Origin of the sequence: Veillonella sp. VA139 (assembly GCF_003992005.1) — a bacterium.
Taxonomy (GTDB): domain Bacteria; phylum Bacillota; class Negativicutes; order Veillonellales; family Veillonellaceae; genus F0422.
Genome location: NZ_RQVL01000016.1, coordinates 1 through 49099, shown reverse-complemented (window position 1 = coordinate 49099; position 49099 = coordinate 1). Strand labels below are relative to the sequence as shown.

The following is a 49099-nucleotide window of genomic DNA, read 5'->3' as shown; positions in this document are numbered from 1 at the left end:
TTATTTGAACACATTCATTGTAACAAAGGATGACCTTCTTTTGCTATTTTATTTTCCCACAAACATTTTACACTAACTCGTCTTCTAACACATAATGTGTCTCTTTTGATGTTACATTTAATGTATTATATATTTCTACTAATACTTAGCCGAACCCTTCCATTATTTTCGTATAGCCCATAACTCCACTACTATTGATGTGATACCATATATACTTTGCTATAAAATACTATTTCTTCAACCATTGGAACTGCCATGTATTTTCAGTTAAGATAATTTTATATTACACCATCTTACTAGATTAATCTAGTATTTTATACAATAATTTTCCCTATTTGCACAACTTCATCTTATATTCATTTAACGCAATTAGAAATTACCAAAAAACTGCCCCATCCGTAGATGAGGCAGCTCTTAGTCATATATTCAGTATTTGATTATAAGGTATATCTATCTTTCAACAGACGAAGTAATCCTTGTACGGATGTCGTCACTTCATCGATTTTAACAGTGCTTGTAGAACCATCTTTGCGAACACGCAATTCTACTTCACCAGATTCGATAGTATTTTTACTTACCGTAATACGTACAGGATAACCAATTAGATCAGCATCTTTAAATTTAACACCTGCACGATCTTTACGGTCATCCAATAGAACATCAACACCGGCCTGTTTCATTTCTTTATACAAACGCTCACTTACTTCCATCAAGGCCTCATCTTTCGCATTAATCGGAACGATAACAACCTCAAATGGAGCAATGGCTACTGGCCAGATGATACCATGTTCATCATAGCTTTGTTCAATAGCAGCCGCCAATGTACGGCCTACACCGATACCATAACAACCCATTTGGAATGGCGTTGGGCGACCACCTTGGTTCAATACAGTGGCATTCATAGATTCGGAGTACTTCGTACCCAGTTTGAATACTTGACCTACTTCGATACCTTTGTCGATGCGAAGTGCGCCACCACATTTCGGGCATGGATCGTCTAGGGTAATCAAACGAATTGGTGCCACGATGATGTCATCCACATTGAAATCACGGTTAGGATTGATATTGATATAATGGGCATCTGCTGTGTTAGCGCCGCCACATACATTGTGTAAATTCATCACTGTTTCATCTACTACGATGGCGAACTCTTCTGATTGTGAAAGTCCTACTGGGCTAATGAATCCTGCTGTTAATCCAACACGTGCTAAATCTTCTGGAGTAGCCATTTCTGGTTCAATACCACCATCTACAGCTCGTTGTACAGCGATTTCATTCACTTCATGGTCACCGCGAACAATAGCAAGAATCACTTTGCCTTCAATGTTGTAGACCACTGCTTTGATTGTCTTTTCCAATGGCAATTGCAACATATCGGCTACGGCTTGAATGGATTTCGCATCTGGTGTAGATACAGTTTCCAATGCCTTAGCTTCTTCTGTATCCACTTCCAATGCTTTTGGCTGTCCAATTTCAATATTCGCAGCATAATCACATTTCGTACAGTGAATCACATCTGCCTCACCAGATTCCGCCAATGCCATGAACTCAAAGCTGCCAGAACCACCTATAGCACCATTATCTGCTTCTACTGGTTTACATGTTAAGCCACAACGTTTGAAAATATTCGTATATGCCTCATACATATCCCAGAAAGATTTACTCATACCTTCTTCATCGATGTCGAAGGAATAGGCATCTTTCATAATAAACTCACGGCTACGCATTAAGCCATAACGTGGGCGACGTTCATCGCGATATTTGTTTTGGATTTGGTATAAACTCAATGGTAATTGACGATAGGAATTGACTTCCCCTCGCACTAAATTAGTAACCATTTCTTCATGAGTTGGTCCTAAGCAATATTCACGGCCATGACGGTCAGACATGCGCATCATTTCTGCGCCGTATGCAGCCCAACGACCAGACTCTTCCCATAGTTCACTAGGTTGTAAGATCGGCATCATGATTTCTTGGCTATTGATAGCTTCCATTTCTTCACGAATGATCTCATTAATTTTATGAATACTGCGCCATGCTAATGGTAAATAGGTATATAAACCACCAGCTACTTTACGAACAAAGCCAGCGCGCAACATTAATTGTTGACTGATTACATCAGCATCAGATGGCATTTCACGTAATGTTGGTGCATATAAGCGACTTGCTAACATAACTAACTCCTTTATATTTCTACTTTTATTCTAACGTTAAAAGATATTGATCGATTTCAGCAAACAATGTATCTACTAACTCTTGTTCAGGTACTGTTTTTAACACTTTCCCTTTACGGAAAATAATGCCTTGTCCATTGCCACCTGCAATGCCAAAATCCGCTTCTCGCGCTTCTCCTGGACCATTTACGACACAACCCATCACAGCCACACGAATGGGAGCTTTGATAGATTTCAACCGCTCTTCTACAATATCTGCCATATTGAATAGGTTCACTTGGCAACGTCCACATGTAGGACAAGAAATCATAGTGGCTCCAAAAGTACGAAGTTCTAAAGAGCTTAAAATAGTTTTGGCTACTTCTACCTCATGAATTGGGTCACCAGTTAGAGATACACGGATTGTATCACCGATTCCGTCTGCTAATAGAGTTCCAATACCGATAGCCGATTTAATCGTTCCTTGTTTAATAGTACCTGCTTCCGTTACTCCTAAATGCAATGGATATGGTATTTTACTAGATAATTTGCGGTATGCTTCAATCATTAAAGGTACATCAGTAGCTTTAATGGAAACTTTCATTTGATCGTACTCTAAAGATTCCAAAATGCGAATATGTTCCAAAGCTGTCTCTACCATACCGTCAGCTGTAGGATGTCCTCCGTGAGCATCTAATACATGTTGTGGTAAAGACCCCGCATTGACACCAATTCGAATAGGAATCAATTTAGGTTTGGCTTTTTCTACGACTTTCACCACATTATCGATACTGCCTATATTGCCAGGGTTAATACGAAGACCATCAATACCACTATCGATAGCCTGTAAAGCCAAGCGATAGTCAAAATGGATATCAGCAATCAGAGGAATCATAGCACGTTCCTTGATATCTTTAATAGCTTTGGCTGCTGCCATATCAGGAACAGCTAGACGAACTAATTCACATCCTGCTGTAGCAAGACGATTAATTTCTTCAATAGATTGCTCCACTTTTATAGGGTTCGTAGTAATCATAGATTGAATACTAACTGGTGCATGATTTCCAATATGTACGGTACCCACTTGAATACCTTTTGTCGGTTTACGTTCTATCATAGTATACCTCTAAAATAATCGTAGAATATCTTGGAATGTAGAATATACAAACACTAATAACAATAACCCTACGCCAGTCATTTGGATGTATTGTAACGCTTTTTCTGGCAACTTACGACCTGTAATACCTTCTAGGATTAACAATACTAAATGTCCACCATCTAATACTGGAATTGGCAATAGATTGATGACACCTAGATTTAAACTTAATAAAGCCGTAAATAACAGCAAGCTAATAAAACCATGTTGAGCCACTTGACCAGCCATTTGTGCAACACCGATTGGACCCGCAACATCGCCCTTACTTTGTCCAGTGATAATACTCCATAAGCCTTGTACCATTTCCTTAATAGTAGAGCCTGTATGTGTCACAGCATTCACGGCAGATTCACCAATACCATATTCCTTTACATCTAACACTGGGTTGATACCAATCACAGCACGATCCCCAGATTCGCTAGGAATCACCGTAGTAGATAGGATTTCACCCTGTCTATCTAATGTGATAGATACGACATGATTGCTATGACCTTGTAAGGCTGTTGTAATATCTTTCCATTCTTGGATAGTTTGTCCGTTAATAGATACAATCTTGTCTCCTTTTTGGATACCCGCCGTAGCCGCAGGATTGCCCGCCATCACATCTCCAATAATCGGTTCATGAGATGGTACTGTGGTTCCATGAAAGGCAAAGACAAAAAAGTATATCACGATAGCCAATAAAAAGTTAAATGTTGCACCTGCTGCGATAACGATGAATCGCTGCCACACAGGTTTACTGTTGAATCCACGATCCCCTGCATCTTCCGATGGATCCATGCCTGCAATTTTATTGAATCCACCTAGTGGTAACAACCGTAAGGAGTATAATGTTTCTCCTTTTTTCTTTTGCAGAACATTAGGACCAATGCCGATCGCAAATTCATCAACACGCATGCCACAGGCCTTCGCCGTTAGAAAGTGCCCCAATTCGTGAATCATAACAATAACGCCGAATACGAAGACAGCACCTAAAATTGTAATTAACATGCACTTCTCCTTTGTATTTCTTTTCTAGCTTCTTGTCTAGCCCAGGCATCCATAGCAAGTACATCTTCTATAGATGTAGGTAAGCCATTTTTCATGTGCTCAAGAACGGTAGAAACTACTTCATATATATGTCCATAGGTAATTTTTCCATCCAGTAAGGCATACACAGCCATTTCATTGGCTGCATTGAATACAGCAGGTGCATAACCGCCTTCTTTTCCCACTGTGAAAGCGAGTCGTAAGGCAGGAAAATCATCCCACCGAGGTGCCATAAACTGAAGGTCTAATCCCTTGGTAAAATCTAAATGTTCCATTTGTAATGGATACCGTTTCGGATAGGTCATCGCATATTGGATAGGCTCCCGCATATCTGGATTCCCTAATTGTGCCAACATAGCGCCATCTTTCATTTGAATCATAGAGTGCACAATACTCTGTGGATGCACCACCACATCAATATGGTCATAATCGAAATCAAATAACCAATGGGCCTCAATGACTTCTAGTCCTTTATTAAATAGAGTGGCAGAATCGATGGTAATCTTACTACCCATGTTCCATGTAGGGTGCGCTAAACAATCCTTCGCTGTGGCTCCATAGAGATCTTCTGACTTCCAATGTCGCAAAGCACCACCTGAAGCTGTGATGATTAATTTTTCAACATTACTTCTATCTTGCCCTTCCAAACATTGAAAGATAGCACTATGTTCACTATCAATAGGTAAAATTGACACACCATTGTCTTGGGCAGCTTTTGTAATTAAAAATCCACAAGCTACTAACGTTTCTTTATTAGCAAGTCCAATCGTTTTTTGTGCCCGAATCGCCGCCATCGTTGGCTCAATACCGGCTGCCCCTACTACAGCAGTAACTACCATAGTCGCTTCTGGCAAAGTTGCCGCTACAGATAAGGCTTCTTTACCACCAATAATTTCTGTGGGTCCATCATAGCGTTCTCTTAATTGTATATATGCCTTTTCATCTACAACACCCACCATAATTGGCTTAAATTCAGCTATTTGTTGTTCTAGTAAATCAATATTTCTGTGTGTTACTAAAGCCACTGCTTGAAATTGATCTGGATGTTGACGAACTACATCTAAGGTTTGTGTCCCAATAGACCCTGTGGAGCCTAAGATACTTATAGCTTTCATAAAGGTCTCCCTATAATTAAATCATTACAGCATAAGAATGTATGCCAACACCAATGGTGCAGCAAACAATAGACTGTCAAAGCGGTCTAAAACACCACCATGGCCTGGCAATAATGTACCTGAATCTTTTTTATGTGCTTGGCGTTTTAACTTCGATTCAAACAAATCCCCTAATGGTGCCAATACACCTACAATAATACCAATACCTAAGCCAAAATTAATTGGTAAGCCTAGGCAAATAGCTCCAATCCACCCTGTCAAAATACAACCGATGAAACCACCAATAAATCCTTCTAATGTTTTATTAGGACTAATCGTTGGTACGATGTTTCGTTTACCAATGGCACGCCCTACAAAATAAGCGAAGGTATCACTGGCCCAAATCGATATGAGTACAAGCCAAATGACAGCCGTACCAAAGTCTTCTTGACCTGCATAATAGCTAGTATTTTCATAGATTCTATTATCACGCAACACCATCAATGCCATAAAGCCACTGGTAACATACAACAAACTACTGATCGTAGATTGTACTGTTGGAAGCGTTATTTTCCCGTTGCAGAAGGTGTATTCAATGACCATAGCTAACATCACCAAAATGCCTAGGAATACAGCTAATGGATAATTACCAAACACCAAGGAACCACATACAAGAACTATATAAATCAATCCCCATAGTGGAAGTAATCGACGTTTCATATGACGGAATAAGCTGACACACTCAACCCAACCGATGAATGCCAATACAGACATCACAAGATTAAAAAATAGTCCCCCATAGGTGATGGCAACCGCCAACAAGACAACGCCAATCAAAGCTGTGATGAGACGGGTTTTTAACATATTATTTCTCCTCTTTTAAACCACCAAATCTACGCTCTCGTTGTTGGTATGCCAAGATGGCTTCTTCCAACACCTGGGGCGTAAAATCTGGCCAATGCAAAGGGGTAAACCAGAACTCGGCATAGGCAATTTGCCATAACAAGAAATTGCTAATTCGTGCATCATTACTTGGTCTAATCAGTAAATCCACACGGTCAAATTCTTTTGTATCTAAGTAGGAAGAAATCAATGTTTCTGTAATATCTTCCTCATTGATAACGCCCTTTGCCACATCTTGGACAATCTGTTTTGTAGCTCTTGTGAGTTCGTCACGTCCCCCATAGTTGATTGCTAATTGCAGTGTGATTCCCTTATTATCTTGTGTTAACTCTTCAGATTCTTTGATAATTCCTTGTAACTCTTCAGATAACTTGGTTATATCTCCCACAAAACGAATGCGCACACCTTCCGCATGCATACGTTTTACATTTGAAAGTAAATACTCTTTAATAAGACCCATTAAGAGGCTGACTTCTTCTTCTGGTCGTTTCCAGTTTTCAGTGGAAAAACCATAGACAGTCAATGCTTTCACACCAAATCCTTGGGCTGCTTTCACAATATCTTTTAATACTTCCGCACCTGCGCGATGACCCATACTCCGTGGCATACCTTTACGCTTTGCCCATCTACCGTTACCGTCCATGATAATAGCAATATGTTCTGGAATATTCGCTGGATCTATAGTCGGTCTCTCTTGATGTTTACTTTTCTTCCATAAGTTTTTTAGCATATTGTACCTCACTCGACTGCGCCACATAACTGGCTACCATAGGATGAAAGAGAACTATCTCCCATGTGCCTTCTTTTACTATGACACGGCCTACATAACATTCTTCGGAAGAAATGGAAAAGAACCGATTATAGTTCTTTTCTATTTTTGTAGTAAAAGGGATAGAGGCAGCCTGCAAAAGAGACTGTGCAAGCTGCCATGGAAATCCCAAAATAGATGTATGTTCCATTAGACAGACATAACATCCTTTTCTTTTGTATCGCGAAGTTCATCAATTACTTTGATTTTTTTGTCAGTCAATTTTTGAACTTGATCTTGTCCATCTTTTGACACGTCTTCTGTAATTGTTTTCGCTTTTTCTTCTTTTTTGATCGCATCATTAGCATCACGACGAATGTTGCGGATAGCAACTTTTGCATCTTCTGCCTTTTTGCTGACTACTTTTACCAAATCTTTACGACGTTCTTCCGTTAACTGAGGAATCGCCAAACGAATGGACTCACCATCGTTGTTAGGATTTAATCCTAAGTCAGATGTTAAGATAGCTTTTTCAATAGCACCAATTAGAGTTTTATCCCATGGAGCGATTAAAATCATACGTGGATCTGGAGCAGATACATTCGCTACTTGGTTTACAGGAGTCGGCGCTCCGTAGTAATCAACCATCACAGAATCCAATAAAGATGTATGCGCACGACCTGTGCGTACATTAGCAAATTCATGTTTTAAGGATTCAATTGTTTTGTCCATGCGCGCTTCTTCGCGGCTAATAATTTCTTTAATTTCCATAGTGTTCACCTTTTATTTTACGATAGTACCAATGGCTTCTCCCTTAGCAGCACGAGTGATGTTACCAGGAATATCCATGCTAAATACAACTATAGGAATATGATTATCTTTACATAATGTTGTGGATGTAGCATCCATTACCTTCAATTCTTTGCTGATTACATCCATATATGTCAATTCATCGAATTTTACAGCATTTGGATTTGTTTTAGGATCGGAATCGTATACGCCATCAGCAAATTTTTTCGCCATCAAGATAGCATCTGCTTCAATTTCTGCAGCGCGCAAGGCAGCTGTTGTATCTGTGGAAAAGTATGGATTACCAGTGCCTGCTGCGAAGATAACAATACGACCTTTTTCTAAATGACGAATGGCACGACGACGAATGTATGGTTCTGCTACTTCTTGCATTTCTATGGCTGTTTGAACACGAGTTGCTACGCCCGCATTTTCAAGGGCATCTTGTAATGCGATAGCATTCATCACTGTGGCAATCATACCCATATAATCAGCAGATGCACGATCCATACCTTTAGCACTACCAGATAGACCACGCCAGATATTACCGCCACCAACAACGATAGCAATTTCAATACCACTTTCTTTGGAAAGTGTGGCAATCTCTTGCGCCAATGGTTCTACCACTTGTGGGTTAATACCAAATCCTTGATCTCCTGCTAGGGCCTCACCGCTAAGTTTTAATACAATACGTTTAAATTTACGTTCACTCATGTCCTTCTCCTTATGACGCGTTTCTAACAAATAATTCAAAAATAAGAGAACACTTGCGGTGTTCTCTTATCTCCGTACTTATTTACCTACAGTAGCCATAACTTCTGCAACGAAATCGTCTTGTTTCTTTTCGATACCTTCGCCTAATGCGTAGCGAACATAACGACGTACGTTAATGTTTTCACCGATTTTAGCGATTGCTTCATTAATCATAGCTTGTACAGTTTTTTCACCGTCTTTAATGAAAACTTGTTCTAATAGGCAGTTTTCTTTATAGAATTTTTCAACGCGGCCTGCTACCATTTTTTCAAGAACTGCTTCTGGTTTTGGTTTACGACCTGCTTTTACGTCTTCTTCAGCTTCTACTTTAGCTTGTTCCATCAATACAGCTTTTTCGTGTTCGATTACATCAGCTGGAACGTCTTCACGTTTTAAGTATGTTGGGCTAGCTGCTGCGATTTGCATTGCTACGTCTTTGCAAAGAGCTTGGAAGTCATCAGTTTTAGCAACGAAGTCTGTTTCACAGTTGATTTCTACTAATACACCGATACGTCCACCACCGTGAATGTAAGATGCAACTACACCTTCGGCTGCGATACGACCAGCTTTTTTTGCTGCCGCTGCTAAGCCTTTTTCACGAAGGAAGTCAACTGCTTTTTGGATATCGCCATCAACTTCTACCAATGCTTTTTTAGCATCCATCATACCTGCGCCAGTCATGTCGCGTAATTCTTTTACTAAAGCTGCTGTAATTTGAGCCATGATTTTTCCTCCTATAAATAATTAAGGTAAGACCTTAGCCTTACCTTAATTTTACATCGTTATTACTTATTTATCAATTAAGACTATGTCTGTATATATTGTTAAATAAACTTACAGATTCTTATGCTTCTTCGGAAGCAGTTTCTGTACCGAAAGCGTCTTGTTCACCTTGACGGCCTTCTAAAATAGCATCAGCCATTTTACCAGCTAATAATTTAACTGCACGAATAGCGTCATCATTTGCTGGGATAGGGAAATCAACTTCGTCTGGATCACAGTTAGTGTCCACAGTAGCTACTACAGGAATACCTAATTTTTTAGCTTCTGCGATAGCGATTTTTTCTTTTTTAGGATCGATTACGAAAAGAGCGCCTGGCATTTCTGGCATATCTTTGATACCGCCAAGATATTTTTCCAATTTTTCCCATTCATGACGAAGACGAATTACTTCTTTTTTAGGAAGAACTTCAAATGTTCCATCTTCAGCCATTTTTTCTAATTGTTTTAAGCGTTTAATACGAGCTTCGATAGTTTTGAAGTTAGTCAACATACCGCCCAACCAACGTTCGTTAACGAAGTACATATTCGCACGAAGAGCTTCTTCTTTTACAGCTTCTTGAGCTTGTTTTTTAGTACCTACGAAAAGGATTGTTTTACCTTCTTGAGCTACTTCACGTAAGAAATCATACGCTTCTTCTACTTTTTTTACAGTTTTTTGAAGGTCAATGATATAAATACCATTACGTTCAGTGAAGATGAATTTAGCCATTTTAGGATTCCATCTTCTTGTTTGATGTCCAAAGTGAACACCAGCTTCTAATAATTGTTTAAGTGATACTACTGCCATGTTGGCACCTCCTGTTAAAAAACCTCCGCAACCCTCATCCCTCAGCAAACGCGAAATTGCGCACAGAACTGATAGTCTAGTTGCGTGTGTATTCATACTTGGTTAGTATAGCACAAAATGTGGGGTAAAAGCAAGTACAAAACAACCAACTCCTTAATAGAGTTGGCTGTTTCGTTTCTCACTTATAATATATCGATTTTCTCTCCCTCTAAGGCTTTGTTGATGCTCCGTACAGCGCAGAATTTTCCGCACATACTACAAGCTTCTTTGTGTCCTTCTTCTGGGGCACGGCTTTCACGGATGCGACGTGCTTTTTCAGGATCTAATGCTACTGCATATTGTGCCTCCCAATCTAGTTTTTGGCGCGCCTCTGCCATGCGGTCATCTCGATCTCGTGCATTTGGAATACCTTTTGCAATGTCTGCGGCATGTGCGGCGATTTTGAAAGCCATAATGCCTTCTTTCACATCGTTTTCGTCAGGTAAAGCCAAATGTTCTGCTGGTGTTACATAGCAAAGAAATGCTGCGCCATGCATGGCTGCCACGGCACCACCGATAGCCGCTGTAATATGGTCATAGCCTGGTGCAATGTCTGTTACCAATGGTCCTAGTACATAGAATGGGGCTCCATCGCAGATTGTTTGTTGTACTTCCATGTTGGCTTGTACTTGATTCAACGGTACATGACCAGGGCCTTCTACCAACACTTGCACACCACGTTCACGAGCTCGTTTTGTTAACTCACCCAGACGAACGAGTTCTTCGATTTGACAGATATCTGTGGCATCAGCTAGACAACCTGGGCGGCAGGCGTCGCCAAGGGAAATTGTCATATCATATTCTGCACAAATGTCCAAGATTTCATCATAGTATTCATAGAAGGGATTCTCTTGACCAGTCATAGACATCCAAGCAAAGACTAAACTACCGCCACGGCTGACGATGTTTAATTTTCGTTTGTGACGTTTAATTTGCTCCACTGTATGTTGCGTAATCCCACAATGTAATGTAACAAAGTCTACCCCATCTTCTGCATGGAGACGGATGGTAGAGATAAAATCTTCTGCCGTCAATTCGCCTAAATCTTTCTGATGATGGATAACGCTATCATAGATAGGCACGGTGCCAATCATTACGGGACATTCTTTAGTCAATAGACGGCGAAATACTTTTGTATCACCATGTGTAGACAAGTCCATAATAGATTCAGCTCCTAATGCTACTGCATGATGGACTTTTTTCATTTCTTCTTCGTAGTCTGTACAGTCTTTGGATGTACCTAAGTTTACATTGATTTTTGTACGTAACTTCTGACCAATTCCTTCTGGTTGTAAAGACGTATGATGTTTGTTACACGGAATCGTTACATGACCTTTTGCCACTAATTCTCGTAATACTTCAACATCCATGTTTTCTTTTTCTGCTACCACTTTCATCGCGTCGGTAACAATGCCTTTTTGGGCTGCTTGCATTTGTGTGTAAAACATAAAAAGCTCCTTTCATTACAAAGGAGCCTATTTGGGGTACTCTATACACAAACAGGTATCGACATTACATCGATACCCACATATGTCAGCGTGCTTCCTACGCGGGCATGATCCCGATCAGGTCAAAAGGTCAGGTGCTTCATAGTCCTTTCTCAGCCTATTACATAGGCTCCCTTGCAAATCTAAAATATTTACTTGCTTATAGTATAGCATGGAATGGTGGATTTTTGTAGTAAATCATTGTACTTTATTTTCAAAGTGGTATACTGTAATTAGTTGGCAAGTTTTAGAAACCAAAAGGATTCATTGTTTTAAAATAATTGATTTTTTTCCCTATCCGTAGTATACTGAAGTCACAACGAGTAAACAGTGGACCTGAGGGAACACTGTGGGGACTAAGTTATCTGCGGATGACTTAGTCCCTTTTTTATTTGAGGTATAACATGTCTAAACCATTTCAAACACATAATAAACAATTAAAAATCTTGCGTTCTAGAAATCTAATCATTAAAGATGGATCTAAAGCAAAGTCCATATTAATTCGTGAAAACTATTACCAACTTATTAATGGATATAAAAATATATTCTTAGACCAAGTAAAAACAAAACAACTGAAAAATGACTACTTCAAAACCGGTACTACTTTTGAACAAATTTATGCTCTTTATGAGTTTGATAGAAATATTCGTCATATTTTACTTAAATATATGTTAATATGTGAAAATTCTTTAAAATCAAAAATTGCGTATCACTTTTCTTCTGAACACGGTAAAGAGCCATTTCCATATTTAAATATTAATAATTTCCAGACAAAAAGTTTTGAAAAATCATCTAGTCTAATTGCCTTATTATCTGATGTAACCAAAAATAATACAGATGCCCAAAATAAAACTGGTCCTTTTTTCCATTACTTTCACAATCACAAGGAACTACCATTATGGGTACTAGTAACTAAATTATCGCTAGGACAAATATGTAATCTTTTTTATAATCTCTCTTCAAAGATACAATCTTCTATTATTGATTCTGTACAAAATGAATTTAAACACAATTCAAACCAATATCATAGTTTTATAAGTTCCAATTACATTGAGGATTTTAACAAAGCTATCAATACTATAAAAGCATTTAGAAACATGTGCGCTCATGAGGGCAAAATCTATGACTATATTGCTAAAAATAGAAATGGCAAAGCTATATCTACTTCATTCTTTTATTTGTCATCACCGCCTGCCTATTCTGGAAATGTATATAGTTTAATTTTGCTATTGCGTTTTTTTCTATCTAAAAAGCATTACAAAGCTTTGATTCGACTCATTATATTGGAGATCACTGATTTAGGAAGTGAGCTACCTCCTTCTATTTTTTCTGAACTAGTAAAACGTATGGGCTTTCCTAAAGATTGGAAAACTTCACTAGATCAATATATCTAAAAATAACTATTCTGATTTATTCAGACATTGTATTATGTAAATGAAAAGTACAGATGGGACTAGTTCCTTTTATATATTTTTTCACCAATACACAAAGCACTCCCCGTCAAGGGAGTGCTTTTTCATACTATATTATTATTCTTCCACATCCATGATGGCATTGTGATACACATAACGCACATATTACCATCAACCATTGATATTAAGCTATTCTTGCAAAAAAGGTTGTGCAACGGTTGTGCAACCGTTCCCAAAAACAGTTTTTATTGATAATGTTATAAATTATTTTTTATACGTTACCGAAACATTTTATAGGCTAGTCCTCCTAATAAAAGCACCTCAATAAATCGGTGCTTTTGACTATTTTTCTTGTACTTCTTTATTTCTTCTTTCTGCTCTTCTAAGTATAGATTGGCTTTCTCCAATGAGATTTGCTGCTCTGTCAATTTCTGCTCTTGTAGATTTAATTTCTCCTTGGATGCTCTCAACTGTTCCTTCTGTTCTTCTAATAGCTGCTTCGCTTCTAGTAACGCTACTTTCGATTCGTTCGTTGATAGTTTCGCTACGTTCAACTGCATCTCTAATCTCTCGATTGAGTCTACTTGCTTCTTGTTGATTGTGTTGAGCTCTTCTAAGTTCTTGCTGAGCGTTTTGTATTCGCTTTGTGTTAAGGTCACTTCCTGTTCCGCAAATGTATAACATGGCACAGATAATAGTACCAACGCCAACAGCAAACATAATCGTGTGTTTCTTAATCCATAAAAGAATTGTTTCATACATTTCAACCTCCTAATATTGTTCCCATTCCGCATCATAACCTCGGACATCAATGTGTACAAATTGTAACCCATAATATCTACCAACACCATCTGCACCACACTCTTTGGCAATATCAGCTAATTCATCAATACTAATATCGTCTACCGTAATATCAGCAGCTGTACCTAATACATGTTGAGAGTTAGGAACTCCACCTACCTCACGATTGTGGTCTTCACAACGATATCCACTTTCGATATATACTGGTCGTCCTACACGTTCTCGGATTTTATCCAATACATCTACTAAACGTTTGTCAATAACATGATCTAATACATTTTTCCCATCTACTACATTATGTCGATGACATTTACAGGCAAATTCATAATCCTCAAAATAATTTCCAATTTTCATATATGTCTCCTTATAACTTAAATTTGAACTTACTTTCAATCATGTCTCTGATGGTATCTAAAAACTTTCCCATCATTACATTTCCACCATCACGCATATTTTCAAGGACACTTAAAAATTCTGCTGAGGCTAAATATAACCAAACTAAATTAACTACAAAGGCTTCTTTCCCTGCCATAAAATCAAAGCACCAACCTATGGCTGTGGCAAATACATAGGTCATTACCTTTGTCACAAAGGGTTTTCTCATATGTTTTGATGAAATTAACCCCTTTTCAAAAGCAGGAATGATTGCTACATACTTATCCCAAGCAGATATACTTTCTTTATCTGCTCCCGCTTCTACTAACATCTGATAGGCGATTGCTCCCCATCTAGTCAGCAAATCAAATAAGACTAATAAAATAAACACGCCCAGCACTTGAACGTGTTTTAAATTCATTAGCCATATAGCTGCACTACCCACAAAGGATAGCCCCACCTTTATAATCCATGACTCTACTAGAATATCTCGTAGAGATTCTAAAAATCCCATATCGTATACCATTTTACCTTTTAATACGCCTAAACAATAAAACTCATCAGATCTGGTTTATCTCTAGCTCTGTTCATAATCACTCCTACCATCTCTTTTGAAACAACATTATTCCTCTTTTTTGTCTTCCATATTCATTAAATCATTGTGGATACATCCCTCAGTAGGACAAGTACCATCTTGATTGAGTGTAGCATAACACCACTCGCAAAAGTGCATAACGGGAATATTGGAGTGTACTTCGTAGTTATCCATTTACTTTACCTCCTTAATCTTTGTAACCATTTCCTGTGTTAATTTTTTGTACTGTGCTTGTAAGTCTTCTACACTAACACCGCTTAATGTACGTCTTGCTAGCGTCTGTTCTAATGTTTCAAAACGTTTATCATAGTAGGCTTTAATCTCTGCAATCTGCTCCGCTTTAGTAGGTACTACGGGTTCGGGTACATAGTCGATAAAATTACCGTTGAGATAGCATTTATTATTATAAAATTCATTTTGCATTTCTTGATTACCTACTAGGTAAGTGTAATTCGGATATTGCATTTTAGCAAAACTTAATACTGATTCTTCTGTGTCTCCATGTAAACCTATTAAGTAGGTAGTTACTCGGAGACCTTTTTCATTTAAGACAAAAATATATTTATTCTCCATATAAACCTCCTTTACACACCTATTGCCATATATAGAACAGCACGCCTTGCATTTTTCGCCCCAATGGTTTCAGAAATTGTGACTGATGTTATGTCTAGCTTTTTTGTATTAACATGCGCTATCATCCCATCTGTACGTTGGGAAAAGTGGCTATAAAATATACCAAAACATCTTTTTCTAAATGCAATTGGAAAGGTTGCTGTATATTGCGCTGCTCCTGTTGGATGTAGTATATGTATAGCTCCAAATTGTATAATGACTGTATTTTCTCCTTGCCCAATTAAGATATACATTCCATTGTCTTGCTCTTCTTTTACTTGTACGTTTAACGATTGCCCTATGCTTTCTCCTACATCACTTAATAATTCTTTTACCACCGCCAATGTCGGAGCAAGGCTTGTATTTGTATCTGCCTTATTTGTTGTTAAAAGCTTTAAAACGGTTGTCACATCACTTTTTGTAATGTTTAACCCTTCATTATGTTTTGTTATATCCGTAACGGTTGCATCATAATCCCCATGATAATGCCACGAATCCCATGCAGTATAGAAGGTTCGATAGCAAATATTACAAGGTTTATTACTAGCACCATAGGAATAGAATACTTGTGTAATCTTATTGGTATCACTTTTAATTACCTGTACTACACCGTAGTAGTAAACACGGCTAGAGTTTGGTGCATTTTCCCATCCCCACATACTGGCTGTTGCTTCATACATTCCTGTATCAGTGAGATTATTCCAATCGTTGATACCTGTAGGCATAGGCTTCATACTCATGTATTTGTTAAGGTTATGTGCAGTGGCGTCTACATTATGTTCACTAATTTTAGTGTCAATAGAATTATTTATATCACTTACCTTTCTTTTCCCTTCTTCAATCGATGCTTGTAATGGAGAAATTAAGTCATGCCCAATATCGTTTTTAATAGTTCCTTTTAAGGGGGCAATCAATTCACGATTTATATCATTTTTTATATTCGTTTGAATCGTTTGTAGTTCACCTTTTGTCACCCAGTTAGTTATTTTGCTTTGTAGATCTGTTTGTGTTACACAATTTCCAATTTTACTTTGAAATTCTTCTTTTGTTACCCAATTACTAAGTTTACTTTGTAGTTCTTCTTTTGTTATCCAATTACCAGTTTTGGCTGCTCCAGCTTTATTGGCCCATTCTTTGGCTTTCTGCACCTCTGATGTAGCACTAGACACATATCCTTGCATATCTCTTACAATAGTGGCCGCATAACTTTTATATTCCTGTAATAGCTGATTCACAGTATCCCTCATCGATTCAGCTTCTCTATTCTTATCAAGAATCGATTGTTGCATGCTTTGAATCCCATTAGATATACCCTTTACTTCTTCTATAGCTTGTTCTAAATTGTGTGCATGACCTTCTGCAGCGATTGCCTTTTCAATAACGCTTGCTTTTAATTGATTAATTTCTTCTTTAGTAGCTATAGTAGAGGATTGTATGTTACGTAATTCTGCTATGGAGTTTTCCATAGTTCCGACATAACCCTTTATTTCTCGTGCTTTAGTTTCTACAGCTCCTACACTTTGTAAGATATCACTATTTTTTAATCGTCTTGTAATATCACTTTCTACTTGCTCTAAGCTTTGTAACACGGTCTGCTGTGTAGATCGTATTTCTTGCTTGGCTCTTTCCTTCAATGTTTCAGTATCTCTATCTACACGACTAAGCTTTTCTTTAATTTCACCATACATCGTTAGTGATTCTGTGTGGATTCCATCTATTTGCACTTTAATTCTATCAATATTAGCTTTGGTAGTAGTCATTTCGCTTGTAATACGTTCCACTCCTTCAAATGGATTTTCTACAAGCTCTATGGCATTTCTTTCACGGTTGACCCGTAAATAAGCATTTCCTATTTGTGTAGGAATCACGGTATCAAACTGTTCTGATAGCACTTGTAATGGAATACCCTTATGGTGGCTGCCTAATTCCTGTATCATGCGAACAATCTTATCTAATTGCCCTTGTAATGCTGTATAAATCGGTTCATTAGGTAACTGTAATGTATTATTCCGTGGAGTTTCTCTAGTAAGCAATATACTTTCATTCCTTGCAAGTGGAGTACCATTCTTTGGATACATATATTGTTTACTAGTAGGATTAAACTCAAAATTTGTAGAAACTCGTTTTGTTTTTCCATTACTGATGACATAACCTACAATGTCCTCTTTCCTTGTGAATGAATAGGGATATGCAAAGGTTTTGTTCTGACCATCCCCTTCGTATATGATACTCACTCTTTCATCATTAACCATGTGTGTCTCCTTTCTACAGTATCTTTACATATAAAAGGAGCTACCCACGTTAGATAGCTCCTAACTACTATTTTCTTTTTTCTTCACGACTTCGAAGATTCTTATCAAATGCAATGGCTGTAATTAAGTCCCTTAGGGTTGCCTCTGTATTAGAAAATGACCATTTTGCCAGTGTCCAAAAACCATCGGTAAAGGTATCACTAAACCCTGTGAGACGATTGCTCACCTGGCTTGTTGACCGCATCACATCAATCCAAGATTTTTTACTGCTTTTCACATTTCTGTACAACTCTAATAATTTTGGCATTAGACTAAGTGCAACAGTTTCATTTCCTTTACTCATACTCGGTTTTCCCATAGCCATATCCATAGCCAAGGAAACTCCATCTCGTAGTATAGGCAACCCTACAAACGATCCTGTAACCACTGACGATAACATTTTTTTCAAAAGACTTTCTGTATCATCGTCATCACCGTCCCACGTAGACCGTAATAAAGCCTCTGACATATTCTGTAATACTACCCAGAATAAGATGTGGTTAAAGAGTTTCATATAATCTTGTTTATCTACGACGGCATACCCACCCTCAACCAATGCATTTAAAACTGTATTAGCATACGTATAAAATGGTGTAAATAAAGCCACTAAGCTATTTTTCTTTCGTTGTAACTCTACAGAATCTTTCGTATCCCCTGAACCAAACACTCTACGAACCTGTCTATCCGCTGCTGAAATAGCTTCCGTTTCAATATATTCTCGTTCTAACCCCTTAGGCAATAGCTCCGCTACTTTCTGCTCATACGCAAACTTCCATAACGGCATAGACAACATTAAATCTGTTTCTGTGATAAATACATATCCATACCGACTAATCGTATCTCGTACCTCTTTTGTCATGTACTTGGTTTCAGATATGCTCCGTCCAATATCGCTATTAGGAAAGAAGGTCATACCTTTACCGCCAATGCTTAACCCTTCATGTAAATCATGATCTAGCGTATGTATACGCTCACGTAAAAAGATACTTCGCTCCATAACGAATTTTCGGTTTGATACATACCTATCAGATAAAGGGTATCCCATAAACTCTGTAATCGCTCGGACTGTATTTAGTAAGCCAATTTCTTTTGTCATCGGAATCACATTCAATACATTAAGTAAGGCTGTACTCGTCCTATAGGACATAATAGCCATAGATGTATTTCGTCTTAAATCTTGCAATACTCTATCTAACCGTGAAGATTTACTAATCTCACTCTGCCAATTATCTCGCACCCAGGTCTTCAACATTTGTAATGTTTCTACACCTGTAGTACGAACAATATAGTCACTGAGTGCCCGATTATTTAATAAACGATTCACATCCGTAGCTGCTTCACGCATACTAATATGGTTAATCGCTTCATCAATAGCACGTGGAATCACATCAAAGGATAGTAGTAGCTTTTTCCCTTTCACTAACTGTACACGACTTTTGGTGGCACTCATCCCCATACCCCATACAGCGCTAGATGACATTTGTGATTTTATAATATCTTCTACTTCATAATCCTTAGCAGCACCATCTACAGTCGGATCATATACGATAGGATAATATTGTCCACGAATCTTGCGTCCATTAATGGTGAAAGTCACACCTCTTTCTTTGTGCATAGGTGAACCATATAATCGCTCTTGAACGGCGCTACGTTCTGCATAATAAGAATTGATAAGTTCCCATGTTTTCTCCACAAAATCCCAATCTTTATCATCCAAGAACTCACTAAAAGCTTTATCTATTAGAACTTCTGCTTCTTCCTGGTCACTTAACCCTACCGTTTCAATAACACGTTGCCGATTATTTTTTGTCCCCCAGTTTAAAGCTAAGGCTAATACCTGCTCTTTAGTCATGCTATACACGGTACCAATGTTATACATACGTTCCGTTCTAATATGAAATAGTTCTTTTTTCTCGTACACCTTCATCACTTGTTGTAAATTACGAGTGGCATCTTCTAACATCTCCTTGCCTTTTACAGTGGCTCTATTAATTGGTTCGTAGATATAACGATTCCATACACCAGATTTATCATCATCGTACCGACGAAGTATAGTTTCTACTTTTACTAGGCTTAACATATATCCAGAGAATGTATCTTGTAACCGTCCAAAGAATCCTTGCTGATTGGCTTGCGTTAATAAATCCTTAGTATTTGATTGTAATCGCTTACTACCTTCAATGATAAGTTCTGCGCCTGCATCTTCGAAAGAGATACTTTCGCCTTGTTCATTTAGGATACTTACACCTTCAAACTGTTGTGCACCTTGTGTATACACTGCTTTTATTAATTGTCCCATATCTAGTAATTGGTCAAATGTTAACTGTTTCCATGATTTTGGCTTTTCTAATAGCTCCATAATCCATGGGTCTAATGTCATCTTGGTTTCCGCTTTATCCTGGAACTCCGCATCAGGATCGAGCAATAATAGCACGTCCCCAATAGTAAACCCTTTAGATGGTTCTATACCATCACGATTGACTAAATTTAATTGATACATCATATGTTGAATAAAGTATCTAGCAGAAGAGTGAATCCGTTTAGGTGATTTAGGTCGTGAAATGCTTTGGTACTTTTTCTTTAAATCCCTTTCTAACGTTTCCACCTCACGTAAATTATCATAGGCTGCACGTGCCATGGCTTGATAATACAACTGCTGTTGCTTATGATGAAAGGCTTCATCCATTTGCCCCTTTGAAATAGCAATATCTGCCTTTCTTGCGGAGCTAGCGCTTTTATTTTGGTACGTTTTAAATGAAGTAGCCTGTGGGATTGTCATAGTTCGCAAGGCATTATGGGCTTTCTCCATCATATCTTCTGTACTCCATAAGGATAAGCCTCGCAAGGCTCGCATGTTACTAATCCCTGTTTGTAACTCTTCTTGTAGTTTTTTTATTTCTTCACTCTGCTGTGCTGAATCTTTTTCTTGTAATTTCCGCACTTTCTTTTGTACTTTATCATCTTCTATAGCAGATGCTACACGTTCAATAGATGATGGATCATTGACATCGATATCTCCTAAAGCGCTAATAAGCTCAAAATGTTTTGCTACTGCTTTATTTGTATCTTTACGAATGGCTTCCGCTTCATAGGCAGTAATTCGTTGCATTCCCTCTGTGGTAAGCAAATACTCTTCTGCAATCCTTTTAACCGCTTCATAATCATGTGTAAATCGCTCTACTTCTTCACGCTTAGATTGTATCTCCTTTGCAACCACTTCCTTCATAGGTCCTATACCATCGTTAACTTCCCCATCTATAAGAGCCTGTTCGCTATGGTACGGTGTCCCTTCTAGTCCAGCTACACCAAAGGCATCAAAACGTACTCTTGCTTGATACACTGGATATTGTTCTACTAATTGTCGCTGCAACGTTTCTTCTAGTTCTGGAATAGAGGCTTCAAACTCTTCTAGTTTTGTATTGGACAATTCTTTCATATACGTAGTAAGCACTTTTTCTTTTGCTTTTTCTCGAATGCGATCGAGTTTTTCTTGCCATTCTACTTGCTTTTCTTCTGTGAAAGATTGATATAGCCCCGTTCTTTCAAAGCTATCTAATCCCTGCTGTGTGATATAGGAATTGATATCCTCTTCCGTTGCAAGCATACGTGCCATGACATCTTGCACCTCTTTAGGTGGTATTCCGCCTAGGAGTGTTACACTTTTATATAAAGCACTGAGCCATTCTTTAAAACGACGAAATATACGTTCCAATACTTTTGTTGGTGCTTTTCCTTCACGAACATAGGCTTCAAAACCTGTTGCAAATTTCTCATGTGCTTCTGTATTATTAGCTCCTTCTGTATCTGACCATCCACTCCACTCTTTAATGGTATTCCAATCCTCTACTACTTGTTTAGGAGCACCATCCATTGTGGCAAGCATACGCAAGTCTTCTAAAAAGAGATGACCACTTTCATGGATAAAGGTAGAAAAATTAGCGGCATCGAATAATTGTATGAGCCGTTTACTACCAAGTTTTTCTGGATATACTGTGGTTAATCCTCTGTATTTCGAACTTTCCTCAGCTTGATAATATCTATCTTGTTGCGCTGCACGTACCTTATCTAAATCTTCATCAGTCAACACTTTTTCATTGCTTTTTTGCAAATGTTGTTCTATAATAAGGGCTATATTAGACCTAGTTGTTCCGGTTGGGCCATTTATTGCCTGTTGCTGACGAAGACTAGGTCTGTTTTTATGTATATGTGCATATAATAGTGCTTTATTTTCTAATTGCTGATGATACCACTTTATATTTTGCCTTTCAAAAATAGACTTTACTTTGTGAACCTTTCCAAAATTATAATTTATATCAAACACGAATGGAACCTGTATTAAAGTTCCTTTTTTACCTAATATATCTACTACCACAATAACTTCATTATCAATAAATTTTTGTTTTCGCCCGTCATAGTTTTTAAAGATTGCTACAGGATTAGCAATGGCTCTTGGTAAATCTTTTAACACTTCTGTATCAATAGAATCTGCATGCTTCCCTTTTAACACCTTCGCTAATACAGAAGGTGTTATTTCTATATCATGCGCTGAAAAGCCTAACATTTGTAACACAATAGGTGTACTCATGAGTCTAACATCTCGGTTTAGTATTTCCCCATCCTTATAATGATCCATTACGGAGTTCCAGGCAATACTATCTTGCTCTAGTTTTACTTCCCATTCAGGTCGGCTATCCTTAAGAACGCCCATAGTATCATCCGCCTTTTGTGCATAATAGTTAGGATTACCGTCCGCATCAATATAGTTATTCCCTTTATAATCCTTGACTTCTTTTAGCATATCTTGTATAGTGATAGACAAAGATGGCGATTTCGAAATACTGCCTTTGTGCGGTTGGAAATTGCCATCTTTTTTTACTGCCATAACACTGTACAAATCAATTTTTAAAGGGTTTAACTGAATATTGGAAGAACTTTCTTCACCCACTATCTTAATTGTAAAGATATCATCGCCTAATTTAATCGGCACATAAAAATAATGATAGTTTTTTACTTTAGATTTATGCTTATTTTTTGCTTGCTTTTGGTTAGCTACAGATTCTACTAATACACTAGACTGCACTAACTCTTCTAATGATAATATACTTGGATTAAATGCATCTAATAGTTGTTTCTTAGGGTTTTGATTCCATACTAAATGTCTACGATTTAACTTGTTAGGAATACCAAACTCTCCTTTTTTATCTAGAGAGATTACGCTAGATTTAAACATTCCTTTCAAGTGTTGTTCTAGCTCTTTTTTATTTAGCCCTAATACAGACGAACTAGCTAAAGATGTCAAGTCTACTATAGGTACTGTCATATGTACATCCACATCCCTATTCATAGGTTGTGCGTATCCACTTCCTGCCACTTCTCTTGCATTAGCTTCTATTTGAACACGTTCCATATAATCTTTTGCTGTGAAATGACCATATCCAGCTTTCCTCATAATATTGGCCATGACATCTGCATGCATTGCCATCACTAAGGCACCCTCTTTTGCTTGACTCGCAACAGCAGGGTTGCCTTTTTTTAATTCTCCTACTAAGTCTTTATAGATTTGGTATCCTTCATCAGATAAGTTAGAACGTACATAGACATCACTATCTGCAATTTGGAACAAAGTATCTTTGATACTATCCATAGCTTCTAGGTCTTGTAATGCTTCTTCCATTTCGTTATAACGATTCATGGCAGTTTCCATAGCACTATCACTCATGACATCAGCATACTCTTGGGATAGTTGTTTCTTACCATGCTCAAAGGCAATCCGTCTACGGTCCTTATAGCTAGGTGCTCGATGGTGCATAGCTACATGGTCATCATACCACTGAGGTTTAGGATCTTCCTTATTATACTCCAATGCCTTATGCTCATCATGATAGGTCTCTCGATAGGTTTCTTCCATTTGGTTATACATATCATTAAAGACCTGTTTGATATGGTACGGATCAGTTGATACAACCATTTCAGCTAGGGTTCTTTCTCTATCACTATGATTTGAGAACTCTTTCATGATATCTTCCTTAACGGCTTCTATCTTTTTGGCATGCTCTCCTGCAAAATGTTCTTGATAGGCTTTTGCCCCTTTGACTGCTTGCTCTATACTTGCTACAGACATACCACCTTCCGTATAAAAAGTAGCCTTTTCCAACGCTTTAACAGTATCCTCTGTTATTTCTGTATTAAGCTGTGCAAATTGGCTAATAGGCACGGGGAGAGCTGCTTCATGTTCAATGGCTTTTGTAGCTTCTTCTCGTGTCACAATACCAGAGTTAATTAAACTTTGAATCGCTTCTTGCCCCTGTTGGGTGTCTACTAATTCATGAGCATTAATATATACAGTACCAATGCCTTGCTTATCTGCTGTGGCTTGAATAGTTTTAGCAAATAACTCAGGGTTCTTTTGTGCCAATGGGTTCACTTGACTTTCTTTAATTAGTGCACTGACTACTTGATTACCTCTCTGATTAATATCAGACTGTACGACCATGTCTTGTTGCTCAGGACTCAACCTATGAAAGGCTCTAAACTGATGTATGGTGTGTGCTGTACTACCAAGTCCACCTAATACACCAAGACCAACAACGGCTGGCACTGCATCTATCATGGCATTAATAGATCCTATACCGATATCTGCTAAACTATAATGCACATCCCCTTGTTTGCCCCACAGATTGGTCTGTACCTTATCATTGATATCCTGTAAGCCTTCTTCTAGTAACTCACTAGCACCAGATTTTAATCCAGCTTTGAAAGATTCCTTAGCAGTGGTAATAGCACCCTCTTTCATAATGGCAGTTTTACTTTGGTTTTCTATCATCTTAGTCAATACAGATACACCAGGCTTAACTGCTTTGATTGCTTTTACAGCCAATCCTAGTCCTACCATTTCAATTGCTGCATCAGGAAGAGAAAATACCGACGCACGAATCTTAGCTTCCTCATTACTATAAATTTGATTACCATTGGCATCTTTTTTATCGATCAAATCTAAATATTTCTGACCAAATGACATTTTTTGAATTTCGCTACCCAGTCCCAACCTAAACCCAAGACCAAATCCACTAATAGCCCCTGGAATAGCACCGACTCCACCAGCCATAGCACCTGCAGTAGCCCCTAATGTAGCACCTGCTGTCCCCTCTATCATGGCAGCAGACGCAATTTGTCGCCCCATAATTACGCCTTGTTGCGCTGTGGCGCCTGCAATAGATTCTATCCAATCACTTCCTTCTGTTCTATATTGACTAAGATTATTTTGCAATCGTTCAATCTCATGGTTTATCTCTACAATTTTATTAGGATCTGTTTCGTAAGCCAAATCTCTACCTTGCTTAGCTAGTAATAATTGGTCATTACCACTCCATATACCTTGTTGGATAGAATCCCATATACCTCTTGTTTGACGAACATTTTCTGCATGTTTTAATAACTCTATGGCTTCTGCTTCACTACTGTATTGAATATTGGAAAACTCTGGATACTCAGCTTTAAACGCTTCCATATCATTTAAAGTATTTTTTCTAATACTCATTTCTCTAGCTCGCTCAATAACATCATGTCCACCATTGATAAGTACATTAGGTGAGATGTCCAATGTTTTACCTATCTCTATGGCATCTTGTGACCAGTCCGCATCATTATAGGCTATCTTTCTATATGCCTTAGATAACGTGCTATTAGAGTTTTCAAACAAACTATCTAGACGATCACCGAAAGACATATTTCTTTCTTTTTCATCATCTACATGTCCAAAATCTTTTACATATTTGGGGTTATCATATGTTTTGAAACCACCTTTTCTGACATCTTCAGATGTTATACGTTGGTTATTTACCATTATTCGTCTCCCTCGTAGCTACTCGACTCTCCACTGTCATCATGCTCTCGTTTCCATGTATCAACATCAATTGATCTAATAATTTCTCCATCTTTTAATATATTTACATAATATCCACCATCATCACCTTTAACTAATGAAACATCATCACCATTATAGGCTCTTACTTGAGTTCTACTAATATTGACATGAACATCTGGCGCCCAGTTTCTTACATATGTATATTCTTTTTTTCGTACAGCCTCTACTAAAAATTTGACCATTTCCGAGTCTGATGGATACTCTCCGTATTCAGAATAATGTTGAGTTCTATATGCGGCTCCTTCTTCAGAAGCCCCTATCCATAAAGCATTCATATCTTTTTTGGAATACCCTAGCCTATCTTGAACTACGGACTTATATTGTCCTACGGCTGCACTAAATCTTCCTGTCCCTTTCGAACGATCTTCTAATGAAGAATACACTTTATTATAAAAAGAATTACTAAAAGATCGCCCTGAGTTCTTCATTAAATTCATGATATATTCAGAACTTTCACCTCTATCTATTGCCTCCATTATCATAGCTTCATTAGCTGGTCCCGCCCTTAATGCAGCTGCATCTCTTCTTTTTTGTTCGTTACTATAGCCTTCTATAGTACTTATCAATGCAACCTTAACATCAGGTGAATCATTAGTTTGTGATTCAAGTATATTCGCTATCTCACCTGGTGAGTAACCAGTTTTTTCCATTTGATGCGCCATTAGTCTTAAATCTTTAACTTTTTTTCGTACCTCTTCTTCATGCTCTCGTTTTATTTTTGCTTGCAACTGTGTAAACCTTTGTTCTGCTTTTGCAAGAAAATCTGCCTTTTCGCCGTCTGTCATGGTATTATAGTTTCCCATCAATGACTTAGTAGAATTTACATAATTTCGGATTGATGTGCCTCCTCCATTATCCTCTTTATCCCAAGAATAGTGGTTTCCATTGCCATCGATGGCATCTGGTTCTCCATTTACCCATCGTATGGCATTTTGTTCTCCTGCGAACCAACCTACTAATGCACCTTCAACTCCATATTTTTTGTAGTATCCTCCAAAAACATGATCAAACACCTTATCATAGGCATCAGAATCTTCCATTGGTCTATTCTCAACTCCAGCTTGTTTAGACCATTCTGGCCAATTATCTGGCATAATTTGATATAGCCCATACGCTCCAGATGGATTTCTTGCATTAGGGTCATTACCACTTTCATGCATTGCTACTGCTTTTTTTAGCGCTCCATATTCACCACTTCCCTTACTATATGGGTTTTCTTTTTCCAGCATATACAAAGCTGCTTTTTTAGCATCATTACCATTTTTCGCAAGAACATCTCTTAACTTAACTTCGTCTTCTAATACAGCATTAACCTTAAACTCTTTCGCTGTTTCTTCAAACTTTTTATACTTTTCTGGCATCATCCCTGCATCTTTTGCTACATCAATAATGCCATCGATTGCTTGATTATTCTTTTCAGTGCCTGCTACATGTAATACGCCTTGTAACAACTCTTCCGTAGCTTTGTCTTTTCTAGCACGAACAGCTTCTTCACCTTCATAACCATATATCTCATCAATCTTTTTATAAACGTTATCTAACTGGCTTTTAACAATATCCATCTTGGTATATCCTAATTGTGCCACTTTTGCTGAACTTGTAATAAAGTTTGCTACAGATACATCTCTATACTTATCACCTTGTTCACGCTCATGACTCTCCATTTTTGTATTATTCTGTAACCACGATTGGTCTGCATGTTGTAAAAACCCTTGCTGAGAACGTTTAAACTGTAATTTTGAAGATATATCCTCACGTATTTTTGCCTCTTCTTGGCGAAATCTCTCTGCAGAATTAGCGGCATCTTGTAATGTCGTATAGGCAAGTCCTGTTTTGTCGTTGTACATAAGGTCAGCAATGCGGTTATTATAATCGGTTTCCGCATTCATTTGTTGCAGTTTCATTTCAGTATCTATCTTTTTTAACTGCACATTATAAAGGTCGTTCACCCCTTTTTGAAAGGCTTGTAGACCACTAGCGATTTGTCCACCATAAGCTTCTATACTTCCGCTTCCTTGTAGTCCACCACTAGGACCTGTATTTGGTTTAACTTGCTCATTATATGATTCTAATCTCATAGTTATCTCCACCAATTCTTAACGCTTGAGATATGTTCTAAGTAGTTAGGCTTAACTGCTCCCATACCTACCGCCTTATTGCTTATAATTCCCTTCGGTGTAGTAAAGTTACTAAACATACTATTAGCAGATGTAAAACCATAAGGATTTGCATTACCACTTGCCCCTGGGCTAAATGTTCTTGTAGGACTCACATAGGAAGTGCTTATTGGGCTCTCTACTTTTCCATAATCGCTTAAATACGATTGTACTGAGGCAGCAGTACTCAATAGAGTTCCTAGCATTTTCATTCTTCCTGCTTGCTTAGCACTCTGTATTCCAGCATACGCATTAGCAGCCTGATTCCTATAATTCCATGTTTGTAATGCTTGTGAATCTACATCGTTTCTTTGGTTCTGTAAAAGTTGTAAACTATCCGCTACATACGAATCATGGCTACTATCCATCACATCCTTTACGGATCCCGTAGACATGAGACTAGATGCACCCGCTTCATTTCTATTTTGACCTAATGCTAATCGCATTTTCTCCGTTAGTTTCTTTTGTTCACGTCCTGCATTATCAGCAATTTGCTCTGCTTTTCGTTCACTCATCTTTGTATTGTATTCTGCTAGCTTAGCTTGATTTTCGTACATAGCTACTTGTGCTTTTGTTTCTGCTTTAGCCCCCATCATGCCACTAATCGCTTGTATCCCTATCATTGCTAAAGGATGCATGCACATACTATTCACTTCCTTTCTTTGGCAATGTAAACAATAGAAATCCGTCTGGTAAATTGGCTCCTTCTATAAATGTAGCGCCTAACCACCGTAACCAACGTATAGATGCTTTATTATCCTTGGATATACAATTCCATAAGGCTCCTTGTTGTTGCCACTCATTAATGATTCGTTTGCTTTCCTCTAAAAAGTATCGTTGATACCTTTTTACCTCTTGTAAGCGATAACTCCCTAAAAACCATATGCAATAGCCTAACCCTTTATAGTATTCGTCTCCTATCCCATAGGCCCATATAGGCGACTCTACTCCATCTATACATTCGTATTCTATCCACCATTGTGCACTGCATGCTGTAGATAATAAAAGGCCATGAGTGGCATCTTCTGCTCCCATAGCCATGCATTCTATAATATCAATTGTGCGTAGACGTTTCGCTAACTCTACCAAGTCTCCTAAGACTCTCTTATCATTCGCCTTACCACTGCGTTTTATTATTGTACCTTGCAAGTGTACCTCCCCCGATAGAAACATCTCGTACTACAGATAATAGGTTAAAAGGAAATGGATCATCGTGTAATATACATACGCTCGCATCTGTAGCATATCCTTTCCCCTGTGTTGGGATATTAATATTTACATCTCCCGTATACATAGTGCTACCATTTTGTATAAGACTGGCATCACCAATTAAATCCATCCCTCTATTGAAGGTAACGCCTACTTTCCCTCCACGGCTATTTCGAAGTCGTAATATCATACTATTACTTCGTACCGTCCGAGATTGGAGTGTTCCGTCTTTCATGTCCATATACACCTGTGGTAATACAATTTTACATTCGATCGGAATACCGATAACAATATCTTTCGCTACGTAAGGCAGTTTCACCGTGCCGTCTTGACCTACTTGCACCTGGTGTACATCAGAATGATTGAGTAATAGCACTACATCCATTCCTTTGAGGTGTTCTATTCGTATACTGGTTTGAGTATTGTCCGTAATAGCAATAGAGCAATCTAACGTAGTATAACTAGATACATCCTTACTATCTATTGGACTATCTAATCGTTCAATATATCGTTTTTCTTGCCCTAATACAGTCCGCTTCACTACGGCATACACACTATCTTCATTACCATTTGCTACAGAACAAATCGTTTCAAATACTCCATCTTTTGTTTCATGGTGAGCCCACCCAGTGACATCTTGCTCTCTAATGATTGTTAAAGCAATTAGTTTGCCATCGTCACGTACATAATACAGTATGCTATCTGGTTGTTGTGCGAATGTACTATCTACTAGACTATGTTGATTTACCAAATGTTTGGCTAATAATGTTAAATCAATTCCATTATAGTTATCCGATTCATAGGTATATCCCATGTCACGTACTGATGAAGATCTCTTTTGTACGTAAATTAGACGATTCCCTATATATTGTGGGTCACAGTTTGATGCCCCATGTTGAGTCTGTGAACGTGGTACTACCTTGGATGGTTTAATAGCTTCTGAACCACTGATAACCCATTCGTTACCATCGGTTAGTACGATTAAATCTTGTGCTGATATCATATGTACAATATTGAAAGCAGCACGACTTATAAGACCTAATGTAATAGCACTATCATCTGTTACATTTCCATCTGCTTTTTCCACTTCAAAATTAGGGTAATCACCTGTACGACTAAACCATAGTTTATAGGGATTTGATTTCGAGCCACCCAATACTAGTCTATCTTGGAAAAAAGTGCTCATTCTAGGATAGCCTACCTCTTTTCCCCAAGATGAAAGCTGCCATTCTGATGTTTCCGTTTCCTTCCCTACAGGTTTTAATACTTTTGCCTCAACTTCGGTAGGTGAAATGTATCGACTAATAACTACCATACCATATTGGTCATAGGGTTTGATTGTGAAATCAATGGAAACATCACCACTAGTAATTTCGCTTTGTATTCGTAATTGTGTGCCTCTATTAAAGCTCCCCGTTTCAGTAACATTGTAATCACCGTTGGAACTATATTGACGATAGTTTTCCCACTCTGTATTCTCCGTACCATCCTTCTTTTGTATCGTAATAGTTCCGTACCAGGTACCATGAGTGACTATTTTCCACTCTTTATCTGTATCGTCTGCATAACTTCCAATATCCATAGATTCATATCCGGGTACTTCATACTCATGTCTATGCCAGAGACGCCGTTCACTAACATACTCAGTTCTACCTGTCATCTTTTTTATTTCAGCTGGCATTCGATGCTTAATCTTAATGACTTGTCCTACCATGCCTTCTTTAAACATAGACTTTGTAGATATGACCTTGTTACTAGAACGAACATATTTTATTTTATGAGTTCTATCTGTATTTATATCGTCAAATGGTGGTGCCACTAAATCAAACAATTTAAATTCCCATTCATTACCAATTCTTTGCAACATATGAATAGGATGCAAACCACTGCAAATAAAGAATGTATCTGCTGACTGATTAAAATCTAACTCATTTAATATCGACTCTTCATAAGGCGTTGTTAATTCTATGCCTGTATATCTATCGTTTTTCCATATACGAATGTACAAGTGTCCCACTTCTAAAAAGATAGGTTCAGGATATACAAAACGTATGAGCCTCACTTTTCGATTCGGATACTTCGCTTCTCCAATAAACCTTGTTCCATTCCGTTTGCAAATACTACCGTAAGGACGTATGATGCAGTTTTTAGCCATCAGTACAGCACTTCTATATTTATCTAAATCACTTCGATTTTCTATCTCTGGTGATATTTCTCCTGTTGTAAAAGAGTGCTGTACTACATACATATTACCTGTACTCATGTTGCTCTCCTTGACTCAATGTATCCTACTGGCAGTTCTAAATCAAATTGGCGTTCAGATGAAACTATATTTTTAGCTTCTAATAAGGCGCCTTGATAAATTTGGAACTGTGACCGATACATTTCCATATTACCAACAAGAGATTGTGCTAAACTTGCTGCCAAGAATCGTGTAAGTGCTTCAATAAAGATAGGTGGAAATATATCAGGATCATTTACATCAACCACATAATCTACATAGGCTCTTGTCATATTAGTTCCAATCGCCTTTGTACTGCTATCTAGGTTGAACACTTCGTAATTAGGTATATCTTTTACACTGTAACTCGTATACAGTCCATTCCGTATTTCAGTATCTTGTATAATTCGATAGATTCGTAAAGCGTGCTCTGGATATAAATATGTGTGCCTATATCCCCCTGTATAAGTTTCTACCTGTATATTTGCTAATGGCTCCACACGTCTTGCAAATCCCCACATATATTGGGATAATACTAATCTTCTAGCATGATGATAGTATTGATTACAGATACGTGCCGTTTCATTGTCGTCATCTAAACTCGTAATAAGACCCTCTCCTATATGTGAAAGAGCCATATTACAGAGGTCTGTTTCCGTCATATTGTACCTCTTTCTATATATGAAAAGGACTACCCGAAGGTAGCCCTGTAGTTCATCTTATCGTAAATCAATATCTGGCGTTAAGGCAGCAAATAATGCATTGGAATTGATACTTGCACTAGCTGTTACTTTTAATTGTACATACCGTTTCAATCCGTATGGCAATAAGACCGTTAATTTAGATCCCTTTTTGGCATCTAATTTATACGTTCCTAATACCGTTGGGCTTGTAATCGTTACATTCGGTGGCTGTTGCCCTGCTACACGTTTCTTCAACAATGTAGACGTTGCAGAATCACTCGTTTGTAATTCCACCGTCAATTGACCAGAGGTGCCCTTTAAATTATTCATTGCCAAATATAACTGATTGTAGGCATCACCTGCTTTCACAGTATCTACTACATCAGAGTAAATGGTAGTTCCAGTTGAGTTATAACTTTCTTCACCAGGGAAAAATGTATTTTCAAAATCTGTAATCATTGTAATACCTCCTTGACCTATACATTGGCGATTGGGTCTTCATCAGTGCGAAGTACATCACAAGCTTTTACTTCAATACCTGCTACATAAAGTTTTGGCATTTCGCCCATAACCTCTTGACGTGTTACATGAATATTATTTTTATCCGTTAATGCTACTTCTAACGCTGTTTTAATCTCTGGTGGTACATATGCCACTGGTTTAATACGTCCACTATCTAAATTGCGAATACGCCCCTTCGCATAAATAAAGGATTCAATAAATTTTTGACGTTGAGAAGATGTGGCACTATCCAATTGGCTAACATCAATATTACGGATAGCCGCTACACGGCGTGGGTCTGCTACCATAAGCCCTACATCCCAACTAAATAACGTTTCTACTACTCGGAATTTATTTCCTTCAAAGTCAACCGCATCAGTTTCACCTAAATCTTTTTTAGTTAATCCTGCTTTAGATCCTCTAGGGTAAATCCCCATGACACCATCATCACCATGACATACAATCCAAATGGAGCCACACTTACCAGCTACGGTGCCACCCATATTAATATTTTGGTATCCATAGTGCGTTTTATCTGTAGATAACACATTATATCGTTTAGCTAAGCCATTAAACTCGCCTACATTGACATCTGTATCGCCGTAGAACAACATACTTGCCACGGTTTGACCAAAGCCTTCAATGTGTGCTGCATCTTCTGTTTGTCGAAAACGCATTGGGTCATTAGATAACATAAGCAACTTTACATCTACACTAGAACGGTCTTCAAGCATTGCAGCCGTATCTGTTACTTGTTTAGTGCTAGACTTGGTGTTTGGCACACCACGGTTAATCGCACGTACGTGAGGGTTTGGCAATGCCGTGCGTTGCGTTGTCAAGTTTCCAGTAGGTAAGTTACCCTCTTTGAAACGTAAATCTTGCATGATAGGGTTAGCTTGGTTTAACACCTCAATAATGCTATCAATTCCATCTTTAGAACCTTTATACCGTTTATGTAAATCCATTAACGTTAATGCTTCTGTACCAAATGTTGGCATATTTCATCACTCCTTTACTTCATTCGATATACATCAAAGTTTGTATTATCGTAAAAATTAACTCCAGAGCCGCTTCCTTGTCCACTTAAACGACCTGTATCTTCTGCTACTAGATCACCAATCATGGCAAATGCTTTCACAAGTGCCACATTATTCCCAATGCCATTCATCATAAGAACCTCTCGTAGATTAGGGATATCCTTTTCTAGATACTCAATTCCCGCTCCTGCTTTAGCAATGGTGGTATCAAAATTGGACCCTAATTCTTTTACAGTTTCTTCCTTCCAAGTTTCTGCTTGTGCCGCTTGTAATCCATCGATATGATTCAGTAAGGCATCTCCCATAGTTTGTAGATAGCCCATGCCAAACTTAGCAATTTGCTCTGCACCTTCTTGGGATACACCACTATTACGCAGGACTTCACTAAAGGCTTCCGCACTCTGTTCATCAATACTTTCACCATCGCTTAATAAACTTGTGAAATCATATGTTTCAGGCACACCTCCTTGAGGCTCTACAGGATTTGATGTACCTGTGGATTGTGTTGAGGTATCCGTTGTACTATTTGTGTTATCATGAGTATCTTGTACCTCTGTGTTTGGTTCTCGTGTCACTGTATTTGTGGATTCATTATCCATTTGACTCTCCCACCTTTCTTGTAATCAATTCATTAATACGCTCTTGATGTTGAATGTATTCTAGTTCTGCTAATTGCTTTTGCTCTATACCTTTCACACCAAGTAATGTGGCAATATTCTTTACTATATCTATGCCTACAGACCGTCTACCTTCATTAAAGAATGATTGAGAATTGCCTGTAAAAGTAGTCTGCATGATACAGCATGTATCTAGTAACCGCATGAGAAACCAACGCCCATCTTCGGTACCCAATACAGCTTCTAGCCCCTTGCGATCCCGATTCTGAATTTCCATCTGCCTAATCTCTCGAATGAGTTCGTCTTTCTTTTTTACACCATACTCTATCATTCTTCACCACCTAATCCTGGCATGCCTAGCCAATTTCCTACTGCTGATTGATTCGTATTCGCCGCTTCCGCCATATCCTTTGTCGCTTTCGCTAGATTAGGGGCTTGTTCTAACATCTGTTGCTGTTGCATTTGTTCTTGTTGTGCCATCATCGCTTGCTGTTCTTCCTCTAGCTTAGCTTGTGTTTCTTCATCACTAAAAGACATCGCAGCAGGTGCACCTAAATACTTGAAGTATTCATTGACAAGTCCAATCGGGTTAATTTTCGCTTTTACCTCTGGATATACTTGCATCATGTTCATGGCAAAACCAAATGCTTGTTCGATAGTGGTTAAACCTGCCAATTTTTGTGCTTGCGCTAATGGTGAGGTAAAGTCTACTTTAATTTCTTTATCCGATAACGTTTCCCTAAGTTCTTCTGGTATTGGTGGGAATATTTTCGCATCCGATAGAATAGCATACGTTCGTTCAATGACATTATTGAGGAACTCATATTGCAATCGTTCTACTACAGGGCCTAGTTGTTGTAACTTTTCCTGTGTACGTTCCATGACCTCCCGTGCCGTCATTTGACCACTATCTAGCTGTTCTAACATCAAGAATAGGTCTGCATTATAACAGCGCTTAATATTCTCACGTGTTTCCATGACAATTTCACCTAATGGTCCCAATTGCATGTTCACATCAAACAAGGGTTTTACCACATCATTAGGGTTATCTGTGGTTGTAATTCCTCCTGGAATCAGATTCACGTTATACGCTAGTGAAGAGGATACTTGCATTGGCGGCTTTACCATTAACTCTACCGCTCGCAATCTATCACTCATCAAAGTTTGCAACATCTTTACATCGTCATTGGCATACCAACCAGCACCAACGGCATAGGTTTCATTTCCTACTACTTGATACCTTGCTACACATACAGGAAAGGTATTGAATCCACCTACTTCTAAAAAGGTTTCTTCCCCTTCTAGCCAATAGTAGCTCCGATATTTCATATGCCGTTTACCAATTTTACCGTTTACAAAGTCCCGATTAGGTTCTACTAACCAATATACAGTGTATGTATCTGCACTATATCTGTGATTACGAAGTAAGTCTTGCATTCCAGGTGGCATAGATTCCACGCTAAACTGTTCTGCAATCTGCATTAGGGTCATCTCCCGCTTCACAGTAAATGTATCTACGATACCATTACCGCCTACACTCATGGCATAGGTGCCAATAGTGAACTGTTCTACACGAATACCTGTACGAGTATCTCTAAATATACCCATAGCGGCTTGTCCATAGGCTAATTCTTGGTACGCTTGGTAACAACCTATATAAAAATTACTCTTTCCAAAAATAGCTTGCATAATCTCATGCCGTTGATCTAAGACTGCTGACATTTCATGATTTGCCTGTAATCCACTATTGGCCAAGGTAAGTTTGAACCACTGTCTGCTTGGCGGTGTTAATCCACTCATAACTCCACTAGCAAAAATATCATTGCAATGTGATGCATAGCTATCTAACAAATGGCTAGTATCATAATCAATGGCTTTTCCATTTGTGTCATTCAGTTTACCTATGAAAGGTAACTGGTATTTCTTAATTTCACGCCATACTTTTACATGTGATTGCTGTGCATCGAATAAGCGCTCTACCTTTTGACTCACTTCTTTTGTATTGCCTAGGTCTTTAAATTTAGCTCCAGTAGGGGATCTAGCCAATAAGCTCATAGAATCACCTTATCCTAACTTATTACGTCCTGCATTAGACAATAATGTATCCGTTGTACGAGTTGAAGAAAACCCCCGTTTTTTACGTTGATTTTCTTTTGCCATCGTATCATCATCTACCTCATTATTTTCTACTGTAGGTGATGGTGCTGGAGGTTTAATCTCTGGCACCTCTGGCTTACTAACCCCTAATAATTTTCCTACAAATCCACCACACATAGTATCCACTCCTTTCCTTATTCTTACCCAAATGGATTATATTTTGTATTGGCCATTGGTGGTACTACTTGCGTATACATATCCTCTTGTGGCACTGTATACGCAAATGTAAGAGCTAAGGCATCTCCTTTATCTGGAGAGTGTCCTAATCGCTCTTTAATTTTGTCCTTACTCTCTAGTACAATACGGCCCCTAGTATCAAAACTATAGGTTGGCGTTGCTAAATCAGCTCGCAGTGAGCCGTCATCTGGCAAACTTCCTCCTTGCTTTATCCACTGAGCCATTTCGTACCACATTTCAGCACGTTTATTCACAAACCGTTCTGATTTCGATGCTTGACTTCCAAATGGCACTTCGATAATGTGACGGTAACCCATCTGCCGTAGACGGTCTATTACCCCTTCACCTCGACCAGCATCTATAAAGACTGCCCTAGGCTTATGCTCTTGGATAAGCCCAGCCACAATATTAGCAATTTGCATGTTATCTAGTCCCTTGTACCGCAGTGGCTTATAGGCAACTAATCCCTTACGTATTGCAATTGTGGTTGCATCGTCACCAAAACGTGCAATATCTACACCCAGCACGAGCGGACTATATTGAATATCTCGTGGTGCTACTGTCCGCTTCATAGCCATGTTAATATCATCAATACTCACCAATACATTTTCTGCACTAGCTGTGAAATCACAATATAGCTCCTGTCGAATGGAATTTTCTGTCATCTCGACCATCATTGCCTCTAACTCTTCTTTCGGTATGATCTGGCTATCATCAACTGTATACATACATGTATACCACCCCGAATTGGAATCTTCTTGTAATTTCTGTGCTTTTAAAAATAGTTCATAGAACCGATTTTGCCCTTTCGGTGTTCCTATAAATATAGCCCACCCTGTTCTATCAGATAAGGCTGGACGAATAATTTCATCGAACACCTCAGGTTTCATTTGAGCATATTCATCTAGCACTACACCATCTAAATACAACCCACGTAAACTATCTGGATTATCTGCCCCTCGGATATAAATTCTCGGTCCAGCACGACTCCTATGTTTAGTTGGTAACTCTACATATAACTCACTTTCATTCACCCGTATACCTGGTATGACACTGGTATAAAACTTCAAATACGACCAAGCAATTAGCTTAGCTTGCGTTCGTAGTGGTGCTACGTACGCATATTGTGGTGATGGTAAATTGTTTTGTATCGCCATTTTTATCACATGATTAATAGTGGCTACCGTTTTTCCAAACCTACGATGTGCGACAATCACATTAAAACGATGTGATTCTATAGCTGGATGTATGAAATCTCTCCATAAGGGCCTTGGTGTGTATGGAATCGTTATGTTAATCCTCTTCACCTTGACTCTCCCATCCAATGGCTAATTGTATAGCACTTCCATCTTTTCCTGTTAGTTCTGTTTTATCCACAGGTTTATACCCAGCTCTGTCTAAAAAGTCTTTTGCCACTGTTATTCTTTCTCGTGGTTTCGTCTTAGGATCCTTTAGGATTTTGCACATCACTCGGAAGGCTTCTTTTGCTTCAAATACAAAGGCTTCCCGTAACTCTCTATCCATATCATCCTTACAGGCTTGTAAGTATGCCAATACTTCATTATCCTTCATAAGGTTAGAGGCTTGTTGCTGAGCAGACTTTTCGCTATAACCAGCATTAATTGCTGCCTGTCTCATATTTTTGCATTTTAATGCCATATATTCTTTGACAAATCGTTTCCGTTGCTCAGTTAACATAATTCCTCACCTCCTAGATTTGAAATATTTTGGCATGAAAAAAGCACATTCTTTACAGACTATGTGCTAAAAGTCTTGGTTTGATGTGTATCTATGATTATGTAATAAACATCTTATGTAGGTTATGCCCATCACATACTATTAATATATCACACTTTTTTTCGATTTTGTCGCCTACTTTTTTGATATTTTTAAAACTCGATGTTCTACCATGTACAACGACATAATTTGTAACAGTTCATTAATCGCTGCATAGTAGACATCTCTTGTTAAACCCATTGCAACCATACAATTAATAGAGCGTTGTTTCCCATAATACTTGCGTTCACATAGTTCTCTTAGTACTGCATTCAGCTCACATTCACAAGACTCAACCGCTTCTACTAATCGTTCTGGATAATCAATATGTATTCTTGCCTTACCGTCAACAATATACACCTCTCGTAGTGGCGTTATATTTGACACCGCTTCTTGTCCTGTAGGGTCTTGTATCCATCCACCTCCAGCTTTCTTTTTTACTGGATCTAACCTAGCTTGTAAAACAGCTCCTTTTATATCTTGGTAGTGATACAAATACCACTCTACTTGCTTTTTTAGTTTTATATGCATTGAATCACCACCTTATCGTTATCTACTATTCCAAGCCTTTGCTGTGGCTAAATACTGTGGCTTATCTTCAAATGATACAGTAGCACCACAAACATCACATACCACCATATTATGTCGTACTCCCGTGCCTACACCAATCACTGTGCGCACCTCGGGATTCCGACAAAATGGACATGGTGCCAACCCATTTTTATAGTTTGCCTTTTTCTTCATAGGTTCTCCTAGGTGGTTCACTCTTAAGCCTTGCTTCACGAAATTTCTTTTGTTTTTCTATCATGCAAAGTCTTTCTTCCTCTGACATACGCCCATGATAGACATTCTCACAAGGCTCCTCACTTAGCAAATTATAGGCAATCGCCCTTTGTTGCGATACTCTGCTTGCTCTTTCATTCACTGCCCGATTCGTCTTAGCACAGTTTGGGCAATAGATTTGTCGTGCAGAGCCATCAAAGAGTTTTTCACATCGCTTACATCGTTTTATCATCCTAGCATATCCCTTTCGCTATCAAATGATTATTTGCTTTCAAAGAGTTGCTCCTGTGCTCTTCTTCCCTGTATATATGCTTTGGTTTCATTGAGCATTTTGTTCACTAGTGTAAGCTCCTTTTCATCAAGTTCTATCCAGTCGGTAATGTATTTAAAGCTAGCCTCTTTAGTAATCGCAGTTCCGCTAAATCTAACTTCACTTGGCATTTGAGTTATTTTTTCACCAACAACCGCTTCCATGTATTTGATTTCTAGACGTTTTACAATCAATATGACACCAAGAAATATATAGTCTCCTCGTTCTGATCTCATATGACTATTTACAATGCTTACCAATGCTTTCCAGGCGGTGTAAAATGACTCTCGTCCATCTTCTCGTGCCGTCATAGAGTATACAGATTTTCCGCCTGCATCATTTTCTTTTACATAATCAAATGTTTTTGTGCTACCAACTACAGCTATTTTACGAATGAGCATTGCATCACCTCCACATAACCTTAGTTTATTTCAGGATATTGTTTCTAATCTCATGCACCTGTGGTTATGTACATTTATTTTCCAGTCGAACCAAAGCCTTTATCTCCTCGATCTGTATCAGATAATTCTTCTACTTCAACAAGATTAATTTTTGGTGTGGCTACTAAATAGCCTTGCGCAATTCTATCGCCTTTATTGATTTGATAAGGAATCATGCCTTTGGTTTCATCATTGACATAAATAGCTGCCACTTCTCCACGATAATCCGAATCAATAACCCCCATCGAATTAGGCATACGCAATGGTGTATCCATGCCAATAGAGCTGCGTGGTACCAACTGCAATACAAAACCTTTCGGTACTTCTACAGCAACACCTAGTCCAACACGATATGTTCGTTCATCCCATACTGTTACATCCTCTGCTGCATAGAAATCTAACGCTCCACTCCCTTCTGTTCCATAAGTTGGTAACACAGCATCTTCTTGTACACGTTTAATCTTCATATCTACTGCTGTCATGCTTTCTTCTACACTCTCTGTGCCACTATCCGCTTCACTCAGCACTTCACTAACCATAGTTTCTGTTTTTTTACTTCCCTTTCCTTTTCGTTTTGGTTTTGTTTCTGTTTCTTCAACAACCTCTGGTGTTACACCTGGTTGTACTGTATTTTCTAATTCCATGACTAATCTCCTTATCCATAACAATAAAAATTTAAAATAACATGTAACTTTAGCTTGTATCCATAGCCATTCCCTCCTATTAGCACTCTACTTTGTAACGACATCGTCCACTCGGACATGTCTCATCGAACACAGGTACCTCTATATAAATCATAGCTACCCTTAGTTCACAGTTCTCTATATCGTCCCCCTTCTTTGTACAGGATAGGCAACTACCTTGTAAGGCATGTTCTGCTAATGTACTTAGGTATCCCTCTTGCTCCCTAATTTCCGCATCATCAATCGTTCCTTTTTGAACAATTTCTATATCATACCGTCCTATAGCCCTTACGATTTCTCGTTTTGCATCTTCATCTAATCCATCAACTAAATTAACCATTAGCTTATGCGCTAAGGTAGCGCACATATTCGCCATTTTTTTGTTTTCTTTTTCTAAATGTAGCGGCTCTATCATATCTCTCATAACCCTACTGATAAACGCCACTGTGGTAAAGTTCTGTTTATTTTTAGCATTAAAATATCTTAATGTGCCTGCGTTAGGATTTATGTTACGTTCTTGCTTTGTAGGCTTTACATTTTGTGCACCGATTAGCATTCACAATGTACCCCTTTCCCTCTATATATAAATTTATATTTCGCTCTGGACATTCACGTGTAGTAAATACTCCACCAGTTTTAGTAACGATATTCGCATGCTTACATGTTCTTGCTTTCTTATACTCCTTAGGTCGTCCCATGCCAACTCCTTTCTAAAATGGAATTTCTTCATCATTTTTGACAAACACATCATAATGACTATCTACATCTTTTTGTTTTACCAATTGTATTCCTACTCGATCTGCTATTACCTCTGTGATGTATCGTTTCTCACCACTCTTTTCATAGGATCTCGTTTGTACACTACCTACCACAATCACTGGTTGCCCTTTTTGTATAGTCCCTACTTCTTCTGCATAGGTCCATGCCACGACATTATGAAAGGAACTAATCTCCTTATCCTCTGAAATACGCTTATTCGTAGCTATCGAAAATAAACACACTGCCTTACCTGTTTTCGTGTACCGTAGTTCTGCATCTTTCACTGCATAGCCTACGAGTACGATTTGATTGTTTTCCATGCTAACCTCCTTTATGTACTACATCGTTCTACATGAACTCTATTTCTAGGTGTATTCAACTCTTTTGTTTTCCACCACTTTTGATTACTCTTCGGTTCCTCAATCTTTATGAGACGATAAAATCGATAGGGATATCCAGCCAAACTCACTCCCTCTACAATGCTATCTGTCTCTACATAGTATCCTTTCGGTGGAGTAATGGCTTCCGCCCAAGTGTTTGAATGCAATCGCTCTTTTTTTACTTTTGGTTTCTCTAAGTTTTGGCTTGATACCCATTTACGTTTAAAGCCAGTAGCCTCTAACTTACGATCACTTTCCTTAACAAAATAGCTTGCAATCCGAACCGCATCACGCCACTCACCTTGATAGGCTTCCTTTTTAGAATATCCGTGAGGCCATAACCCTTTTAACTCTTTTACCGTCATATCTTGTATTCGATTCACCAGAATATGAAAGTGTATCCTACGTTCTCCTTCGCAAGTGTAGATATACTTTAACGGTTGCCCTAGCTTTGTATACCTTCTACGCAGCTTTTTGATGAACAACGTAATATCTTTTTTTGCTTGCTCCAAAGTTGGTTCTATTTCATAGGTGAGAGTAATATAGAAATCTTCCTCATGAAAGTTGATGTCTATCAACATACGTAGCTGTGATTCTGCATTCTTTTGATTCTGTAATGCCATTTGTAGTGGCGTGACTTTTTCTTTCTTTTGTCGTGCACTTTGTTTTTTATACGTTCTTCCTGTATGGTAATCCGTGACTTCACACATCGTTTTTCCATATACTTTTTTTCGATATCTCATTAGCACCTCATATGGTCGAAAAAATAATATACATATCTAGTCAATACAAGGCCTTGCAGCCTTTTATTTTATTTCTAATATCTATATCATTTTTCTTTGAAAATCTACTATTTCTCTGTATTTCTTCTACCATATGTGGTATACTATAAATAAGGTTGTATCTACATATGGATATATGAGACCACTTAGTTCCCGCTAAGTGGTCTTTTTTTATGCGCTGCGTTCTGCTACCTTTTTCTTTAATACTTTCTTGATGGCTTTGGACTCTGGACCATGCACTACTGCATGATGGCAATACCAACATACGCAACATAAATTATCTAGATCATTCGTCCCACCATTTGAGCGAGGTTCTATATGATGAATCTCTTGTGCTGGATCTCCACAGATAATACAGCTGTGATGATCCCTTGCTTTTACTAAATCTCTCATCTTATTTAATTCATACTCATATTGATTTCTCTTTTTACTTCGTGCCTTTAACGGAGTTCTTTTTAATTGTGATGTTCCTCTAGATAAAGCAGTCTTTGCTCGTAATGGTGTTTTCCTCTGTAGTGGTGTTCGTTTAAGCATGCCATTCCCGTCCTATCTGTGATTCTACGATGCGTAACTCTAACTTTTTAATATTGATAGCTTCATCTACGGAACGATACATGACTCTTGCCTTATCTCGTTCCATTCGTAACTGGCTAACAGCCACATCCCCAATGACTAATTCACGAATCAATGAAACGGCTGTCTTTTTATCTCGTTCTTCTTCTATTTTTCTCGCCTTGGCCAACTTATAGGCACGTTCTGTTTCTGCTAACTTGATACCTCGTTCTTTCAATAAGGCTAAGGCTGTATTCAATTCACTTCGTAATTGCTGTAACTCTTGCATTAAATCTTGCATGTGCTCGCTCCTTAAGATGTTTTTGATGACAATCTTTACATACTTTAATAACTTTTCCATCCTCACGAATATATAACCCACCATTGTTAGCGATATCCAAACCGCACTTAATGCATTTCATTTTCTTCATGTTCTGCCACCTCTTTTGTAATAGCTTCGTAATATTGATTTTTAACAGGATACCGTTTTTCGATACGAACCTCTTCCGCCACCACATGAACAACCTTAATCCCTTGCAATAGTACAGATTCACGTTCTTCATAATGTTCTGCTATGCGCATGTATGTGAGTGCTACACCTATTACAATCCACATTAATAAGGACATATAGATATACTGTTCATTACGAGGATCAACCACCCAACAGATGACAGGACAACTACCTGCTATTAACAATGCGATTTTTAGTAAGGTGTTATCCCGTATATCGACTAACCAAAGATACTGTTTGCCAATCCATTTCAATACTGCCTTTATAGTTTCCATTTTTCTTTTCCTTTCTGTGATATACTAAATTAAAAGCGTACTTTCTGCTAAAGAAATGATATCTCGTAAGTCATCTAACGGATCAACTTTGTAAACCATTCTCCCTTCTTCCCAATACTCAACGATAGTTCTGTTCGGGAAGAGGGGATTATTATTTTCTACATAGGTTAATTTTGTTATAGTCACTCTTTCAGCACTAATAAATGTTTTTGAATCAGCACCTTCATCAGCATATATCTCATGATTTCTCATAGGTACACCTCCATTGCCCCATGGATGTTTTTAGATACTGACATCTTTCACAATGCTCCATACAAATAATGTTATCCACCTGACTACAATGCACATAGGCTCTAGTTTGTTTATCTCTTTCATCGCATATGGTGCATATAGTCTTTTTTTGTTTCTTAATCATTGCCAAGTAACCTCTTCAAATACGATTGCGATGGCATAATTCCATCTGGTGTAACCAGGACGATTGTCCGTTCACGCCCAATATCATCTCCACGTAGGTAAGCTAATAACCGTGGTTTGATAACTGAGTATGTATGTGTATTGGTTTCACGGTTATGAATCACCTCTACATACGGTAAGTCTCCTGATTTGCCACCAGCCATTAACCTTGCTTTCGTATACCCTAAAGCAACCGCTGCTACATCTAATGGGGCAATATCTGGCAATAACTCTACACGATCCATTACATTGTCCAAGGCTTTTAACCTAGTCATTAAATCATCCATGATGTACTCCTTTCACAACTCTGTTATGTGCTCCCAAAAATCTTCATATCGCTCATCTTCTTTACCATGCACTAACTTCCAATATACCTCTGCTTGACTCATCATTTCTTTCATATTGTATGTCATCCAAGTTAGCTTTTCGTTATGCCGTGCACTGAGTTCTTTTTTTACCATTTTGTATATTTTTAATGTTTTTTCTGTCATCTCTAATTTTTCTTGGTAACGTGTTTCAAGAAACTCTTTTTGCTCTGGGGTCAGAGATTTTGAAAACTCTTCATACCCTGTTATTTTGTTCATTTATTTCCACCCCCTTACAACAATTCATCTATATTACACTGAAGGTAATCTGCTACTGCCTTTACGTTCCCCACCTTGGGGTCCGATACTCTCCAGTGGGATATGCTCCCTACTGAAAGTTTTGCAGCTCGCTCTAGCTTGGCAATGCTGACACCTTTCTCCTTACACTTCTTCTTAATGTTTTCGTATAAATTCATGATTCAACCTTTTTTGCTGAAAGTATTCATTGACTTATAGGCGTTTCCATGCCTATAATCAAACTAAATATATTTTCTTGCTATAACCCCATTACTGGGACGGAAACGCGCCTTGATAAATTTGGAACTGTGCTCAATACATTTCTTTTAGAATTACTTCCCCATTGCGGGGACTGAAACATTGTGATTTCTGCTCCTTACTTTGGGAATCTTGGATCACTTTCAAAATTCCCTAACTCTAAATATGTTTTTGCTTGAGTGAAAGTAGCCAATCCTAACTTATATGCCAATAATTTATCCGTTTTTTCTATCTTTTTTATTATTTGCAACTCGTCCATTGCAGCCACGTGCATGCTTCGTAGCCACTCATTTTGTTCTTCTGTTAATCCTGGTAACATATTCCCTCCTGGTAAAGTTTTGCTTCATTTATTTAGTTATTACCTAATTCTAGTTATATAACTAGAATTTAATTCTAGTTATATGCCAAAAAAAATATAATCAATTGGTATTTCATAGGTTTCGGAAATCTTCTTTTGATAAAGTGCATTCACGAGATGTGGGGCTTTTTCCCATTTTAATAATCTATCTTTACCGATTCCAATAAGCCTAGATGCCTCCATAATCGTTAAATTTGCATTTACTCTAGCAGCTCTTAAGCTAATTTGAATATGCATAATTAACCTCCTCTCATTCAATCTTTTATTTTATAACTGAATTGTACTAGAATATAATTCTATTGTCAAGATTTATTTTCTAGTTTTATAGTTTTATTGTTGCTTTTTTCAGAAAAATATTCTATTATATGCATATGAAGTATATTATAAAAGAAACTAGGAGTTTATATTATGCCATTATCTAATGAAGAAATCAGAAAGCTATTTAGCCAAAGGTTATCTCAGCTCATGCAGAAACATAATATAAATCAAGTTGAACTATCTAAAATTTTAAATGTTACAGAATCTACTGTTGGTAAATGGTTACTAATGAAATCAATCCCCCGAATGGGGATAATTCAAAAGCTGGCTGATTACTTTGAAGTAGGAAAAAGTTACTTTTTAGAAAAAGATATTTCAACCGATGGATATTATACAGATCCAGAAGCTGCTGCATTTGCTGAACAAGCTAGAACTAATCCAGAAATCAGAGTGTTATTTTCTGCTTCAAAAGATTTAAAAAAAGAAGATATGCAAGACGTCATAAAATATGTTGAATTTTTAAAATCAAAATATCAATAATTTAAAATTATTTTAAGGAGTTGGTCTTAATGATCGTTCATATCGTTAGTTGTAATTTAAGAAATGCTAATGCAGTACTTGTAAGTTCCAATGATTTTGATGTCTACACGATTCTTGTTAATAACTCTTTATCTGAAGCAAGACAAAAAAAAGAGGTCCTCCATGAACTGAGACATATCATTCAGGGTGACCTCTTTTCTCATATCAATGTGCAAGATATTGAAATAATAAACCACAACTCCTCATCTGCTTTTGAAGATTATCAAGATATAAATTTTTATTGGCATGTCGTAGACTACTAGAGAGAGGCGTTGTATATGTCTAAAATCGTAACAACTTTCAGTGAACGTCTAAAGGAAAGTTTAAAACTAAAAAATATTAAGGCTATAGAACTCGCTCAACTATCAGGTATATCTAGGGGCGCTATCAGTTCGTATCTATCAGGTCGTTGGAAAGCAAAACAAGATAATATATATCTTCTTGCAAAAGCACTTAATGTAAATGAAGCATGGCTCATGGGATATGATGTCCCTATGGAATCCGTACGTCCACAAAATAATTACTCTACCTCTTCTCCATCTCCTGGCTGTATAGATGATCCTAATCATATAGAACCGAAGCCTATCACATACTCCCCTCAACAACAAACTCTACTTGCTGAAACCGCTTCATTTACCGATGAACAATATGATAAGCTATTTGACTATATTAACTTTCTTAAACTTTCTAAATCATCTTAGATACTAAAAAATAAAAAAATCCCCACTCCAATAGAATGGGGACATAATATACACAATATGAGTGTGTATCACAATCAATACTATCGTAAACTTTATAAGGAGATAACATGGAAAACAACATTATTTTTAAACTATTGGAAAAAAGTCAAGAAGCGTTTATTTTAGCGATTGAAATATATAATAAACCTACTATCAAATATCGTGTAGAAGGCTTCAGTTTTTTTATCTGCAATGCATGGGAACTACTTTTGAAAGCGTATCTACTTTCTAAAAATGACTCCATCTATTATGGAGATAATAATACTAGAACTTTATCTTTAGAGGGATGCATTCGTAAAGTGCTAACTAACTCACACGATCCATCACGCCAAAATTTAGAGAAAATTATACAGTTGCGTAATATCAGTACCCATTATATTACAGAAGAATATGAATCATTTTATATTCCATTGTTTCAATCCTGTGTTCTTAATTATACGAATAAACTTATAGCATACTTCGATATAGATATCACTGATAAACTTGGCGCTAACTTCTTGACTCTATCTGTTAAACTATCTGATATTCAATCATCAGAAATAAAAGCTAGATATCCAAAAGAGATATCTGATAAACTGTTACACACAAAAGATGATATTGATAGTTCTCTTCCTTCGGATGGTAACTCGAACTATGCAATTAAAGTTGTCCATGATTGGGCTTTGGTAAAACAACCAAAACATGCAACCGCCACCTTCTGTATCGCAAAAGATGCCGAACAGTCTACATACATTATGAAGCAACAAGTTGACCCTCAAAAACAATACCCATTTAGACAAAAACAATGCTTAAAGTTTATTAATCAATGGATTGAAAAGAATGCTATTCGATTTATATCGCCTAACACTCCAGATACAATTCCTAGTAAATTTAATAGCAATCATTTTGAACTGTTCTGCAAGTTTTATAATATTAAAAATAATCCCAATTACACCTATGCTTACACTCTAAATTCCACTCCCAATTATTCGTATAGCCAACGACTTTTAGATTTCATAAAAGCGGAAATAAAAAAAGACCCCGAACATATCATTCAAGGGTTAAGGGATTCATTAAAAAAATAAGCTGACCCTAGGGGCTTGGGATTTCTAAGATTATATCCTACTCCCATTCGGGAACCCAGCCTTGCTCCTTCACAAGTCAACTTTACTATAATATACACCAAAATATTATTTTTGTCTACAAATTTTATCTTTTTCTCTTGACTTTATACCGTATATACGGTATAATATAAATATAGAGAGGAGGTGAAACAATGAACATTGATAAGAATGATATTGAGTGGCTCATCGGATGGTTAATAATGATTTACTTACACTACGATAGCAAAAAGAAAAAAGCCCCTAAGAAGAAATCGACCAAGAAATCTAAAAAATAGGGACTTAAGTACAGGCGGAGGCGAAAGCCTCCCAACCTGTATGTATTATACCACAAAGGAGAGATATAATGAAACGATATTTACCAATGATTGTATTGGCAATTACTATGACTTTTATTTTTGATTGGGACAAGCATATGGTTGAAGTTGCTTTATTCTATGCTGTTTGGGGTTTTATCATGGGAAGGATGTGGAAATAATGAATGCCTTAGATGAAGTATTAACACTAGAAGAAGCAGCCGAAGCTTGGGGAAAAACTACGGATTCACTTCGCCAAGCCTGTATTAGTCGTAATGGCAAGCCTGCACGCTTTCATATCGGAGTAGAGGCACGCCAATCTAAACGTATTTGGCTAGTAACAAAGTCAGGCATGGTTCGTTTATACGGCGAACCGCCTCAAGATTTATAATTGTCTTGCTATATTTGTATATACTCTATATACTAGAGTTAGGATAAGTACAGATATTCCCTCAGGGGACCTGTATGGAAAATAACCTTCTCTATTATATCAGTTAATAGAGGGGGTTATTTTTTTGAAACCATTTAAATCAATTGATGAGCAAGTAAATATATTGACTAGCTGTGGACTAATTGTTGATGATGAACAACGAGCCAAAGATTATCTTTTTACTTGTCAATAATTATTGAAATTCTTAGTTAGTGTAAAATGTTTGTGGGAAAATAAAATAGCAAAAGAAGGTCATCCTTTGTTACAATGAATGTGTTCAAATAA

The 49099-nt window shown here is 37.7% G+C and carries 58 protein-coding genes and 1 riboswitch; of the genes, 8 read left to right on the top strand and 50 right to left on the bottom strand.

All coding sequences use genetic code 11. From position 1 onward, the window contains the following. Window positions 1-437 precede the first annotated feature (437 nt). From EO125_RS06760 to thiC, 12 genes are all read right to left on the bottom strand, one after another. Window positions 438-2174, bottom strand: a complete 1737-nt coding sequence (locus EO125_RS06760; RefSeq protein WP_127148220.1) for a proline--tRNA ligase — start codon at window positions 2172-2174, stop codon at window positions 438-440. 25 nt (window positions 2175-2199) lie between these two features. Beyond that, window positions 2200-3270: a flavodoxin-dependent (E)-4-hydroxy-3-methylbut-2-enyl-diphosphate synthase gene (gene ispG, locus EO125_RS06755; RefSeq protein ID WP_127148219.1), complete on the bottom strand. Its 1071-nt coding sequence runs from the start codon at window positions 3268-3270 to the stop codon at window positions 2200-2202. 9 nt (window positions 3271-3279) lie between these two features. After that, window positions 3280-4299 carry an RIP metalloprotease RseP gene (rseP, locus tag EO125_RS06750; RefSeq protein WP_127148218.1) on the bottom strand — a complete coding sequence of 340 codons (1020 nt, stop codon included), beginning with the start codon at window positions 4297-4299 and terminating at the stop codon, window positions 3280-3282. Further along, a complete protein-coding gene (locus EO125_RS06745; RefSeq protein ID WP_127148217.1) occupies window positions 4293-5453 on the bottom strand; it encodes a 1-deoxy-D-xylulose-5-phosphate reductoisomerase in 1161 nt (386 codons plus the stop codon). The genes rseP and EO125_RS06745 overlap by 7 nt, the downstream gene beginning before the upstream one ends. Before the next feature lie 24 nt (window positions 5454-5477). Then, window positions 5478-6296 carry a phosphatidate cytidylyltransferase gene (locus EO125_RS06740; RefSeq protein ID WP_127148216.1) on the bottom strand — a complete coding sequence of 273 codons (819 nt, stop codon included), beginning with the start codon at window positions 6294-6296 and terminating at the stop codon, window positions 5478-5480. A 1-nt stretch (window position 6297) separates the two neighbouring features. Next, the gene (locus EO125_RS06735; RefSeq protein ID WP_127148215.1) at window positions 6298-7065 is read right to left on the bottom strand and encodes an isoprenyl transferase; all 768 of its coding nucleotides are present in this window, start codon (window positions 7063-7065) and stop codon (window positions 6298-6300) included. Beyond that, window positions 7037-7294, bottom strand: a complete 258-nt coding sequence (locus tag EO125_RS06730) for a hypothetical protein (protein ID WP_127148214.1) — start codon at window positions 7292-7294, stop codon at window positions 7037-7039. Before EO125_RS06730 ends, EO125_RS06735 begins: the two co-directional genes overlap by 29 nt. Next, window positions 7294-7854 carry a ribosome recycling factor gene (frr, locus tag EO125_RS06725; RefSeq protein ID WP_127148213.1) on the bottom strand — a complete coding sequence of 187 codons (561 nt, stop codon included), beginning with the start codon at window positions 7852-7854 and terminating at the stop codon, window positions 7294-7296. The genes EO125_RS06730 and frr overlap by 1 nt, the downstream gene beginning before the upstream one ends. A 12-nt stretch (window positions 7855-7866) precedes the next feature. Continuing rightward, on the bottom strand, window positions 7867-8586 hold the full coding sequence (gene pyrH / locus EO125_RS06720; RefSeq protein WP_127148212.1) for a UMP kinase: 720 nt from the start codon (window positions 8584-8586) through the stop codon (window positions 7867-7869). Window positions 8587-8664: 78 nt separating this feature from the next. Beyond that, on the bottom strand, window positions 8665-9348 hold the full coding sequence (tsf, locus tag EO125_RS06715) for a translation elongation factor Ts (RefSeq protein ID WP_127148211.1): 684 nt from the start codon (window positions 9346-9348) through the stop codon (window positions 8665-8667). Between the two features lie 121 nt (window positions 9349-9469). Next, window positions 9470-10195 (bottom strand): 30S ribosomal protein S2, encoded by a 726-nt coding sequence (gene rpsB, locus EO125_RS06710; RefSeq protein WP_062402636.1) that lies wholly within the window; start codon window positions 10193-10195, stop codon window positions 9470-9472. Window positions 10196-10377: 182 nt separating this feature from the next. Then, a complete protein-coding gene (gene thiC, locus EO125_RS06705) occupies window positions 10378-11682 on the bottom strand; it encodes a phosphomethylpyrimidine synthase ThiC (RefSeq protein WP_127135238.1) in 1305 nt (434 codons plus the stop codon). A gap of 77 nt (window positions 11683-11759) precedes the next feature. Then, a riboswitch (TPP riboswitch) is annotated at window positions 11760-11868 on the bottom strand. A 257-nt stretch (window positions 11869-12125) separates the two neighbouring features. On the opposite strand from thiC, the gene EO125_RS06700 reads away from it, so the two are divergent. Then, entirely contained in the window at window positions 12126-13115 is a 990-nt protein-coding gene (locus EO125_RS06700) for an Abi family protein (protein ID WP_127148210.1), read from the top strand. A 360-nt stretch (window positions 13116-13475) separates the two neighbouring features. Here the strand turns inward: EO125_RS06700 and EO125_RS06695 are convergent, their stop codons facing one another. The 38 genes from EO125_RS06695 to EO125_RS06515 form a co-directional block, all read right to left on the bottom strand. Further along, entirely contained in the window at window positions 13476-13895 is a 420-nt protein-coding gene (locus EO125_RS06695) for a hypothetical protein (protein WP_127148209.1), read from the bottom strand. A gap of 9 nt (window positions 13896-13904) precedes the next feature. Then, window positions 13905-14288, bottom strand: coding sequence for a D-Ala-D-Ala carboxypeptidase family metallohydrolase (locus tag EO125_RS06690; RefSeq protein ID WP_127148208.1), 384 nt, complete (start codon window positions 14286-14288; stop codon window positions 13905-13907). A gap of 10 nt (window positions 14289-14298) precedes the next feature. After that, a complete protein-coding gene (locus EO125_RS06685) occupies window positions 14299-14823 on the bottom strand; it encodes a phage holin family protein (protein WP_240630452.1) in 525 nt (174 codons plus the stop codon). 108 nt (window positions 14824-14931) lie between these two features. Further along, the gene (locus EO125_RS09870) at window positions 14932-15078 is read right to left on the bottom strand and encodes a hypothetical protein (RefSeq protein WP_164726465.1); all 147 of its coding nucleotides are present in this window, start codon (window positions 15076-15078) and stop codon (window positions 14932-14934) included. Then, window positions 15079-15477, bottom strand: coding sequence for a hypothetical protein (locus EO125_RS06680; protein WP_127148206.1), 399 nt, complete (start codon window positions 15475-15477; stop codon window positions 15079-15081). 11 nt (window positions 15478-15488) lie between these two features. After that, window positions 15489-17768, bottom strand: coding sequence for a pyocin knob domain-containing protein (locus EO125_RS06675; protein ID WP_127148205.1), 2280 nt, complete (start codon window positions 17766-17768; stop codon window positions 15489-15491). A 67-nt stretch (window positions 17769-17835) separates the two neighbouring features. After that, on the bottom strand, window positions 17836-25650 hold the full coding sequence (locus EO125_RS06670; RefSeq protein WP_127148204.1) for a RapH N-terminal domain-containing protein: 7815 nt from the start codon (window positions 25648-25650) through the stop codon (window positions 17836-17838). Then, a complete protein-coding gene (locus EO125_RS06665; protein ID WP_127148203.1) occupies window positions 25650-27809 on the bottom strand; it encodes a lytic transglycosylase domain-containing protein in 2160 nt (719 codons plus the stop codon). Before EO125_RS06665 ends, EO125_RS06670 begins: the two co-directional genes overlap by 1 nt. Before the next feature lie 2 nt (window positions 27810-27811). Further along, the gene (locus EO125_RS06660; RefSeq protein WP_127148202.1) at window positions 27812-28525 is read right to left on the bottom strand and encodes a hypothetical protein; all 714 of its coding nucleotides are present in this window, start codon (window positions 28523-28525) and stop codon (window positions 27812-27814) included. A 7-nt stretch (window positions 28526-28532) separates the two neighbouring features. Continuing rightward, window positions 28533-29036 (bottom strand): phage protein Gp13 family protein, encoded by a 504-nt coding sequence (locus tag EO125_RS06655; RefSeq protein WP_164726464.1) that lies wholly within the window; start codon window positions 29034-29036, stop codon window positions 28533-28535. Then, a complete protein-coding gene (locus EO125_RS06650) occupies window positions 29005-31359 on the bottom strand; it encodes a hypothetical protein (protein ID WP_127148200.1) in 2355 nt (784 codons plus the stop codon). Before EO125_RS06650 ends, EO125_RS06655 begins: the two co-directional genes overlap by 32 nt. Next, the gene (locus tag EO125_RS06645) at window positions 31356-31979 is read right to left on the bottom strand and encodes a hypothetical protein (RefSeq protein WP_127148199.1); all 624 of its coding nucleotides are present in this window, start codon (window positions 31977-31979) and stop codon (window positions 31356-31358) included. The genes EO125_RS06650 and EO125_RS06645 overlap by 4 nt, the downstream gene beginning before the upstream one ends. Window positions 31980-32036: 57 nt before the next feature. After that, window positions 32037-32459, bottom strand: coding sequence for a hypothetical protein (locus EO125_RS06640; RefSeq protein ID WP_127148198.1), 423 nt, complete (start codon window positions 32457-32459; stop codon window positions 32037-32039). A gap of 17 nt (window positions 32460-32476) precedes the next feature. Beyond that, window positions 32477-33499: a major capsid protein gene (locus tag EO125_RS06635; protein WP_127148197.1), complete on the bottom strand. Its 1023-nt coding sequence runs from the start codon at window positions 33497-33499 to the stop codon at window positions 32477-32479. 14 nt (window positions 33500-33513) lie between these two features. Continuing rightward, on the bottom strand, window positions 33514-34137 hold the full coding sequence (locus EO125_RS06630) for a hypothetical protein (RefSeq protein WP_127148196.1): 624 nt from the start codon (window positions 34135-34137) through the stop codon (window positions 33514-33516). Beyond that, window positions 34130-34486 carry a hypothetical protein gene (locus EO125_RS06625; RefSeq protein WP_127148195.1) on the bottom strand — a complete coding sequence of 119 codons (357 nt, stop codon included), beginning with the start codon at window positions 34484-34486 and terminating at the stop codon, window positions 34130-34132. Before EO125_RS06625 ends, EO125_RS06630 begins: the two co-directional genes overlap by 8 nt. Next, entirely contained in the window at window positions 34483-36210 is a 1728-nt protein-coding gene (locus EO125_RS06620) for a portal protein (protein ID WP_127148194.1), read from the bottom strand. The genes EO125_RS06625 and EO125_RS06620 overlap by 4 nt, the downstream gene beginning before the upstream one ends. A gap of 9 nt (window positions 36211-36219) precedes the next feature. Next, window positions 36220-36429, bottom strand: coding sequence for a hypothetical protein (locus EO125_RS06615; protein WP_127148193.1), 210 nt, complete (start codon window positions 36427-36429; stop codon window positions 36220-36222). A 23-nt stretch (window positions 36430-36452) separates the two neighbouring features. Then, window positions 36453-37646 (bottom strand): hypothetical protein, encoded by a 1194-nt coding sequence (locus tag EO125_RS06610; RefSeq protein WP_206168374.1) that lies wholly within the window; start codon window positions 37644-37646, stop codon window positions 36453-36455. Window positions 37647-37782: 136 nt separating this feature from the next. Further along, window positions 37783-38187 carry a terminase small subunit gene (locus EO125_RS06605; protein ID WP_127148191.1) on the bottom strand — a complete coding sequence of 135 codons (405 nt, stop codon included), beginning with the start codon at window positions 38185-38187 and terminating at the stop codon, window positions 37783-37785. Window positions 38188-38361: 174 nt separating this feature from the next. Further along, window positions 38362-38796, bottom strand: coding sequence for a hypothetical protein (locus EO125_RS06600; RefSeq protein ID WP_127148190.1), 435 nt, complete (start codon window positions 38794-38796; stop codon window positions 38362-38364). An 18-nt stretch (window positions 38797-38814) separates the two neighbouring features. After that, window positions 38815-39009 (bottom strand): Lar family restriction alleviation protein, encoded by a 195-nt coding sequence (locus tag EO125_RS06595; protein WP_127148189.1) that lies wholly within the window; start codon window positions 39007-39009, stop codon window positions 38815-38817. Further along, window positions 38987-39280, bottom strand: a complete 294-nt coding sequence (locus EO125_RS06590) for a hypothetical protein (RefSeq protein WP_127148188.1) — start codon at window positions 39278-39280, stop codon at window positions 38987-38989. Before EO125_RS06590 ends, EO125_RS06595 begins: the two co-directional genes overlap by 23 nt. Before the next feature lie 29 nt (window positions 39281-39309). Then, window positions 39310-39759: a hypothetical protein gene (locus EO125_RS06585; protein WP_127148187.1), complete on the bottom strand. Its 450-nt coding sequence runs from the start codon at window positions 39757-39759 to the stop codon at window positions 39310-39312. A 74-nt stretch (window positions 39760-39833) separates the two neighbouring features. Then, on the bottom strand, window positions 39834-40442 hold the full coding sequence (gene dut / locus EO125_RS06580; RefSeq protein WP_206168373.1) for a dUTP diphosphatase: 609 nt from the start codon (window positions 40440-40442) through the stop codon (window positions 39834-39836). Between the two features lie 79 nt (window positions 40443-40521). After that, window positions 40522-41037, bottom strand: a complete 516-nt coding sequence (locus EO125_RS06575; protein WP_127148186.1) for a DUF5651 domain-containing protein — start codon at window positions 41035-41037, stop codon at window positions 40522-40524. After that, a complete protein-coding gene (locus EO125_RS06570; protein ID WP_127010655.1) occupies window positions 40991-41179 on the bottom strand; it encodes a hypothetical protein in 189 nt (62 codons plus the stop codon). Before EO125_RS06570 ends, EO125_RS06575 begins: the two co-directional genes overlap by 47 nt. Before the next feature lie 12 nt (window positions 41180-41191). Continuing rightward, complete coding sequence (locus tag EO125_RS06565; protein ID WP_127148185.1) at window positions 41192-41560, bottom strand: single-stranded DNA-binding protein; 369 nt, start codon at window positions 41558-41560, stop codon at window positions 41192-41194. Between the two features lie 11 nt (window positions 41561-41571). Then, complete coding sequence (locus EO125_RS06560; protein ID WP_127148184.1) at window positions 41572-42363, bottom strand: hypothetical protein; 792 nt, start codon at window positions 42361-42363, stop codon at window positions 41572-41574. A 210-nt stretch (window positions 42364-42573) separates the two neighbouring features. Further along, window positions 42574-42936 carry an HNH endonuclease gene (locus tag EO125_RS06555; protein WP_127148183.1) on the bottom strand — a complete coding sequence of 121 codons (363 nt, stop codon included), beginning with the start codon at window positions 42934-42936 and terminating at the stop codon, window positions 42574-42576. Next, window positions 42929-43255, bottom strand: a complete 327-nt coding sequence (locus tag EO125_RS06550; protein WP_127148182.1) for a hypothetical protein — start codon at window positions 43253-43255, stop codon at window positions 42929-42931. Before EO125_RS06550 ends, EO125_RS06555 begins: the two co-directional genes overlap by 8 nt. A gap of 107 nt (window positions 43256-43362) precedes the next feature. Beyond that, window positions 43363-43740 (bottom strand): hypothetical protein, encoded by a 378-nt coding sequence (locus tag EO125_RS06545; protein ID WP_127148181.1) that lies wholly within the window; start codon window positions 43738-43740, stop codon window positions 43363-43365. A gap of 24 nt (window positions 43741-43764) precedes the next feature. Further along, the gene (locus tag EO125_RS06540; RefSeq protein ID WP_127148180.1) at window positions 43765-43992 is read right to left on the bottom strand and encodes a hypothetical protein; all 228 of its coding nucleotides are present in this window, start codon (window positions 43990-43992) and stop codon (window positions 43765-43767) included. Window positions 43993-44147: 155 nt separating this feature from the next. Continuing rightward, entirely contained in the window at window positions 44148-44480 is a 333-nt protein-coding gene (locus tag EO125_RS06535) for a hypothetical protein (RefSeq protein WP_127148179.1), read from the bottom strand. A 12-nt stretch (window positions 44481-44492) separates the two neighbouring features. After that, the gene (locus EO125_RS06530; RefSeq protein WP_127148178.1) at window positions 44493-44777 is read right to left on the bottom strand and encodes a hypothetical protein; all 285 of its coding nucleotides are present in this window, start codon (window positions 44775-44777) and stop codon (window positions 44493-44495) included. 14 nt (window positions 44778-44791) lie between these two features. Beyond that, a complete protein-coding gene (locus EO125_RS10190) occupies window positions 44792-44974 on the bottom strand; it encodes a helix-turn-helix transcriptional regulator (RefSeq protein ID WP_127148177.1) in 183 nt (60 codons plus the stop codon). Window positions 44975-45171: 197 nt separating this feature from the next. Next, a complete protein-coding gene (locus tag EO125_RS06520) occupies window positions 45172-45372 on the bottom strand; it encodes a hypothetical protein (RefSeq protein ID WP_127148176.1) in 201 nt (66 codons plus the stop codon). Window positions 45373-45450: 78 nt separating this feature from the next. Next, the gene (locus tag EO125_RS06515; protein ID WP_127148175.1) at window positions 45451-45648 is read right to left on the bottom strand and encodes a helix-turn-helix transcriptional regulator; all 198 of its coding nucleotides are present in this window, start codon (window positions 45646-45648) and stop codon (window positions 45451-45453) included. 171 nt (window positions 45649-45819) lie between these two features. On the opposite strand from EO125_RS06515, the gene EO125_RS06510 reads away from it, so the two are divergent. From EO125_RS06510 to EO125_RS06490, 7 genes are all read left to right on the top strand, one after another. Further along, window positions 45820-46209, top strand: coding sequence for a helix-turn-helix transcriptional regulator (locus EO125_RS06510; RefSeq protein ID WP_127148174.1), 390 nt, complete (start codon window positions 45820-45822; stop codon window positions 46207-46209). Window positions 46210-46238: 29 nt separating this feature from the next. Continuing rightward, on the top strand, window positions 46239-46511 hold the full coding sequence (locus tag EO125_RS06505) for an ImmA/IrrE family metallo-endopeptidase (RefSeq protein ID WP_127148173.1): 273 nt from the start codon (window positions 46239-46241) through the stop codon (window positions 46509-46511). A gap of 15 nt (window positions 46512-46526) precedes the next feature. Then, window positions 46527-46949, top strand: a complete 423-nt coding sequence (locus EO125_RS06500) for a helix-turn-helix domain-containing protein (RefSeq protein WP_127148172.1) — start codon at window positions 46527-46529, stop codon at window positions 46947-46949. A gap of 107 nt (window positions 46950-47056) precedes the next feature. Beyond that, window positions 47057-48052 (top strand): DUF3644 domain-containing protein, encoded by a 996-nt coding sequence (locus tag EO125_RS06495; RefSeq protein WP_127148171.1) that lies wholly within the window; start codon window positions 47057-47059, stop codon window positions 48050-48052. A 191-nt stretch (window positions 48053-48243) separates the two neighbouring features. Beyond that, on the top strand, window positions 48244-48366 hold the full coding sequence (locus EO125_RS10125; protein ID WP_255416574.1) for a hypothetical protein: 123 nt from the start codon (window positions 48244-48246) through the stop codon (window positions 48364-48366). 68 nt (window positions 48367-48434) lie between these two features. Continuing rightward, window positions 48435-48566 (top strand): hypothetical protein, encoded by a 132-nt coding sequence (locus tag EO125_RS10120; RefSeq protein WP_255416573.1) that lies wholly within the window; start codon window positions 48435-48437, stop codon window positions 48564-48566. Then, window positions 48566-48775, top strand: a complete 210-nt coding sequence (locus tag EO125_RS06490) for a helix-turn-helix domain-containing protein (protein ID WP_127148170.1) — start codon at window positions 48566-48568, stop codon at window positions 48773-48775. The genes EO125_RS10120 and EO125_RS06490 overlap by 1 nt, the downstream gene beginning before the upstream one ends. The last annotated feature ends 324 nt before the right edge of the window (window positions 48776-49099 follow it).

Bases quoted from the DNA above. Each gene is read 5' to 3' on its own strand.
- EO125_RS06760 (WP_127148220.1), bottom strand. From the start codon at position 2,174: ATGTTAGCAAGTCGCTTATATGCACCAACATTACGTGAAATGCCATCT.
- ispG (WP_127148219.1), bottom strand. From the start codon at position 3,270: ATGATAGAACGTAAACCGACAAAAGGTATTCAAGTGGGTACCGTACAT.
- rseP (WP_127148218.1), bottom strand. From the start codon at position 4,299: ATGTTAATTACAATTTTAGGTGCTGTCTTCGTATTCGGCGTTATTGTT.
- EO125_RS06745 (WP_127148217.1), bottom strand. From the start codon at position 5,453: ATGAAAGCTATAAGTATCTTAGGCTCCACAGGGTCTATTGGGACACAA.
- EO125_RS06740 (WP_127148216.1), bottom strand. From the start codon at position 6,296: ATGTTAAAAACCCGTCTCATCACAGCTTTGATTGGCGTTGTCTTGTTG.
- EO125_RS06735 (WP_127148215.1), bottom strand. From the start codon at position 7,065: ATGCTAAAAAACTTATGGAAGAAAAGTAAACATCAAGAGAGACCGACT.
- EO125_RS06730 (WP_127148214.1), bottom strand. From the start codon at position 7,294: ATGGAACATACATCTATTTTGGGATTTCCATGGCAGCTTGCACAGTCT.
- frr (WP_127148213.1), bottom strand. From the start codon at position 7,854: ATGGAAATTAAAGAAATTATTAGCCGCGAAGAAGCGCGCATGGACAAA.
- pyrH (WP_127148212.1), bottom strand. From the start codon at position 8,586: ATGAGTGAACGTAAATTTAAACGTATTGTATTAAAACTTAGCGGTGAG.
- tsf (WP_127148211.1), bottom strand. From the start codon at position 9,348: ATGGCTCAAATTACAGCAGCTTTAGTAAAAGAATTACGCGACATGACT.
- rpsB (WP_062402636.1), bottom strand. From the start codon at position 10,195: ATGGCAGTAGTATCACTTAAACAATTATTAGAAGCTGGTGTTCACTTT.
- thiC (WP_127135238.1), bottom strand. From the start codon at position 11,682: ATGTTTTACACACAAATGCAAGCAGCCCAAAAAGGCATTGTTACCGAC.
- EO125_RS06700 (WP_127148210.1), top strand. From the start codon at position 12,126: ATGTCTAAACCATTTCAAACACATAATAAACAATTAAAAATCTTGCGT.
- EO125_RS06695 (WP_127148209.1), bottom strand. From the start codon at position 13,895: ATGTATGAAACAATTCTTTTATGGATTAAGAAACACACGATTATGTTT.
- EO125_RS06690 (WP_127148208.1), bottom strand. From the start codon at position 14,288: ATGAAAATTGGAAATTATTTTGAGGATTATGAATTTGCCTGTAAATGT.
- EO125_RS06685 (WP_240630452.1), bottom strand. From the start codon at position 14,823: ATGGGATTTTTAGAATCTCTACGAGATATTCTAGTAGAGTCATGGATT.
- EO125_RS09870 (WP_164726465.1), bottom strand. From the start codon at position 15,078: ATGGATAACTACGAAGTACACTCCAATATTCCCGTTATGCACTTTTGC.
- EO125_RS06680 (WP_127148206.1), bottom strand. From the start codon at position 15,477: ATGGAGAATAAATATATTTTTGTCTTAAATGAAAAAGGTCTCCGAGTA.
- EO125_RS06675 (WP_127148205.1), bottom strand. From the start codon at position 17,768: ATGGTTAATGATGAAAGAGTGAGTATCATATACGAAGGGGATGGTCAG.
- EO125_RS06670 (WP_127148204.1), bottom strand. From the start codon at position 25,650: ATGGTAAATAACCAACGTATAACATCTGAAGATGTCAGAAAAGGTGGT.
- EO125_RS06665 (WP_127148203.1), bottom strand. From the start codon at position 27,809: ATGAGATTAGAATCATATAATGAGCAAGTTAAACCAAATACAGGTCCT.
- EO125_RS06660 (WP_127148202.1), bottom strand. From the start codon at position 28,525: ATGCATCCTTTAGCAATGATAGGGATACAAGCGATTAGTGGCATGATG.
- EO125_RS06650 (WP_127148200.1), bottom strand. From the start codon at position 31,359: ATGAGTACAGGTAATATGTATGTAGTACAGCACTCTTTTACAACAGGA.
- EO125_RS06645 (WP_127148199.1), bottom strand. From the start codon at position 31,979: ATGACGGAAACAGACCTCTGTAATATGGCTCTTTCACATATAGGAGAG.
- EO125_RS06640 (WP_127148198.1), bottom strand. From the start codon at position 32,459: ATGATTACAGATTTTGAAAATACATTTTTCCCTGGTGAAGAAAGTTAT.
- EO125_RS06635 (WP_127148197.1), bottom strand. From the start codon at position 33,499: ATGCCAACATTTGGTACAGAAGCATTAACGTTAATGGATTTACATAAA.
- EO125_RS06630 (WP_127148196.1), bottom strand. From the start codon at position 34,137: ATGGATAATGAATCCACAAATACAGTGACACGAGAACCAAACACAGAG.
- EO125_RS06625 (WP_127148195.1), bottom strand. From the start codon at position 34,486: ATGATAGAGTATGGTGTAAAAAAGAAAGACGAACTCATTCGAGAGATT.
- EO125_RS06620 (WP_127148194.1), bottom strand. From the start codon at position 36,210: ATGAGCTTATTGGCTAGATCCCCTACTGGAGCTAAATTTAAAGACCTA.
- EO125_RS06615 (WP_127148193.1), bottom strand. From the start codon at position 36,429: ATGTGTGGTGGATTTGTAGGAAAATTATTAGGGGTTAGTAAGCCAGAG.
- EO125_RS06610 (WP_206168374.1), bottom strand. From the start codon at position 37,646: ATGGCGATACAAAACAATTTACCATCACCACAATATGCGTACGTAGCA.
- EO125_RS06605 (WP_127148191.1), bottom strand. From the start codon at position 38,187: ATGTTAACTGAGCAACGGAAACGATTTGTCAAAGAATATATGGCATTA.
- EO125_RS06600 (WP_127148190.1), bottom strand. From the start codon at position 38,796: ATGCATATAAAACTAAAAAAGCAAGTAGAGTGGTATTTGTATCACTAC.
- EO125_RS06595 (WP_127148189.1), bottom strand. From the start codon at position 39,009: ATGAAGAAAAAGGCAAACTATAAAAATGGGTTGGCACCATGTCCATTT.
- EO125_RS06590 (WP_127148188.1), bottom strand. From the start codon at position 39,280: ATGATAAAACGATGTAAGCGATGTGAAAAACTCTTTGATGGCTCTGCA.
- EO125_RS06585 (WP_127148187.1), bottom strand. From the start codon at position 39,759: ATGCTCATTCGTAAAATAGCTGTAGTTGGTAGCACAAAAACATTTGAT.
- dut (WP_206168373.1), bottom strand. From the start codon at position 40,442: ATGGAATTAGAAAATACAGTACAACCAGGTGTAACACCAGAGGTTGTT.
- EO125_RS06575 (WP_127148186.1), bottom strand. From the start codon at position 41,037: ATGCTAATCGGTGCACAAAATGTAAAGCCTACAAAGCAAGAACGTAAC.
- EO125_RS06570 (WP_127010655.1), bottom strand. From the start codon at position 41,179: ATGGGACGACCTAAGGAGTATAAGAAAGCAAGAACATGTAAGCATGCG.
- EO125_RS06565 (WP_127148185.1), bottom strand. From the start codon at position 41,560: ATGGAAAACAATCAAATCGTACTCGTAGGCTATGCAGTGAAAGATGCA.
- EO125_RS06560 (WP_127148184.1), bottom strand. From the start codon at position 42,363: ATGAGATATCGAAAAAAAGTATATGGAAAAACGATGTGTGAAGTCACG.
- EO125_RS06555 (WP_127148183.1), bottom strand. From the start codon at position 42,936: ATGCTTAAACGAACACCACTACAGAGGAAAACACCATTACGAGCAAAG.
- EO125_RS06550 (WP_127148182.1), bottom strand. From the start codon at position 43,255: ATGCAAGATTTAATGCAAGAGTTACAGCAATTACGAAGTGAATTGAAT.
- EO125_RS06545 (WP_127148181.1), bottom strand. From the start codon at position 43,740: ATGGAAACTATAAAGGCAGTATTGAAATGGATTGGCAAACAGTATCTT.
- EO125_RS06540 (WP_127148180.1), bottom strand. From the start codon at position 43,992: ATGAGAAATCATGAGATATATGCTGATGAAGGTGCTGATTCAAAAACA.
- EO125_RS06535 (WP_127148179.1), bottom strand. From the start codon at position 44,480: ATGGATGATTTAATGACTAGGTTAAAAGCCTTGGACAATGTAATGGAT.
- EO125_RS06530 (WP_127148178.1), bottom strand. From the start codon at position 44,777: ATGAACAAAATAACAGGGTATGAAGAGTTTTCAAAATCTCTGACCCCA.
- EO125_RS10190 (WP_127148177.1), bottom strand. From the start codon at position 44,974: ATGAATTTATACGAAAACATTAAGAAGAAGTGTAAGGAGAAAGGTGTC.
- EO125_RS06520 (WP_127148176.1), bottom strand. From the start codon at position 45,372: ATGTTACCAGGATTAACAGAAGAACAAAATGAGTGGCTACGAAGCATG.
- EO125_RS06515 (WP_127148175.1), bottom strand. From the start codon at position 45,648: ATGCATATTCAAATTAGCTTAAGAGCTGCTAGAGTAAATGCAAATTTA.
- EO125_RS06510 (WP_127148174.1), top strand. From the start codon at position 45,820: ATGCCATTATCTAATGAAGAAATCAGAAAGCTATTTAGCCAAAGGTTA.
- EO125_RS06505 (WP_127148173.1), top strand. From the start codon at position 46,239: ATGATCGTTCATATCGTTAGTTGTAATTTAAGAAATGCTAATGCAGTA.
- EO125_RS06500 (WP_127148172.1), top strand. From the start codon at position 46,527: ATGTCTAAAATCGTAACAACTTTCAGTGAACGTCTAAAGGAAAGTTTA.
- EO125_RS06495 (WP_127148171.1), top strand. From the start codon at position 47,057: ATGGAAAACAACATTATTTTTAAACTATTGGAAAAAAGTCAAGAAGCG.
- EO125_RS10125 (WP_255416574.1), top strand. From the start codon at position 48,244: ATGAACATTGATAAGAATGATATTGAGTGGCTCATCGGATGGTTAATA.
- EO125_RS10120 (WP_255416573.1), top strand. From the start codon at position 48,435: ATGAAACGATATTTACCAATGATTGTATTGGCAATTACTATGACTTTT.
- EO125_RS06490 (WP_127148170.1), top strand. From the start codon at position 48,566: ATGAATGCCTTAGATGAAGTATTAACACTAGAAGAAGCAGCCGAAGCT.